Source organism: Streptomyces cinnamoneus (assembly GCF_014650495.1).
GTDB classification, from domain to species: Bacteria; Actinomycetota; Actinomycetes; order Streptomycetales; family Streptomycetaceae; genus Streptomyces; species Streptomyces cinnamoneus.
Genome location: NZ_BMVB01000023.1, coordinates 1 through 57,671, shown reverse-complemented (window position 1 = coordinate 57,671; position 57,671 = coordinate 1). Strand labels below are relative to the sequence as shown.

The following is a 57,671-nucleotide window of genomic DNA, read 5'->3' as shown; positions in this document are numbered from 1 at the left end:
GCCCAGCAGCGTCGCGAGCTCGTCGCGCAGGTCGTGGGCGAACTCCACCACGGGGGTGAAGGACTCCCGGGTGACGTGGACGCCGACGCCGTCGCGGGTGCCGCGCTCGACGGCCGCCTGTTCGATCTCGGCGACGACGGCGGCGAGGGTCTCCTCGTCGGCGGCGCGCGAGTCGAGCCAGCCGCGCACGAGCGAGGCGATGGCGTTGACGCCGTTCGGCTCGACGCTGACCTTCCCGAAGGTGGCCAGGGCGCCGGCGAGGCGGGCCTTCTTGCGGGCGGCCAGGACGGTGTTGGCGTAGGTGAGCATCGGGTCCCGGCGGTCCTCGATGCGGGTGGTGCCGGCGTGGTTGGCCTCGCCGTGGAAGTCGAACCGCCAGCGGCCGTGCGGCCAGATGGCGGAGGCGACGCCGACGGCGTGCGGGGTGTCCGCGAGGGCACGGCCCTGCTCCACGTGGAGCTCGACGAAGGCGCCGATGCGGGCGAGGCGCCCGGGGTCGGCCCCGATGGCCTCCGGGTCGTGGCCGGCCCGCTCCATGGCCTGCGCGAGGGACACCCCGTCGGCGTCCCGGAGCGCGTGGGCCTTGTCGAGGGTGAGCTGTCCGGCGGTCAGCCGGGAGCCGACGCAGGCGAGGCCGAAGCGGGCGCCCTCCTCGTCACCGAAGTTGACGATGGCGAGGGGGCGGCCGGGCCGCGCGCCGCGGGCGCGCAGCTCGTCGAGGGCGGCAAAGGACGACACGACGCCGAGGGGGCCGTCGAAGGCCCCGCCGTCGGGGACGGAGTCCAGGTGGGAGCCCGTCACGACGGCGTCGCCCGCGGCGGGGTCGCCGAGCCAGGCCCACTGGTTGCCGTTGCGGTCGGTCTCGTAGGTGAGGCCGCGGGTTTCGGCCTGTGCCTTGAACCACTCGCGGCAGTCGGTGTCGGCACCGGTCCAGGCGAAGCGGCGGTAGCCGCCGCTCTCGGGGTTGCGGCCGATGGGCGCGAGGTCGCGCCACATCTCGTGGAACGACGGGGCCGTGCCCGGCGTCCCGCGGTCCGCCCCACCGGGGGCACCCGCCTCTGCTGCGGGCCGGTGGTCGGGCTGCGCCCACCCGTCCCGCCCTGCGGGACGACTGCCCGCAGCCGCGGTCACTCGCCCTCCCGCATCGGGATGCGCACCCCGCGGTCCTCGGCGACCGACTCCGCGATGTCGTAGCCGGCGTCCACGTGGCGGATGACGCCCATGCCCGGGTCGTTGGTCAGGACGCGGCGGATCTTCTCGCCCGCCAGGGCCGTGCCGTCGGCGACCGTGACCTGGCCCGCGTGGATCGAGCGGCCCATGCCGACGCCGCCGCCGTGGTGGAGGGAGACCCACGAGGCGCCCGAGGCGACGTTGACCATGGCGTTCAGCAGCGGCCAGTCGGCGATCGCGTCGGAGCCGTCGAGCATGGCCTCGGTCTCGCGGTACGGGGAGGCCACCGAGCCGCAGTCGAGGTGGTCGCGGCCGATGACGACGGGGGCCTGCAGGGTGCCGTCCGCCACCATCTCGTTGAAGCGCTCGCCGGCGCGGTCGCGCTCGCCGTAGCCGAGCCAGCAGATGCGCGCCGGCAGGCCCTGGAAGTGCACGCGCTCGCCGGCCATCTTGATCCAGCGGGCGAGGGACTCGTTCTCGGGGAAGAGGTCGAGGATCGCCTTGTCGGTCGCGGCGATGTCCTTCGGGTCGCCGGAGAGGGCCGCCCAGCGGAAGGGGCCCTTGCCCTCGCAGAAGAGGGGACGGATGTAGGCGGGCACGAAGCCGGGGAAGTCGAAGGCGCGCTCGTAGCCGGCCAGCTGGGCCTCGCCGCGGATGGAGTTTCCGTAGTCGAAGACCTCGGCGCCGGCGTCCTGGAAGCCGACCATGGCCTCGACGTGCTGGGCCATCGACTCGCGCGCCCGCACGGTGAAGTCGGCCGGCTTCTCCGCGGCGTAGGAGGCCATGTCGTCGAAGTCGACGCCCACGGGCAGGTAGGCCAGCGGGTCGTGGGCGGAGGTCTGGTCCGTCACGATGTCGATGGGGGCGTTCATGGCGAGCAGCTGCGGGACGAGCTCGGCGGCGTTGCCGAGGACGCCGATGGACAGCGGGCGGCGCGCGTCGCGGGCCTCGACGGCCAGCCGCAGGGCGTGGTCGAGCGAGTCGGCCTTCACGTCGAGGTAGCGGTGCTCGATGCGGCGCTCGATGGCGCGCGGGTCGCAGTCGATGCAGATCGCGACGCCGTCGTTCATGGTGACGGCGAGCGGCTGGGCGCCGCCCATGCCGCCGAGGCCGGCGGTGAGGGTGATCGTCCCGGCCAGGGTGCCGCCGAACTTCTTCGCGGCGACGGCCGCGAAGGTCTCGTACGTGCCCTGCAGGATGCCCTGGGTGCCGATGTAGATCCACGAGCCGGCCGTCATCTGGCCGTACATGGTGAGGCCGAGGTGCTCCAGGCGGCGGAACTCCTCCCAGTTGGCCCAGTCGCCGACGAGGTTGGAGTTGGCGAGGAGGACGCGCGGCGCCCACTCGTGGGTCTGCATCACGCCGACCGGCCGGCCGGACTGGACGAGCATGGTCTCGTCCTGCTTCAGCGACTGCAGGGTGCGGACCATCGCGTCGAACGAGCGCCAGTCGCGGGCGGCCTTGCCCGTGCCGCCGTAGACGACGAGCTTGTCGGGGTGCTCGGCGACCTCGGGGTCGAGGTTGTTCTGCAGCATCCGCAGGGCGGCTTCCTGCTGCCATCCCTGGGCGCTCAGCTCGGTGCCTCGCGCTGCTCGCACGGGTCGCGGTCCTGACATGGGCGCTGCCTCCCTGGCTCTGAATAGAACACTGCACAGTCTGGGCCGCTGAATAGCGCTAGTCAACAGGCTCGGGCGAGCCGGTGCGGACCCATGGCGCACGGCAGGCCGCAGTGGTGGAGTGGGCACATGGGCCAGGGCGACGGCGAGCAGGACGGCGGCGGCGCCGGGAGCGCCGCCCGGAGGGCGGCGGCCGTGCGGGCCGCGGTGCGGCAGGGGATCGTCACCGCGCACCGGCCCGTGGTGGGGCTGCTGGACGTGCGGGGGATCCGGGAAGCCGCACAGGCGCTGCGGACGGCGTTCGCGCAGACGGCGGCGGGTGTGGACGTGCTGCACGCCTTCGCGGTGAAGGCGGCGCCGCTGGTGCCGGTGCTGCGACTGCTCGCCGACGAGGGACTGGGCGCCGAGGTCGCGAGCCCCGGGGAGCTGGCGCTGGCCCGCGCGGCCGGGGTGCCGCCCGGGCGCACCGTGCTGGACTCGCCGGCGAAGACCACCGCCGAACTGCGCGAGGCGCTGGCCTCCGGGATCGCCGTGAACGCCGACAGCAGGGAGGAGCTGGCCCGGCTGGACGTCCTCCTCGCCGGGAGGCCGAGCGCCTCGCCGATCGGAGTGAGGGTGAACCCCCAGGTGGGCGGCGGCACCATCGGGGCGCTCAGCACGGCCACCGCGACCTCCAAGTTCGGGGTCGCGCTGCGGGACGAGGGGGCGCGCGCCTGGCTGCTGCGCGCGTATGCCGAACGGCCCTGGCTCACCCGCATCCACGCCCACGTCGGCTCGCAGGGATGCCCGCTGGAGCTGATGGCCGCCGGGGTGCGGGAGATCCACGGGCTGGCCGAGGAGGTCAACCGGGCGCGCCGGGCCGCCGGCGGCGGCCGGCAGGTCGACACGATCGACGTCGGCGGCGGACTGCCCGTCAACTTCGCGTCCGACGAGGCCACGCCCACCCATGCCGACTACGCACGGGTGCTCGCGGCGGCCGTGCCGGGGCTGTTCGCCGGCGACTACCGCCTGGTGACGGAGTTCGGCCGGTCGCTGCTGGCCAAGAGCGGGACGATCCTGGCCCGCGTGGAGTACACCAAGTCGGCGGGCGGCCGGCGGATCGCGGTGACCCATGCGGGCGCGCAGGTGGCGGTGCGGACGGTGTTCGCCCCCGAGGCGTGGCCGCTGCGGGTGGCGGTGTTCGACGCCGAGGGCAGGCCGAAGGAGACGGACCCGCTGCCGCAGGACGTCGCCGGGCCGTGCTGTTTCGCGGGCGACCTGGCCGCGGCGAACCGTCTCCTGCCGCGCATCGACGCCGGCGACCACGTCGCCCTGCTCGACACCGGCGCGTACTACTTCGCGCACCACTACGCGTACAACACGCTCCCCCGGCCCGGGGTTTACGGCTATGCCGTGCACCAACAGGACGCGCACCCGCGGGAGTCGTCCCGGCCGGGCGTGCGCTTCGCGACGGTGCGGCCGCCGCAGACCCTCGACGAGCTCGTCGCCGAGAGCGGCGGCGGCGCGCACGCCGCGGACCTCAGCGCGCTGCGCTGACCGCGACCCCGCCCGGGGGCGTCGTACCGCCCCGGCGCTTCGCTCCGCCCGGCAGGGCGTCGCCCGCCGCGAGCCCGGTGGTCAGGTAGCCGGGCACGGACGTAGCGGCGGGGCTGCCCTGCGCCCACTCCGTCCGCACCCACAGCAGGTGCCCGCACCGCCGCTCCAGGCCGCCCAGCCACAGGGCCTTCGCCCACAGGCCGGCGCCGAGCCCGGCCAGGGCCAGCCCCGCCGCGGCCGGCACCGCGAAGGAGGAGCCGACCGCGGCCAGGAAGGCGGCCGCCAGCCACCAGCCGCGGGCGCGCCGCCAGGCGCGGACGGTCACCGCACGGTCCTGCAGGAAGACCGAGCGGCCCGCGCGCGAGGCGCCGCGCGCCAGCTCCCCGTACCGTCTGCGGCGCGCGCCGAAGGCCGCGGCGGCCGCGACGACGAACAGTGCCGCCCCGGCCACCAGGCCGGTACGGCGTCCGGTGAGTCCCGGCACCAGCGTTCCGATGCCCGCGCCCAGCACGCCCAGCCACCACAGCCGGACGGCCGGCGCCCGTACGATCACGGCGACCCGCGCCAGCGCATATGCTCCGCGCCCCACGTCAGACCTCCTCGTTTCGCGTCTCGCCCCGGCACGCTAGCCAACGAATCTGAGGAGCGGCTGAGAACCGCTCGGGCGTCACCGGGTCACGGAGGTCATACCCAGGTATCACCGGCACGTTGGCGCCTGCGTATGTCGTATCCGCGTCTCGTCGGCCCCTAAGGTCGTCGCACCATCAGCCGAGCGACGGGAGGAGCCGGAATGCCGGTCGACGAGCGGGGACTGAGGCGGCGGGCACTGCTTGCGGCGGGAGCGCTGGCGCTGACCGGCCTGATGAGCGCCTTCGCTCCCCGGGCCGACGCCGCCGGCGCCGGCGCCGAGGGCGCCCCCGTCCGGCTGTCGGCCCCCACCGGCCCGTACGCCGTGGGCACCACGACCCGGCACCTGGTCGACACCGCACGCAAGGACCCATGGCGTCTGGAGCGCGGCCCCCGCGAGGTGATGGTGAGCTTCTGGTACCCGGCCGACCGTGCGGAAGCGCACGCCGGACGGCCCACCGCACCCCACATGGAGGAACGGGCGGCCACCCACTTCGGCTCCTCGGACGGCGCGGGCCACCGTGGCTACGGCGTGCCGGCCGGGGCGGCCGACTGGGCCGGCACGCGCACGCACGCGCGCGTGGACGCTCCCGCCGTGCGGGGCGGCGGGCCGCACCCGGTCGTGCTGTACTCGGCCGGCCTGGGCGACCCGCGCACCTGGAACACCTCGCTGGTGGAGGACCTGGCCTCGCGCGGCTACGTGGTCGTCACGGTGGACCACACCCACGACTCCTCCGAAGTGGCCCTGCCCGGCGGGCGGCTCGTGCCGTCGGTCCTGCCGGCGCTCGCCGAGCAGCCCGGCACCGACGCCGCCGCGGTGCTGCGCACGGCGATGAAGGCGCGGGTGGACGACACCCGCTTCGTGCTGGACACCCTGGGCGGCCGGGTGCACCGGCCGGTGCTGCCGCGCGGCCTGGCGGACGCGATGGACCTGCGCCACGTGGGCATGGTGGGTCACTCGGCGGGCGGCTTCACCGCCCTGGAGGCCCTCCACGACGACCGGCGCATCTCGGCCGCCGTCAACATGGACGGCACGATGGAGTACCCCGGGGAGGGTGACGTCGCCGACCGGCTGGGCGCCGCGGCACGCGACGGCGTGGACCGGCCGTTCCTGCTCATGGGGACGGACGCCGAGGACTCCGGCGAGTACGGCCGGCAGCCCTCGTGGAAGGCCCTGTGGCAGCACGCGCGCGGCTGGCGCGGCAACGTCACGCTGACGGGCTCTCAGCACGGCTCGTACACCGACGCCTCGCCGCTGCTGCCGCAGCTCGCGCAGCAGCGGGCGGTGCCGTGGGAGACGGTGCGGCGGGGCATCGGAACGGTCCCCCCGCAGCGGGCGACCGTCGCCACGCGGGCCTATGTGGCGTCGTTCCTGGACCGCTTCCTGCGCGGCACGGACGACCACCTGCTGGACGGGCCGTCCGCCCGCTTCCCGGAGATGCGGTACGCCCGCTGAGGCGGCCGGCCGGCCCTCACTCCACGAACAGCCCCCGTGCGGCCGCCTTGGCGTCGAACTCCTCCAGGCGGGCCTGGGCATCCGGCAGCGCGTCGCACATCGCCTCCAGCAGCACCCGCCCCAGCAGCATCGGGGCGCAGGCCGTGTCGAAGGCGAGGCCGGTGCCGACGGCGGCCGGCAGCAGGAGGTCGCTGTGGCGGGCGACCGGAGCGAAGGTGGAGTCGGCGACCGTGACGACCGTCAGGCCGGCGCCCCGCGCGTACTCCAGGCCCTCGACGACCTCCCGCGGGTGGCGCGGCAGCGCGAAGCACAGCAGGGCGCTCGCGCCCGCGCGGACGGCGGCGTCGATGCGGTCGACGAGGAGCGTGCCGCCCTCGTCGAGCAGCCGCACGTCGGGGTGGACCTTGCGGGCGAAGTAGGCGAAGCCCGCGGCCTGTGCGCCGGCGGCCCGCAGGCCGAGGACGGGCAGCGGGCGGGAGGCGGCCAGCAGCCGGCCGGCCCGGGCGACGGGAGCGGGGTCGGCGAGCAGGGAGGCGAGGTGGCGCAGGTTGTCGATCTCGGCGTGGACGGCCTGCTGGTACTCGTTGTACGAGCTCTCCGACGGCGCCTCGGCGGCCGGGACCACGTCGCGCAGGTGGCGGCGCAGCGCGGGGTAGCCGTCGAAGCCGAGGGCGACGGCGAAGCGGGTCACCGACGGCTGGCTGACGCCGGCGAGTTCGGCGAGCTCCACGCTGGAGAGGAAGGGCGCGTCGGCGGCGCGCCGCACCATGCAGTGGGCGATGCGGCGCTGGGTGGGCGTCAGCCGCTGGCCCTCGAAGAGCTTCTGCAGCCGTGCGATGGCTTCCGGTTCGCTGCCGGTCTCGCTCATGACCCTCCTCGGTCATTCATTCCACCCGTACCCTGCATGAAATTATGCAGGGTACGGGGAGCGGCGGTGCGCCGTCACAACGGCGGCAGGAGCTTCTTCTGCGGCTTGCCCATGGCGTTGCGCGGCAAAGCGTCCAGGAAACGGATGCGGCGCGGCCGCTTGTGCACGGAGAGGTGACCCGCCACGAAGTCGATCAGGGCCTGCTCGCCGACCCCGTCGGCCACCACATAGGCGACGATCTCCTGCCCCAGGTCCTCGTGGGCCACCCCGACGACGGCGGCCTCGCTGACGGCCGGGTGGTCCAGCAGCGCGTTCTCCACCTCGCCCGCGCCGATGCGGTAGCCGCCGGACTTGATCAGGTCGGTGGAGGCGCGGCCCACGATGCGGTGCGTGCCGTCCGCGTCGATCGCCGCGATGTCGCCCGTGCGGAACCAGCCGTCGGCCGTGCAGGCGTCCGCCGTGGCCTCCGGGCGGCCCAGGTATCCGGCGAACAGCGTGGGACCGGAGACCTCCAGCTCGCCGATGCCGTCCTCCCCGCCGGTGGCGGCCAGCCGCGTCCGTACGCCCGGCAGCGGCAGCCCGACCGTGCCCGGGCGGCGCTCGCCGTCGGCCCGGGCGGAGACGGTGATCAGGGTCTCGGTCATGCCGTAGCGCTCGACGGGCCGCTGCCCGGTGAGGGCCTCCAGATCGCGGAAGACGGGCGCGGGCAGGGCGGCGCTGCCCGATACCAGCAGCCGCGCCCCGGCGAGCGCCCGCGCGGCGGAGGGCTCCCGCACGACGCGGGACCACACGGTCGGCACGCCGAAGTACAGGCTGCCGCCGGCCGCCGCGTACGCCTCGGGCGTGGGGCGGCCGGTGTGCACGAGGCGGCAGCCGGTGCGCAGCGCACCCAGCACGCCGAGGACGAGGCCGTGGACGTGGAAGAGCGGCAGCCCGTGCACGAGGGTGTCCCCGGCCGTCCACTGCCATGCCTCCGCGAGCCCGTCCAGGCACGCCGCGACGGCCCCACGGGGGATCAGCGCGCCCTTGGGGGCCCCGGTGGTGCCCGAGGTGTACAGGACGAACGCGGTCGCCTCCGGGTCCGCCTCGGGCGCGGACCACGAGCCGCGCTCCCGCAGGTCCACCGGCACGTCCTCGCCCAGGACCAGCTCGGCTCCGGAGTCGCGCAGGATGTGCTCGCGCTCGGCGGGGCCGGCGTCCGGCGGCAGCGGCACGACGGGCACCCCGGCGAGCAGCCCGCCGACGACGGCGGCGACGGTCTCCGGCGCGGCCTCGGCCCGCACGGCCACGGACGCGGCCCCGGCGATCCTCGCGGCCACCGCCCCCGCCGCCCCGAGGAGTTCCTCGCGCGAGCAGGACCGTCCGGCGAACGTCAGGGCGTCGGGGCGGTCGGCGGCGTCCGGGGCGGCGAGGGACGACAGCAGCGGTGCGGTGGTCATGGACTGCTCCTTCCACGGAACTCCCGGGCCGTCGAGGGACGTCCGGGGGATCCCCTACGGGGGACAGGGGGGCTGGCCCCAGCGACGCGGGGCCCCCGGCGACCGTACCGTCGACGGCATGACGGCCCGTGACCCGGACATGAAGAAGGACCTCGACGCGACGCTGCAGACCCGCAAGGAGCTGGGCGAGGAGTACGAGCCGGAGCTCATCGACTCCTTCCTGGAGAAGGTGGAGGTGCGCATGGAGCAGAAGGTGGACGCGGCGGCGGACCGGCAGGTGCGCCGGCACCTGGCGGAGCAGCGGATGAGCGCCGCCCGCGGCGCGGCGTCGGGTGGGGCCGGCGGCCCGGGCCCGGGCACCTTCGGCGAGCGCTTCGGCTTCGCCGCGGTCTCCTTGGTGCTCGCGGTGCCCCTGTCGGCGATCGGCGTGGTCAACGCCCAGCTGCCGGGGCTGCTGGTGACCTGGGCGGGGATCGTGGGCGTGAACGTCGCCCATGCGGCCGGGGGTCTGCCCTGGCTGCGCGGGGCCCGCACGGAGGGCGCGGAACGGGACTGACGGCCCGTCCCCGCCCGGGTGCCGGATGCGGCGGGGGCCGCCGCACCCCTGGCCGGAGCCGGGGTCGGGACGGCGGCGGTCCCCGCGGGACGCGGGCCGGATCCGGGTGAGGGCCGGGGTCCGCGTCCGGACGGCCGTGGAAGTCCGGGAGCCGCTCCGGAAGACCTGCCGCCGCATCGGGATGCCGGCCCGGGGGATTCCCCTGCCCGGCATCCCTCACTATGGCGGGCCCGTGTTAAGCGCGTGCTGCGCGCACGTGACGCACTCGTGCCGTTTGCGCACCGTCAGGGATGGTGCGGTTCACGGGAGTTGCGTCACGTGCGCCGCGCGGCGGCCGGTGGCGTAACGCCGCCTGCGGACTACTTCGTTCCGCCGTTGCCGCCCTCGGCGAGGAAGGCGAGCAGGTCCTGACGGCTCACCACGCCCGTCGGCTTGCCCTCGACCAGCACGATCGCCGCGTCGGCGTCGCCCAGCACGGCCATCAGGTCCGCGACCGGCTCACCGGAGCCGACCTGCGGCAGCGGCAGGCTCATGTGCTTCTCCAGCGGGTCGTCGAGCGAGGCGCGCTGCGCGAACAGCGCGTCCAGCAGGTCGCGTTCGACGACCGAACCGATGACCTCGGCGGCCATCACGTCGGGGTGGCCCGCACCCGGCTTCACGATCGGCATCTGCGAGACGCCGTACTCGCGCAGCACCTCGATGGCCTCGCCCACGGTCTCCTCGGGGTGCATGTGCACCAGCGAGGGCAGGCCGCCGTCCTTGCGGCGCAGCACGTCGCCGACGCGGGCGGCGTCGCCGGCCTCCTCCAGGAAGCCGTAGTCCGCCATCCACTCGTCGTTGAAGATCTTGCTCAGGTAGCCGCGGCCGCTGTCGGGCAGCAGGACGACGACCACGTCGTCCGGGCCGAGCCGCTTGGCGACCTCCAGCGCGCTGACGACCGCCATGCCGCAGGAACCGCCGACCAGCAGGCCCTCCTCGCGGGCGAGGCGGCGGGTCATCTGGAAGGCGTCCTTGTCGGAGACCGCGATGATCTCGTCGGTGACCGTGCCGTCGTAGGCGGACGGCCAGAAGTCCTCACCGACGCCCTCGATCAGGTACGGACGGCCGGAACCGCCGCTGTACACCGAGCCCTCGGGGTCGGAGCCGATGACCTTCACCCGGCCGTCGCTGACCTCCTTGAGGTAGCGGCCGGTGCCGCTGATGGTGCCGCCGGTGCCGACGCCCGCCACGAAGTGGGTGATCTTCCCCTCGGTCTGCTCCCAGAGCTCCGGACCGGTGGAGTAGTAGTGCGACAGCGGGTTGTTGGGGTTGCTGTACTGGTCCGGCTTCCAGGCGTTGGGCGTCTCCTGCACCAGCCGGTCGGAGACGTTGTAGTAGGAATCGGGGTGTTCGGGATCCACGGCGGTCGGGCAGACCACGACCTCGGCGCCGTACGCCCGCAGCACGTTGATCTTGTCCTGGGAGACCTTGTCCGGGCAGACGAAGATGCACTTGTAGCCCTTCTGCTGGGCCACGATCGCCAGGCCCACGCCCGTGTTGCCGGACGTCGGCTCCACGATCGTGCCACCGGGCTTGAGCTCCCCCGACTTCTCCGCTGCCTCGATCATCCGCACAGCGATACGGTCCTTGACGGATCCGCCAGGGTTGAAGTACTCGACCTTGGCAAGGACGGTCGCCTGGATGCCTTCGGTCACGCTGTTGAGCTTGACGAGCGGGGTGTTGCCAACGAGCTCAATCATCGAATCGTGATACTGCACGGTGATCTCCGCGGTCGGGGGCACTAGCGGTCGTCGCGTACCCGTAAGTCCAGCCTATTGCGCGCCCGACTGCACTAGTGGCGCGTTGCGTGCGGTGAAGACCGGGGCACCCTGCTGATAGCACGCCGGGACAAGGGTGCACGCGTTTCGTGAACCTTCGATGAAGAATTTGCAAATCGGCTCATTCATGAGTTTCGAGAGCGCCGAGGGAGGCCGGCCTATGTCCATGCAGAGGGCGAGGGTCGCGCGGCGGATCGCGGCCGCGGCGGCGTACGGGGGCGGCGGGGCGGGCCTGCTGGGCGGGGCGGCACTGGGCCTCCTGCTCACCGAGGTGGCGCTGGCCCGCCGGGTGGTCGGCGGGCACAACGAGGCGCCGCCGCACGCCGACGGCCGCTACGGCTCGGCGTTCGTGCACCGGCTGGGGCGGGAGCCCCTGCTGCTGGGCGTCCTCGGCGACTCCACCGCCGCCGGCCAGGGCGTGCACCGCCCCCGGCAGACGCCCGGGGCGCTGCTGGCCTCAGGGCTCGCGGCGGTCGCCGAACGGCCGGTGGAGCTGCGCAACGTGGCGCTGCCCGGTGCCCAGTCCTACGACCTGGAGCGGCAGGTCGCCCAGATCCTCGCGGGGCCGGACCGCGTCCCCGACGTCTGCGTGATCATGATCGGCGCCAACGACGTCACCCACCGGGTGCCCTACGCCCGCTCCGTGCGGCTGCTGTCGGAGGCGGTGCGCAGGCTGCGGGGTGCCGGCTGCGAGGTCGTCGTGGGCACCTGCCCCGACCTGGGCACGATCGAGCCGGTCTACCAGCCGCTGCGCTGGCTGGCGCGGCGGCTGAGCCGCCAGCTGGCGGCGGCCCAGACGATAGGGGTGCTGGAGGCGGGCGGCCGCACGGTCTCGCTGGGCGACCTGCTGGGCCCCGAGTTCGCGGCGAACCCCCGCGAGCTGTTCGGCCCGGACAACTACCACCCGTCCGCCGAGGGCTACGCCACCGCCGCGATGGCCGTGCTGCCCACGCTGTGCGCGGCGCTGGGCCTGTGGCCGGAGGACGAGCGGCCGGACGCGGCCCGCCGCGAGGGCATCCTGCCGGTGGCCCGGGCGGCGGCGGAGGCCGCGGCCGAGGGCGGCACCGAGGTCACGCCGACGGGGCGGGGCCGGTGGGCCCTCCTCAAGCGCCGCCGCCGGCGGCGCCTGCCGGTACCGGCGGACGTGGCCCCGGGGCCACAACCCAGCACCGAGGGGTACTGACCGCCGGAGCCCGGCCGGCACCGACTGCCTGCCGAACCGGCGCGGACGAGCACTGACCGGCGTCGGCCGGCACCGACCCGGCACTGACCGCCCAGACCGGCGTCGGCCGACGTCGACCCGGCGCAGACCGGACCAGCCGGCATCGGCCGGGCACCGACCGGCGTCGACCCGGCACAGGGCCCAGCCGGCGTCGACCGGGCACTGACCGACCAGACCGGCGTCGGCCGGCATCACCCCGGCACTGACCGGACCAGCCGGCGTCGACCGGCACTGACCAGCGTCGACCCGGCGCAGACCGGCCCAGCCAGCATCGGCCGACACCGGCCGACACCGGCCGGCGTCGACCGGCATCGACCCGGCACAGACCGGACCAGCCGGCGTCGACCCGGCACCGGTCGGTGCTGGCCCGCCGGGTGGCCGGAGTGGCAGGCTGCAGAAAGAGGTCCGCGTCACAGGGAGGAGGCCGTGACCGCAAGCGTACTTGCGGGTAACTTCCGGTGCAGTCCTGCTTACTCGCGCCCCCTGGAGCCGTGATGCCCGAAGCCGTGATCGTCTCAACCGCCCGCTCCCCCATCGGTCGCGCCTTCAAGGGGTCCCTCAAGGAGCTGCGGCCCGACGACCTCACCGCCACGATCATCCAGGCCGCCCTCGCGAAGGTGCCCGGGCTCGACCCGCGCGAGATCGACGACCTGATGCTCGGCTGTGGCCTCCCCGGCGGCGAGCAGGGCCACAACCTGGGCCGCATCGTGGCCGTGCAGATGGGCATGGACCACCTGCCCGCCACCACCATCACCCGCTACTGCGCCTCGTCGCTGCAGACCTCCCGGATGGCGCTGCACGCGATCAAGGCGGGCGAGGGCGACGTCTTCATCTCCGCGGGCGTGGAGACGGTCTCGCGCTCGGTCAACGGCTCCTCCGACGGCATGCCCGGCACCCACAACCCGCTCTTCGCCGACGCCGAGGCCCGCACGGCCGCCCGCGCCGAGCAGGGCGGCGAGGGCTGGCACGACCCGCGCGAGGACGGCCTGGTGCCGGACGCCTACATCGCGATGGGCCAGACCGCGGAGAACCTGGCCCGCCTCAAGGGCGTCACCCGCGAGGAGATGGACGAGTTCGGCGTGCGGTCGCAGAACCTCGCCGAGCAGGCCATCGCCAACGGCTTCTGGGCACGCGAGATCACTCCGGTGACGCTCCCCGACGGCACGGTCGTCTCCCAGGACGACGGCCCCCGCGCGGGCGTCACCCTGGAGGGCGTCCAGGGCCTGAAGCCGGCGTTCCGCCCCGACGGCCTGATCACGGCGGCCAACTGCTGCCCGCTGAACGACGGTGCCGCCGCCCTGGTGATCATGTCCGACACGAAGGCCCGCGAGCTGGGCCTGACCCCGCTGGCGCGCATCGTCTCCACGGGCGTCTCGGCGCTGTCGCCGGAGATCATGGGCTACGGCCCGGTGGAGGCCAGCAAGCAGGCGCTGCGGCGGGCGGGGCTGACCATCGACGACATCGACCTGGTCGAGATCAACGAGGCGTTCGCCGCACAGGTCATCCCGTCCTACCGGGACCTGGGCGTCGACATCGACAAGCTGAACGTCAACGGCGGCGCGATCGCGGTCGGCCACCCGTTCGGCATGACCGGCGCCCGGATCACGGGCACGCTGATCAACTCGCTGCAGTTCCACGACAAGCAGTTCGGCCTGGAGACGATGTGCGTGGGCGGCGGCCAGGGCATGGCGATGGTCATCGAGCGGCTGAGCTGAGCCGCAGCGGAGGCGACGACCGGCTGAAGTGAGCCTCCGGCAACTGCCGGCGACAACCTTCGGCCACCTTGCCGAAACGTGACCCAATCTCCCCCAGGATGTGACCAACGTCCCGGGGGAGATTCGTTTCCCCAGGTCAGACTGGTTGAAGAGGCAACGTCCGGGCCGAAAGTCCCGCCCGCTTCATGACGTTTTGCACTGTGGGCGCCCGGAGGCATGCGCGAACCTGAGGTAGGAATTCGGGGGATCCATAGCAACCGGGAGTACGTCAGTGAGCGCCATGTCCCTTGCCCTGCTGCTGGCCGCTGCCACCGCCACGGCCGTGGGCGTCGCCGCCCTGCACAGCACGCGCGCCCTGCGCCGCCAGATCACGGCCCTGCGCGCCGACCTGGCCGTCGCCGCCGCGGAGCGCGGGGCACCCGCTGCCGTTCCCCATGCCCGCACCGCCCCGGTCGCCGAGCTCGCGGAGATACGTGCCGCCGTCGCCGACGCGCTCGCGGAGGAGCGCGAGCGGGAGCTGGCGGAGGCCCGGGCGTTCTGGGCCGCGCAGGAGGCCGACGCCCCCTCTCTTCTGGAGCCCCTCGCCGAGGGCCCGTACGGCGGTTTCCACCTGCCGCGCCAGAGCGACTTCGCCGGCCTGGACCTGGAGGCGGAGGCCGCGGACTCCCCGGAGCTGGCAGCCGCCCGCCGACGCCACCCCTCCCACCCCGACTTCACCCCCGCCGCCTCGGCCGTCACCGACCACGAGCGAACGGTGGAGCGTCTGGACGAGCTGGCCGACGACGCCGTTCCGCTCGCGGACGTCCGCCCCGGTCCGCTGGGCACGCTCGACGTCTACGTCTTCGCCGACGGCACCACCGTCTGCATGACCCCGGGGCACCGCGAGACCGCCGAGCGCCTGGCCGAGGCCCTGCGGGCCGGTGACGCGCCCGTCCTCCTGGGCGGCTCCGCCGTCTCGGGCGCCTACGCCCTGACCTTCCAGTGCGAGACCGGCACCGTCTACGTCCTGGCGGACCGGGTCATCGCCTCGCTGTAGCCGTAGCTGCCGCAGCCCGGGCGGCTTACCGCCCGGCCGGGGGCACCCCCGGCGCGGCCCCGGGTCCCGCCGCGGCCGTACGACGGCCCACGGCCCGCTACAGCCCGCAGCGCCGGGCCGCCGCCTCGACCAGGTCGACGCCCCGGGACACGCCCTCCTTGACGTCGCCGGAGGCGACCAGGGCCTCCGCCAAGTCGTGACCGGCCACCGCCACTTGGTCCGCGACCGCGAACATCCCCGCCTCCGGCATCTCCCGCACCACCGGAACCCCCGGTTCCTCGATCCGCTGCGTCCAGGCGGCCAACTCTCGCGCCAAGGCCAGCGCTTCCGCGGCCGCCCCACGGCTCAGTCGGGACTGCGGCAGGGCCCGCAGCCGGTCGGCGAAGGTGTCCACAGCGGCCAGAAGAGGCGTCACGTCATCCACGCCTTGAGCCTATGCGCCGCCCACCGACTGTTGCCAACGCTTGAACACTCGGGCACGGTGACATGAAGGACCATCATTCGACGCGTCCGGAGGCGCCGATGTCCCACGTCTTCTCCGACGAGACCCACCGGAACCTGCTCTCCCGAATCCCCCACTGCACCGGCCGCGAAGTAGCCGACTGGCTGCGCACGGTCGAAGAAGGCCCCTCCCTCTTCCGCTTCGAGGAGAAGGTCAGCTGGCTGCGCGGAGAGCACAATCTCGCTTACGGCCACGCAAAGGCGATCGTCCACGAGTACGACCTCCAACGGGCCGCTCGGAAGCTTCGGTAGCGCGCCAGAAACGGAAGGGCCCGGGAAGGCATTGCCTTCCCGGGCCCTTCCCCGTCGTCCGGACGGGACCGCCGGCCGTGACCGGCGGCCGGCGCCGCTAGTCGTTATTCAGGATCGCGATGATCCGGAGGATCTCGGTGTAGATCCACACGAGCGACAGCGTCAGACCGAAGGCCGCCAGCCAGGACTCCTCGCGGGGAGCGCCGTACTGGACGCCGTCCTCGATCTGCTTGAAGTCCAGCGCCAGGTACGCGGCACCCAGCAGGACGCCGACGACGCCCATGGCCACGCCCAGGCCGCCGCTGCGGAAGCCCAGGCCGTCGCCGCCGCCGAAGACGGCGAACAGGGAGTTCGCGACCATCAGCAGCAGGAAGCCGATACCGGCGGCGATCACGAAGCGGGTGAACCGGCGGTTCACCCGGATGATCCGCGCCCGGTAGGCGATGAGCACGCCGGCGAAGACGGCCATCGTGCCGAGCACCGCCTGCATCGGGGCGCCGTAGGCGACGTCGTTGTAGACCTTGCTGATCACGCCGAGGAAGAGGCCCTCGAAGGCCGCGTAGGCCAGGATCAGCGCAGGGGACGGCTTCTGCTTGAACGACTGGACCAGGCCCAGCACCATCGCCACGAGGCCGGCGCCGAAGCCGACCGCGACGGGCAGCGACAGCGCCCACGCGGCGATGGCGGTCACGATCACGGCGCCCAGCGTGATGCCGGTGCGCGTGACCACGTCGTCGATGGTCATCCGGCCGGCCTGCGCGGCCGCGGGCGCCTGCGGGTAGCCCTGCTGGAGGTCCGGCCCGCCCTGCGCGTACGGGTTCGCCGCGTAGGGGTTGGTGGGCTGGGCGTACGGGTTGTCGGCGTACGGGTTGGTCGCGTACGGGTTGCCCTGGGCCGCGGTCCCGGCCTGCGGCCCCGCGCCGAAGCCCGCGTAGCCGCTGTTGTCGCGGCTGAACCCCCGTCGCGAGAAGACCGGGTTGCTGCTCCTCATCTCACTCCTCCATGGCCACCCTGCGCGGCCTTGGGCTCAAGGGTAATAGGTAGGCAAAAGAATGGCTCTCCTGCTTCGGGACGATCTTTTCTTCCCATGCCCACGTACCCGACAACGCGAACCAACGGCGGTCGGTTCCGCGCGCCGGGCGGAAAAGGGGAGGGGGAACGTCAGGAAAGCGTCAAGGCCGGAGCGGCGGAGCCTCGGCAAGGAGGTGCCCGGAGCCGGACTTGAACCGGCACGGCCCGAAGGGCCAGCGAGGTTTAAGCTCGCCGTGTCTGCATTCCACCATCCGGGCGGGCTCTCGGGCAGCACAGCGGGGAGGCGGGTGTGCGTTCCTCCCCTCGATGAGAGCAAGACGAGCCTAGCCGGGGAGAGCCCCCCAAACAGCGGAACCCTGACCCGAGGTTGTCTTATTTTATTGGCAACTGAGTACCCATCAGTGCAGGGATGACGCCCTTGGCACATGCCAGAGGCCGATCTCCCCCGTTCACCACCCCGCTCGCGACATCAACCGGAATTGTCGCAATCTCGTCGCCCTGCGTAAGGAGCGATCTCCTACCCAGGGATGACGGCGCCCCCTCGGTGTACCTCCCGAGCATGTCCCGGAGACCGGAGCTGGGGCGGATCCCGGAGGGGGGTCGGACACCGGAGCATGGAGTAGTCCCTGAAGCGGTCCGCGAACCGGCCGCCGAACACCGTCCGACAGGAGTGCTCCCTCGTGACCACCACCCCCTTCGGCGCCCCCGCCGCCGTCCGCACCGCTGCGGTGGCAGCCCGCGCCACGGATCTCACCAAGGTCTACGGACAGGGCGAGACCCAGGTGGTTGCCCTCGACGCCGTCTCGGTGGAGTTCCGGCAGGCCGAATTCACCGCGATCATGGGCCCCTCGGGCTCCGGCAAGTCGACGCTGATGCACTGCATGGCCGGCCTCGACTCGGTCTCCGGCGGCTCGGCCCGCATCGGCGACGTGGAGCTGACCGGGCTCAACGACAAGAAGCTGACCCGGCTCCGCCGCGACAAGATCGGCTTCATCTTCCAGGCGTTCAACCTGCTGCCGACGCTGAACGCCCTGGAGAACATCACGCTTCCCATGGACATCGCCGGCCGCAAGCCCGACAAGCAGTGGCTGGACATGGTGGTCGACACCGTCGGCCTCTCCGGCCGCCTCAAGCACCGCCCGAACCAGCTCTCCGGCGGCCAGCAGCAGCGCGTGGCCGTGGCCCGCGCCCTGGCCGGCCGCCCCGAGATCATGTTCGCCGACGAGCCCACCGGAAACCTGGACTCCCGCTCCGGCGCCGAGGTCCTCGGCTTCCTGCGCAACTCGGTGCGCGAGCTCGGCCAGACGGTCGTCATGGTCACCCACGACCCGGTCGCCGCCTCCTACGCCGACCGCGTCGTCTTCCTCGCCGACGGCCGCATCGTCGACGAGCTGCGCGAGCCCACCGCCGACGCCGTCCTGGACCGCATGAAGCGGTTCGACGCCAAGGGCCGTACGAGCTGATCACCGCCGGATTCGATCTTCAGGACTGACCTCATGTTCCGCACCGCCCTGCGCAATGTGCTCGCGCACAAGGCCAGGCTGCTGATGACCGTGCTCGCCGTCATGCTCGGCGTCGCCTTCGTCTCCGGCACCCTGGTCTTCACCTCGACCATCTCCGACGCGTACCAGAAGAGCTCCGAAAAGGGCTTCACCGGCGTCGACGTCGCCATCGAGCCCCACCGCAAGAGCAGCGAGGAGGACAACCCGGGCGCCGTTCCGCAGCTCAGCCAGCACCTGCTGGACCAGGCCGCCAAGGTGCCCGGCGCCGCCTCCGCCACCGGCACGGTCAACGGCTTCGCCGCCGTCGCCGGCAAGGACGGCAAGCTCGTCGGCGAGGGCTTCAACTCCTCCGGCGCCAACTACTACGCCGGCAGCGGCGGCAAGGACCCCCGCTACCCGCTGAAGAGCGGCCGCGCCCCCAAGGGCGCGGGCGAGATCGCCCTCGACGCCAAGACCGCCGAGCGCGCGGGCTACAAGGTCGGCGACACCGTCCGGGTGTCCGTCGACGGCCCGGTCCTGACGCAGAGGCTCACCGGCGTCTTCACCACCGACGACGGCAACGTCGCCGCCGGCGGCAGCCTCGCCCTCTTCGACACCGCCACCGCACAGCAGCTCTACGCCAAGCCCGGCGAGTTCAGCCGGATCGACGTGAAGGCCGCGGCCGGTACCTCCCAGGCCGCCCTCAAGACGTCCATCGAGAAGATCCTGCCCAAGGACGCCGAGGCCACCACCGCCAAGGAGCTCGCGGACGAGCAGAGCCGGGTCATCGCCCAGAGCATGGACGGCATGCGGACCAGCCTGCTGGTCTTCGCCGGCATATCCCTCTTCGTCGGCGTCTTCATCATCGCCAACACCTTCACCATGCTGGTCGCCCAGCGCACCAAGGAGCTGGCCCTGATGCGCGCGGTCGGCGCCAGCCGCCGCCAGGTCACCCGCTCGGTGCTCATCGAGGCGTTCGTCGTCGGCTCCGTCGCCGGCGTCGCCGGCCTGGGCGCGGGCATCGGCATCGGCGCCGGTCTGCGCTCCCTGATCAGCGGCACCGGTGCGACCGTCCCCGACGGCCCCCTGGTGATCGCCCCCAGCACGGTCGTCACCTCGCTCGTCGTCGGCATCGTCGTGACCATGCTCGCCGCCTGGCTGCCCGGCCGCCGCGCCGCGAAGATCCCGCCGGTCGCCGCGATGAACAGCGTGCACGCCGTGGCCACCACCAAGTCCCTGGTGGTCCGCAACACCATCGGCGGCGTCCTGACCGCCGCGGGTGCCGCGCTCGTCCTGACAGCCACCAGCTCGACCATGATGGGTCTGGGCGCGGGCCTGGTCCTCATCGGTGTGTTCGTGCTGACGCCGCTGCTGTCCCGCCCGGTGATCGCCGCCTCGGCGCCGGTCCTGCGCCTCTTCGGGATGCCCGGCAAGCTCGCCCGGCAGAACGCGGTCCGCAACCCGCGCCGCACCGCCGCCACCGCCTCCGCGCTGATGATCGGCCTGACCCTGATCACCGGTCTGACCGTCATCGCCGGCAGCGTCCAGCAGGCCATCGACAAGATGGCCACGGGCGCCCTGAAGGCCGACTACGTCGTCTCCATGGCGAGCATGACCCCGCTGTCCACCGATGTGGACAAGAAGCTCTCCGCCCACCCGGACGTCACCGCCACCAGCCCGCTGCGCTCGTCCCCGGCCCGCATCGACGGCGACCACCAGAGCCTCACCGGCGTCAACGGCGCGACCATGGGCAAGCTGACGAACCTCGACTTCACGTCGGGCTCCTTCAGCGGGCTCTCCGGCGACAAGGTCGTCATCGACGACGCCATGGCCCGCACCAAGCACTGGAAGCTCGGCTCCTCCTTCGACGTCACCTTCGAGGACGGCAAGAAGGGCAAGCTGACGGTCGGCGGCGTCTACAAGGGCAACGACCTGATGCGCGGCATCTGGGTCGACAAGGAGACCCTGGCCCCCCACCAGAGCCAGATCGACGACCGCCAGGTGATGGTCAAGGTCAAGGGCGGCGCCGACGACAAGGTCAAGGACTCGCTCGCCAAGGCCCTCGGCGACAACCCCGCCATCCAGATCCAGACCAAGCAGGACATCTCCGACGGCATCTCCAAGGCCATCGGCCTGCTGCTGAACATGCTCTACGGCCTGCTGGCCATGGCCGTGGTCGTCGCCGTCCTCGGCGTCATCAACACCCTGGCGATGTCGGTCTTCGAGCGCCAGCAGGAGATCGGCATGCTGCGCGCCATCGGCCTGGACCGCAAGGGCATCAAGCGCATGGTGCGCCTGGAGTCCCTGATCATCTCGCTCTTCGGCGGTGTGATGGGCATCGGGCTGGGCGTCTTCTTCGGCTGGGCCGCGGGCGACCTCATCAAGAAGGGCATCAGCACCTACGAGCTGGTGCTCCCCTGGGAGCGCATGGGCGTCTTCCTGCTGCTCGCCGCCTTCGTCGGCGTGCTGGCCGCGCTGTGGCCCGCCCGCCGGGCCGCCAAGCTGAACATGCTCGCCGCCATCAAGGCGGAGTAGCAACGAAGGAGAGACGGCAAGCGAAGGGGCCCGGTCCGTACGGACCGGGCCCCTTCGTGTTTCCTCAGCGCCAGTCGCGGGTGCGCAGCGGCAGGCCCGACGCGCCGGAGACGGGCGTGCGCACGGCCAGCACCTGGTTGACCCCTATGCGGTTGCGCTCGAAGGACAGGGCGCAGGCGGCCATGTAGAGCCGCCACACGCGGGCGCGGCCCGGGGAGGTGAGGCGCACGGCCTCGTCCCAGTGCGCCTCCAGGTTAGCCACCCAGCGGCGCAGGGTCAGGGCGTAGTGCTCGCGCAGCGACTCCACGTCGCGGACCTCGAACCCGGCCTCCTCCAGCTGGGCCACGGTCCGGCCGACGGGGGCCAGCTCGCCGTCGGGGAAGACGTAGCGGTCGATGAACGGGTCCACGCGGTAGTGCGCCTCGTCCTTGAGCGGGCGGCGGGCGATCTGGTGGTTGAGCAGCCGGCCGCCGGGCCGGAGCAGGGTGTGCAGCTCGCGGGCGTACTCGGCGTAGCGGGCGGAGCCCACGTGCTCGGCCATGCCTATGGAGGAGATGGCGTCGAAGGGCCCGTCGTGGACCTCGCGGTAGTCCTGGACGCGGATCTCCACACGGTCCGTCAGGCCCGCCTCGGCGACGCGCTTGCGGGCGTAGACGGCCTGTTCCTCGGAGAGGGTGACGCCGACGACGCTCACCCCGTACGCGCGTGCGGCGTGCAGGGCCATCGAGCCCCAGCCGCAGCCGACGTCCAGCAGCCGCCGGCCGGGGGTGAGGGCCAGCTTGCGGCACACGACGTCGAGCTTGGCCTCCTGGGCCCGTTCCAGGGTGGAGTCGGGGGCCCAGTACGCGCAGGAGTAGACCATCGAGGGGCCCAGGACGCGCTCGTAGAAGGCGTTGCCGACGTCGTAGTGGTGGCTGATGGCCTGCTTGTCGCGGCGCACGGTGTGCAGGGGGCCGCCGGCGGGGCGGGCTTCCTCGCGCGGGGGTGCGGGCGGCGGCCAGGGGCGGGCGAGCCGGAGCAGGCCGGCGCCGGTGGCGCGCAGGGCGGGGTCGCGCAGGGCGGCCAGGAGGACCGTGGGGCCGGTGGTACGGCCGGTGTCCTCGCCGCGCTCCCACAGGTGTCCGGCGAGCAGCTCCAGGGCCTCGTAGAGGTCCCCTTCGACGTCGAGGTCGCCGGCGACCCAGGCGCGGGCCAGGCCGAGCTCCCCGGGCTTCCACAGCAGGCGGCGCAGGGCCCGGCGGCGCCGGACGACGAGGAGGGGGGTGCCGGGCGGTCCGCACTCGCTGCGGTCCCAGGCGCGGATCCGGACGGGGAGCGGGGCTCCCAGAGCCTGTTCCGCGAGTGCGGAGAGCCGTCGAGCGGCGTCGCCCATGTCGCACACCTCCATGATGAAGTGTCAGGGAGCCTTCTCCCCGGCACCTGAACACCAACAGGCCGTGCTGTCCTACCCCGGCCAGGGTAGGCGAATCGGGCAACGCGAAGGGCGCCCACCCCACGGATTGGTGGACGCCCTACGGGTTGTACGGGGTTACGAGGTCTTGGCCTTCTGCGCCGTGTCCGCGTTGGACGCGGCGGCGGGCCGGGGAGCCGGCTTGGCGGCCTCGTAGAACTCCTCGCGCGGGTTCTCCATGGCACGCAGGGAGACGACCTCGCGCTTGAGGAACATACCGAGGGTCCAGTCCGCGAAGACGCGGATCTTCCGGTTCCAGGTCGGCATGGCCATACCGTGGTAGCCGCGGTGCATGTACCAGGCGAGACGGCCCTTGAGCTTGATCTTCATCTTGCCCATGACGATCATCGCCACGCCCTTGTGGAGGCCGAGGCCCGCCACCGCACCCTTGTTGGAGTGCTCGTAGGTCTTCTGCGGGAAGCCGCGCATCCCGGAGACCACGTTGTCGCCGAGGACCTTGGCCTGGCGCAGCGCGTGCTGGGCGTTCGGCGGGCACCAGGCGTTCTCGTTGCCGGCCTTGCGGGAGGCGACGTCCGGGACCTGGGCGTTGTCGCCCGCGGCCCAGATGTAGTCGGTGCCCTGGACCTGCAGGGTCTCGGAGGTGTCGACGTGGCCGCGCGGGCCCAGCGGCAGGCCGTAGCGGGCCAGCGCCGGGTTGGGCTTGACGCCCGCGGTCCACACGATGGTGTTGGAGTCGACCTCAAGGCCGTTCTTCAGCACGACGTGGCCGTCGACGCAGGAGTCCATGGACGTCGAGAGGTAGATCTCGACCCCGCGGCCCTCCAGGTGCTCCTTGCCGTACTGGCCGAGCTTGGGGCCGACCTCCGGCAGGATCTTGTCGGCGGCGTCGACGAGGATGAAGCGCATGTCCTCGCGCTTCACGTTCGGGTAGTACTTGGCGGCGTCGCGCGCCATGTCCTCGACCTCGCCGATGGTCTCCGCGCCCGCGAAGCCACCGCCGATGAAGACGAAGGTGAGCGCCTTGCGGCGGATCTCCTCGTCCTTGGTCGAATCGGCCTTGTCGAGCTGCTCAAGAACGTGGTTGCGCAGGCCGATGGACTCCTCGATGCCCTTCATGCCGATGCCGTTCTCGGCAAGGCCGGGGATCGGGAAGGTGCGGGAGACGGCGCCGAGCGCGATGACCAGGTAGTCGAAGGGCAGCTCGTACGCCTCGCCGACGAGCGGCGCGATCGTGGCCACCTTGCGGTCCTGGTCGATCGTGGTGACTCGGCCGGTGAGCACCTCCGCCTTCGGAAGCACGCGTCGCAGGGGCACCACGACGTGGCGAGGGGAAATGCTGCCGGCGGCTGCTTCAGGAAGGAAGGGCTGGTACGTCATGTACGAGCGCGGGTCGACGACCGTGACGGTCGCCTCGCCGAACCGCATCTTCTTGAGGATGCGGCGTGCCGCGTACAGGCCGACGTACCCACCGCCTACTACGAGGATCCGTGGACGCTCCGTGGTGCTCATGTTTCGAGTATCCAGCACGCACCGGAGGGGTGCTCGTGAGCCCCTTCACAAGGGGCGGGGACCTGTCTGCTACACTCCGCCGCCCCCGTGACCCATGCCATAGCGCCGCAATGGAACCAAGCGGGCCGCCCGGGCGTTGATCACCCCCGCTGAACTGGCCTTGAGGTGTGCGCGGCGACTGGACCACCCGCCTCCGGCGATCGGCATAAGCGTTTCTTTAACACGCCAGATACTGGACGGTTTCCGGTCGCGAAGGCCGTATGGGCCCCGGAAGGGGGCCTGAAGCCCTCTTTCCGGGGTCCTGGGACCGCCTTTTCATGTGAAGGATTTCACGAACATTCCTCGGCGGCGGGGTCCGAAGGGCCCTTTCCGGCCCCGGAACGGCCCCTTCCAGGCGTGCGGCGCGGTGGCCGGGCGGACCTGGATCAGGCGATGCTCCAGGCGATCCCGTCGAGGATGTCGTGCTCGCTGACGACGACCTCGCGGGCCCCCGTCCGCTCCATCACGGCCAGCAGGACGAGCGCCCCGGCGGCGATGACGTCGACGCGGCCCGGGTGCATCACGGGGATCGCGGCGCGCTCGGCGTGGGTGGAGGCGATCAGCTCGTCGGTGATCTCCCGGACGCGCTCCAGCGGGATGCGCGCGTGGTGGATGGCGGCCGAGTCGTACTCGGGCAGGCCCAGCGCGATCGCCGCGACGGTCGTGACCGAACCGGCCAGGCCGACCAGGGTGCGGGCCTCGGCCAGCGGCACGGCCTGCGCGGCGAGGTCCAGGGCGGCCTCGACGTCGGCCCGTATCGCCGCGATCCGGCCGGGGTCCGGCGGGTCGGTGACCGCGCCGTCCACCACCAGGTGACGTTCCGTCATGCGCACGCAGCCCACGTCCACGCTGCGCGCGGCCCGCACGTGCTCCTCGCCGACGACGAACTCCGTCGAGCCGCCGCCGATGTCCACCACGAGGAAGGGCTTGGCCAGGTCGTCCCGGCCGGCCAGCTCCCTGGTGGCGCCGGTGAAGGAGAACTCCGCCTCCTGGTCACCGCTGATCACCTCGGGCTCCACGCCCAGGATCTCCACGACGCCGCGCACGAAGTCCTCGCGGTTCTCGGCGTCCCGCGAGGCGGAGGTGGCCACGAAGCGGAGGCGCTCCGCGCCGAGCTCCTTGACGACCCCGGCGTACTCCCGGCACGCGGCGAAGGTGCGCTCCAGCGCCTCCGGTGCCAGGCGGCCGGTGCGGTCCACGCCCTGGCCGAGCCGGACGATCGTCATCCGGCGGTCGAGCTCCGTGAGTTCGCCCGTGGCGGGGTCGGCGTCCGCGACGAGGAGCCGGATGGAGTTCGTTCCGCAGTCGATGGCGGCGACGCGCGTCATGCGCACCCCTCGCCCGGCTCGCCGCAGGGGCTCACGCACGGGCCCTTGGCCCACCACTCCGGCAGCAGCGCCAGCGCCTCGTCACCGAAGGGGTTCACGCCGGGGCCGGCCACCAGCGAGTGCCCGACCAGCACGTGCAGGCACTTGACCCGGTCCGGCATGCCGCCGGCGCTCGGGAAGCCCTCCAGCACCTCGATCGCGTCGCGGCGCGCGAGGTAGTCCTCGTGCGCGGCCCGGTAGGCGGCGGCCAGCTCCGGGTCGGTCGCCAGCCGGTCCTGCATCTCCTTCATCAGGCCCGAGCCCTCAAGGGTGCCGATCGCGGAGGCGGCACGCGGGCAGGTCAGGTAGTACGTCGTCGGGAACGGCGTGCCGTCCGGCAGCCGGGGCGCCGTCTCGACGACGTCGGGCTGACCGCAGGGGCAGCGGTGCGCGATGGCGCGCAGCCCGCGCGGCGGGCGCCCCAGCTGCTCCTTGAACGCGGCGATGTCGGCGTCGGTCGGCTCGGTGGGCTCGGTCTTCGGAGGAGGGGTGTCCATGTGCTCGCTCGTGCTCGCTCGGTCTTGTCAAAGAATGTGCAGGGTCAGCGGTGGCCGTCGGAGCCGTCCACGCCGTCGAAGAGGTTGCTGTACCAGGGGCGGTCGGCGGCGCCCTCGTCCCTGCGCGGCCGGTCGGTGCCGCTGCCGTCCACCACGGTGTAGCCGGTCTCGCCGGGGCGCACGAAGTGCAGGTGCTCGCGCGCCTGCTGCTCCACGTACGCGGGGTCCTCAAGCCGGGCCTTCTCGTCGCGCAGCCGCTGGACCTGCTCGCGCGCCTGCTCGGTGCGGTGCCGCTGCTCGGCGATGTCCGAACGCTGGGTGACCCACTGGCGCATGGGGTAGGCGAGGGCGACGACGAGGGAGCAGACGACGAGGGCGAGCAGCGCCGCACGGCCGGTGAGCCGGCTGCGCCGCGGGGGGCCGGCGCGGTAGACGCGGGCCGCCGCGGGCCCCTGCACCAGCGCCGTGCCCAGCGCCTTGAGCCTGGTCGCGGTGGAGAACCGGTCCGCGCCCACGTCGCCTCCCCTGAAGAGTCCGCTACGAACGTACGTCCCCGGACACGGTACGGGACCGCGGCCGGGGACGTACGGCGACTGGCGAGAAGGTCAGCCCTTGAGGCTCAGCCCTTGAAGCGCGGGAAGGCGCTGCGGCCGGCGTACACCGCGGCGTCGTCGAGGATCTCCTCGATGCGCAGCAGCTGGTTGTACTTGGCGACGCGCTCGGAGCGGGCCGGGGCGCCGGTCTTGATCTGACCGCAGTTGGTGGCGACGGCCAGGTCGGCGATGGTGACGTCCTCGGTCTCGCCGGAGCGGTGCGACATCATGCACTTGAAGCCGTTGCGCTGGGCCAGCTCGACGGCGTCCAGGGTCTCGGTCAGCGAGCCGATCTGGTTGACCTTGACGAGCAGGGCGTTGGCGGAGTTCTCCTCGATGCCGCGGGCCAGGCGCTCGGGGTTGGTGACGAACAGGTCGTCACCCACGAGCTGCACCTTGTCGCCGAGCTTCTCGGTGATGGTGTTCCAGCCGGCCCAGTCGTCCTCGAACAGCGGGTCCTCGATGGAGACCAGCGGGTACGCCTCGACGAGCTCGGCGTAGTACTCCGTCATCTCGGCGGCGGAGCGGTCCTTGCCCTCGAACGTGTAGACGCCGTCCTTGTAGAACTCGGAGGCGGCGACGTCGAGCGCGAGCGCGATGTCCTGGCCGGGGGTGTAGCCGGCCTCCTTGATGGCTTCGAGGATGAGGTCCAGGGCCTCGCGGTTGGAGCCCAGGTTGGGGGCGAAGCCGCCCTCGTCGCCGAGGCCGGTGGACAGGCCGCGGCCCTTCAGGACCTTCTTGAGGGTGTGGTAGACCTCGGTGCCCCAGCGCAGGGCCTCGGAGAAGGACTCCGCGCCGATCGGCGCGATCATGAACTCCTGGATGTCCACGTTGGAGTCGGCGTGCGAGCCGCCGTTCAGGATGTTCATCATCGGAACGGGCAGCAGGTGCGCGTTCGGGCCGCCCAGGTAGCGGAAGAGCGGCAGGTCGGACGCCTCGGAGGCGGCGTGCGCGACGGCGAGGGAGACGCCCAGGATGGCGTTGGCGCCGAGCGAGCCCTTGTTGTCGGTGGCGTCCAGGTCGAACATGGCCTGGTCGATCAGGCGCTGCTCGGTGGCGTCGTAGCCGACCAGCTCCGGGCCGATCTGCTCGATGACGGCGAGAACGGCCTTCTCGACGCCCTTGCCCAGGTAGCGGTTCGGGTCACCGTCGCGGAGCTCGATGGCCTCGAAAGCGCCGGTGGAGGCACCGGACGGTACGGCGGCACGGCCCGTGGAGCCGTCGTCGAGGCCGACCTCGACCTCGACCGTGGGGTTGCCTCGCGAGTCGAGGATCTCGCGAGCTACGACGACGTCGATGGACGGCACGAGGGTCTCCTTCGTGTGTGCTGGAGTTCTGCAGCACGAGCCTAACGGGCGGCGGAGGCTGCGCCCGCCCTTGGACCGTTCCGCGGACCGAAAATTGGCACAAAAGCTGAAAGCACGGGACGAATCGCCGGTGTGTTCGCTCAACGGGGAACGGCGGGGAACGGACCTGCACGGGCGAACGCCGGAGCCCCGCTCCGATGCGGCTCGGGGGGAAGGCGCATCGGAGCGGGGCGGTCCCGCGGACGAGCGGAGACGCTCAGCAGGTGATCAGCTGAGGTGCAGCTTCTGACCGGGGAAGATCAGGTCCGCGTTGTCGATGATGTCCTTGTTGCGCTCGTACAGCTTCTGCCAGCCGCCGTCGACCTTCTTGGCGTCGGCGATCGAGCCGAGGGTGTCGCCCTGCTTGACCTCGTACTCGCCGTTGCCCTGCTTGACGGTCATCGGGGCGGGGGCGGCGTGCTTCGGAGCGGCCTGCTTCCGGGCCGGGGCCGCGCTCTCGGCGTCCTCGCCCTGCTGGGCGGGCTTCGCGTGCTTCGGCGCCGCGGGGCGCTCGGCGCGGTCGGCGTGGCTCTTGCCGGAGACCGTGCCGCGCTCTCCGCCGTTGGTGGACTTCTTCGAGGTCGTGGACTTCGAGGAGCCGGAGCCGGACACGTCGACGTTGGCCTTCGGGCCGCCGGCGGTCAGACCGCCCGCACCCGCGCAGCCCCAGGCGCCGGGGCCCTGCATGGCGAGGAGCTTCTCGGCGACGGCGATCTGCTGGGCCTTGGTGGCCTGGTGCGGGTACGAGGCGTACTTGGAGCCGCCCGCCGCGTCCCAGGAGGACTTCGAGAACTGCAGGCCGCCGTAGTAGCCGTTGCCGGTGTTGATGGACCAGTTCCCACTGGACTCGCACTGGGCGACCTTGTCCCAGGTGGAGACGGAGGCGGCGCTGGCGGAGGTAGCGACCATCAGCGGGGCGGCCACGGCGACGCCGGTGACGCCGGCGAGCGTGACGATGCGGACGGCCTTGGACGGACGACGGTGCTTGCCCTTGGACATAAGTCGGTTTCCTCACCGACGCCTACGAGGTGAGCTGTCGGGTTCGGGCTGTGAGTTTGCCCGGCCCGGTCCGCTCGCGCGGCCCGGGCTTCACCCCTAGCCGTCCCGCCCCTGCGGCCAGTTGGCCGTCGGTCCGGTCCGGCGCCTTACCTTGGTTCCCCCGCTCCTGCCAACGGCGCTTGCGCGACGACTCCCCCGGCCGCCGGCAGGATTCGGCGTGACGACCGTGGTGCTCGCGATGGCGAGCGGAGACGACGTTAAACACAGGCGGCCGACGGGTTCAAACCCCACTTTTCAGCCACAGTTGCCGGAAGTTACCTGCAGGAACCTCCTGTTTCCGCAGGTGAGAAGGGGTTTGTAAGGAACGGACGGGCCCCGTCCAGGCCGAAGTCAACGAGACCCATGTCTCACTTTCGACTGGAACGGACATTCGCCCCGAACCCCCCGACTATTTACGGATATCGAGCCGCTGACCAGGCTGGATGAGATCCGGATCGGATCCGACTGTTTTTTCGTTCTTCTGATAGAGCGTCTGCCATCCGCCGGAGACCGCGTGCTGCTCGGCGATGGCTGACAGGTTGTCACCGGGCCGCACGGTGTAGTCGTCCGTGGCGGGCAGATCCGTACGGCCGGCACCGCCGTCGCGCGAGGGGCGCTCGGTGGCGTCCGGACGGGTCGGCTCGGCGCGGTGCTTGCCGGTGCCGGGCTCGCCGGTCGCGTCGCCGGGCGTCTGCGCGCTGCCGGACGCGGGCTCGGCGGGCGTGCCGGAGGGGGTGCCCGAGGGAGTTCCGGAGGGGGTGCCCGAGGGCGTACCGGCGGGCGTGGCCGGCCCGTTGGAGGGCTCGGCCGAGGGGTCCTTGCGGTGCTTGCCGTCCGCCTCGCCCGGGGTGCCGGTCGCGGGGGCCGACGGGTCGGCGGTCGGGGAGGGCGTGCCGGGCGTCTGCGACTTCTCCGGCGCGGGCGTGGATCCGGGGGCCGGGGTGGACGGCTTGGGCGTCTCGTGCTCCGGCGTGGCGGGGGTGGTGCGCTCGGGCGCGGGCTTGTCGGTGGTCTCCGGTTCGGGCGTCTGGACCCGGCCGGGGTTCACGTCCGGTGCCGGGGAGCCCTTGGAGAGGCCGGAGCTGACGGCGCAACTGCGCCAGGCGTCGGGGCCCTGGGCCGCCAGGATCCGCTCGGCGACGGCGATCTGCTGGGACCTGCTGGCCAGGTCGGGGCGGGGGGCGTAGGAGATGCCGCCGTTCTGCTCCCACATCTCGTGCGTGAGCTGGAGCCCGCCGAAGAATCCGTTGCCGGTGTTGGCGCTCCACATCCGGCCGCTCTCGCACTGGGCGACCTTGTCCCAGGTCCCGGTGTCCGCGGCGGTGGCGCCGGTGGCCGCCATGAGCGGCATCGCGATTCCTGCCCCCGTCACCCCCGCCGCGAGCACGATGGCGGGTATCTGACGGGGGCGTCGATGTCTACCGTTGGCGAAACGCATGTGATGGCCTTTCGGGTGGCGGCTGATGTGGTCGTCGAACATAGCGACGGGTTCCGGCCCCCACAAGCCGGGTGTAGCCGAGGTCACGCGAAGGTCACAGCGGGTGATGGGGCGTCACTCGGGGCCCGTCGGCGGGGTGAATCCGACGGGCAGAGTGCGCAATCCACGCATAATGAGCCCCCCGCGCCAGCGCAGTTCCTCCGGGTCGACGGCCAGGCGCAGGTCGGGGAGCCGGCGCAGCAGGGTCGCGAGCGCGGTCTGTCCCTCCAGCCGGGCCAGGGGCGCGCCGAGGCAGTAGTGGATGCCGTGTCCGTAGCCGAGGTGCTGGTTGTCGCGCCGGGCGAGGTCGAGCGTGTCCGGGCCGGTGAACCGTTCGGGGTCGCGGTTCGCGGCGGCGAGGACGACCAGCACGGGGTCGCCCTCGGCGATGCGCCGGCCACCGATGACCAGGTCCTGGGTGGCGAACCGCCAGGTGGCGAGCTCCACCGGCCCGTCGTAACGCAGCAGCTCCTCCACGCCGGTCGCCAGCAGGGACTCGTCGCCCTCGTGCAGGGCGCGCTGGAGGCGCTCGCGCTGCCCGGGGTTGCGCAGCAGGGCGTAGGTTCCGTTACCGATCAGGTTCACAGTTGTTTCAAAACCGGCGAACAAGAGGATGAAGGCCATGGCGGCGGCCTCGTCCTCGGTGAGGTGCTCGCCGTGGTCACTCGCCCTGATCAGCCCCGAGATGAGGTCCTCGCCGGGATCCTCCCGTTTGCGGTGGATCAGTTCGGTGAGGTAGCCCCGCATCTTCTTCACCGAACGGGCCACGCCCCCGCGCGGCCCGCCGCCGTGGCGGATCATCATCCCGGCCCAGTCCCGGAAGTCGTCCTGGTCCTCGGCGGGGACGCCGAGCATGTCGCAGATGGCGTAGATGGGGAGCGGGAAGGCGAACTCGTGGATCAGGTCGGCCTCGCCCTTGGCGGCGAAGGCGTCGATGAGCCGGTCGGTGAGCTCCTGCACGCGGGGCGCGAACTCCGCGACCCGGCGCGGGGTGAACGCCTTGGAGACCAGCCGGCGCAGCCGGGTGTGGTCCGGGGGATCGATGTTGAGCAGGTGCGTCATGAGGTTGGCGCTGCGCTCGCCCGGGATGCCGACCTTGCCCTTGCCGTGGGCGCTCTCGGAGTGGTGCACGGGGTTCTTCGACAGCCGCTGGTCGGCGAGCGCCTGCCGGGCGTCGGCGTAGCGGGTGACCAGCCAGGCTTCCACGCCACTGGGCAGGGCGGTGCGGTGCACCGGGGAGTGCTCGCGCAGCCAGGCGTACGCCGGGTACGGATCGGCGGCGAATTCCCAGGTGAACAGGGGTGGGGCGGGGGGCGTACGGTTCTCGTGCACGCCCCGACGCTACCTAGGGTGTGTCGTCAGCGCGGGCCGCCCCCGCCGCTGCCGAAGGCGCCGCTGCTGCCCGGGTCCCACTTCTTGCGGTCCTCGGACCGCTCCTCGGGATGGCTGCCGGGGTTGTTGATCTCGTGCGGCAGCACCCGCTCCCCGTTGGCCTCCGTCTGCAGCTGGTCCGACTCGCGGTGCTCGGTGACGTAGCCGACGGCGCTCTCCTCGTCGTCATTGTGACCGGGCCCGTGATCGGGGGAGGCCGGCCCCAGGTCGTGCTCCTGGCGGGTCTGCCAGGAGCCCTGGCGGCGCTGCGGGTTGGACGGGGGCGGCGGCTCCCTGTCCCGCCACCGCTGTCCGTACACGAAGGCGAGGATCAGCAGGGCGCAGACGCACAGCCCCACGATGAAGGGGGCGGTGCCGCCGACCCAGTGCGGCAGGGCGAGGTCCATGTGATCGGTGCGCATGGATGTCGGGTACCCGGCGGCCGCCCTGTCAAGACTGCACGGGGGCCGAACGGGTGACCCGGAGCCCCCGCGGCCCCGTCCGTCACTCCCCCGCCGCCGCCTCCGCGGCCCGGATCGCGTCCCGGTAGGTGCGCGCCGCGGCCCGCAGGGCCGTCTCCGGCTCGGTGCCGGCCGCCTCCGCCCGTACGGCCAGGGCCAGCAGCTCGTAGCCGATGCCGTCGCCGGCAGGCAGGGGCACGTCGAGCCCCTCGGTGCGCACCCGGGAGGCCAGCTTCGCCGCGAGGGCGAGGGCCGGCTGGCCCAGCGGCACGCCCTCGGTCACCGACGCGCGGCGCTTCTCGGCGGCCTTGGTGCGCATCCAGTGCTCCTTGACCTCCTCGGGCGTCTCGGCGGACTCCTCGCCGAAGACGTGCGGGTGGCGGTGGATGAGCTTGTCGACGATGGTGGCCGCGACGTCGTCGACGGAGAACGGATCCTCCGGGTCGTCCTGGGCGATCCGGGCGTGGAAGACGACCTGCAGCAGCACGTCGCCGAGCTCCTCGCGCAGCGCCTCCCGGTCACCGGTCTCGATGGCCTCCAGCAGCTCGTACGTCTCCTCCAGCCCGTACTTGCCGAGGTCCTCGTGGGTGCGGATGCCGCTCCACGGGCAGACGGCCCGGATCCGGTCCATGACCTGGACCAGGTCGAGCAGGCGGGCACCGGGCAGGTCGTACGAGCCGGGGAGCAGCTCCAGCGCGGGCATGGACTCGCGGCCGGAGCCGGCCAGCCGGGCCAGGCCGTCGGTGAGGGCGGACTCCCCCTCGGCGGAGGTGAGCACGACCACGGTGCGCTGCCCGTCGCGGCAGTAGTCGACCAGCTCGCGGGCGGCGGGCGCGGCGTGCTCGACGTCGACGCCGGCTTCGCGCAGGTACGGCAGCTGCGGGTGACCGGCGTCGGCGCACACGACGCGCCCGGCCCCGCGCAGCGTCTGCCACGCGGGCCAGGACAGCAGGCCGGGGGCCACCCGGTGGCTGGTGGTGAGCAGGACGATGCGGCCGGCGGAGTCGGCCGCCCGGTCGCTCACGCTGTCGTTCACAGGGTCGTTCACGCGGTCGAGCCTAGGCGACCCGGTCCGCCGGGGCTCACGCCGGCTCTTGGGGGCCGGGCGCCGCGGCCGGCCGCAGCCACGGCTCCACCACGGCCCGTGCCGTGCCGCGCTTGGCGTCCCAGGTGCCGTAGCGCGGATTGACGTCGACGCGCAGGGCGTCGGAGGTCTTCATCAGGGCCTGGCCGGTGCGGGCCTTGCCGAGCTTGTCCTCCAGCTTGGCGCGGACGAGACCGGCCGACAGCTCCTCGTCGATCTGCCCGGGCGCGATGCCGGCCGCGAGGAAGCGGGCCTCGGTGGCGTCCGGGCCGCCGAGCATCCCCTCCACCTGGCGGCGCCGCTCCTGCACCTCGCGGCGGGTGACGTCCACGCCGTTGTCCCGGCCGGCCTTGCCGATGATCCGGTACTGGATCAGCCGGATCAGCGTGTCCTGGCCGAGCTGGGCGCTGCCCATCAGCAGCTGCGCCCCCTGCGGGGAGGAGCGCTGCGCCTGCCGCACGTCCGCGACCTGGCCCTGCAGCTCCGAGACGGTGATGCGGTCCTTGCCGACGACGGCCGCGGCCCCGGGGTGCGGCGCGGACCCGCACGCGGTGAGCAAGGGCGCCGCACCCAGCAGAGCGGCGGCGGAGAAGGAGAGCGCTGTCCTGCGGCGGATCATGAAGCCTCCCGGCAGAGATCGCAATCGAACAGGTACGGGCGTGGCCCCCTCGACGAGGGGCGGTGGACGGGCGAGACCTGACGTTGATCGATGGTAGGGAGTCGACGTGGCCCAAGTCACTGATTCGGCCAACGATTCGCGGGGCGCGCGGGGCACGGGCCCCCGCCCGCCCGGCCGGGGCCGTCGTAACGCTCCGGGCGAAGGCCGCATACTGCAAGACCAGCCCGTACGCCACCGGACAGAAGGACCGCCCATGGACTCGGCCACCGCCCCCGTCACGGCACACGGCCGGAGCGCGGCCGGAACCGGGCCGGCCCGGCGGTCACCGGCGGCACGGCTGCGGGCCCCGCGGCTGGACCCGTACTGGCTGGGCGGCGTGCTCTTCGTCCTCTACACCGCACTGTCGGTGTGCCGGCACCGGCGGATGCTGACCATGTCGTGGGACCTGGGCATCTTCGAGCAGGCCATACGCGGCTACGCCCACCTCCAGGCGCCGGTGGCCGACCTCAAGGGACCCGGCACCAACATCCTCGGCGACCACTTCAGCCCCGTCACCGCGCTGATCGCACCGCTCTACCGCGTCTTCCCCACACCGGTGACCCTCCTCGTCGTACAGGCCGCGCTCTTCGCACTGTCCGCCGTACCGGTCACCCGGCTCGCCGCCCACCTCCTCGGCCGCGGCCGGGGCCTGGCCCTCGGCGTCGCCTACGGGCTCTCGTGGGGGGTGCAGCGCGCCGTCGACTTCGACTTCCACGAGATCGCCTTCGCCATGCCGCTGCTGGCCTTCTCCCTGGAGGCCGTGGTGCGCGGCCGCTGGCGGGCCGCCGTGCTGTGGGCCGTGCCGCTGGTGGCGGTCAAGGAGGACCTGGGGGTCACGGCCGCGGCCATCGGCGCCCTGATCCTGCTGCGGGTGCGCGGCGGCCGGAAGAACCCCGGGGCCGCGGCCCTGGCCGCCGCCCTGACGGCCTTCGGCCTGGCCGCCACCGCACTGACCCTCGGCCTGATCATCCCGGGCTTCAACAACAGCGGCGGCTACGACTACTGGAACAAGCTCAGCGGCGGCGACGGCCCCGCCCCCGTCATCCCCGTCGACACCGCGCTGCGCACCCTCGCCTGGACACTGCTGCCCACCACCGGCCTGCTGGCCCTGCGCTCGCCGGTGCTCCTCGTCGCCCTGCCGACCCTGGGCTGGCGCTTCGTCTCCCACGACGACCACTACTGGGGCACCGACTGGCACTACAGCGCTGTGCTCATGCCCGTCCTCTTCATCGCCCTCGCCGACGCCCTGGCGGGGGCCGCGCGCAGCCGCCGCCCGTGGCTGCGCCGCTACGCCCACCAGCTGCCCGCCGCCGTGGTCGCCGCGGCGCTGGCGATGACCGCGTCGCTGCCGCTGTACGGGCTGACGCTGCCGGAGACGTACCGGATACCGGAGAGCGTCCGGGCGACCGAGCGGCTGCTGGAAAAGATCCCCGACGGCGCGGTCGTCGAGGCCGACGTCGCCCCGATAAGCCGGCTCGCGGGCCGCTGCCGCGTGCTGTGGATAGGTGACACCCGCGGCGTCGTCCCCGACTACGTCGCCCTGCGCCTGACCGACGGCCGGGCCCCCGCCGACCTGGCCGGCGACGCGCAGCGGATGCACCCGGGCACGGTGTTCACCGTCCTCGGCAGCGACGGCGGCCACGTCGTCCTCCGCAGGGTCGGGTAGGACCGCCGCGGGGCCGGGTGGCCGCCGTGGGCCTCAGCTGAGGATCGTCGTCAGGAACTCGCCCGTCCACGCCAGCAGTTCCCGGCCGACCAGCGGCTTGCCGCCGATGGGGCGGGTCGCCGGGCGCGGCACGAGGATCTGCCGGGTGGCGGGCTTCATGACCGTGCGCGGGTGGAGGCGCTTGAGGCGCAGCTCCTGGGACTCGCGCAGCTCGACCGGGCCGAAGCGCACGTTGGAGCCCTGCAGGGTGATGTCGTTGACACCGCAGGAGCGGGCGAGCATGCGCAGCCCGGCGACCAGCAGCAGGTTCTCCACCGGCTCCGGCAGCTTGCCGTAGCGGTCGGTGAGCTCCTCGCGGACGGCCTTGACGTCCTCCTCGCTGTTCGCCGAGGCGATGGCGCGGTACGCCTGCAGGCGCAGCCGCTCGCCGGGCGCGTAGTCGTGCGGGACGTGCGCGTCGACCGGCAGCTCGATCTTGACCTCCAGCGGGGCCTCCTCCTCGACGCCGCCCTCCAGGGAGGCCCGGTAGTCGGCGACGGCCTCGCCGACCATGCGGATGTAGAGGTCGAAGCCGACGCCCGCGATGTGGCCGGACTGCTCGCCGCCGAGCAGGTTGCCCGCGCCACGGATCTCCAGGTCCTTCATCGCCACGTACATGCCCGCGCCCATCTCGGTGTGCTGGGCGATGGTCGCGAGCCGCTCGTGGGCGGTCTCGGTGAGCGGCTTCTCCGGCGGATAGAGGAAGTAGGCGTAGCCGCGCTCGCGGCTGCGGCCGACGCGGCCGCGCAGCTGGTGCAGCTGGGAGAGGCCGAAGTTGTCGCCGCGTTCGACGATGAGGGTGTTGGCGTTGGAGATGTCGATGCCCGACTCGACGATCGTCGTGGAGACGAGCACGTCGAACTTCTTCTCCCAGAAGTCGACGACGACCTGCTCCAGCTGGCTCTCGCCCATCTGCCCGTGGGCGGTGGCGATGCGGGCCTCGGGCACGATCTCGCGCAGCCGGGCGGCGGCCCGGTCGATGGACTCGACGCGGTTGTGGATGTAGAAGACCTGGCCCTCGCGCAGCAGCTCGCGGCGGATGGCGGCGCCGATCTGCTTCTGGTCGTAGGGGCCCACGAAGGTGAGGACCGGGTGGCGCTCCTCCGGCGGGGTGGTGATCGTCGACATCTCGCGGATGCCGGTGACGGCCATCTCCAGGGTCCGCGGGATGGGGGTGGCGGACATCGTCAGCACGTCCACGTTGGCGCGGAGCTTCTTCAGCTGCTCCTTGTGCTCGACGCCGAAGCGCTGCTCCTCGTCGACGATGACCAGGCCGAGGTCCTTGAACTTGGTCTCGGAGGAGAACAGGCGGTGGGTGCCGATGACAATGTCGACCGAGCCCTCGCGCAGCCCCTCCAGCACCGCCTTGGCCTCGGTGTCGGTCTGGAAGCGGGAGAGCGCCTTCACCACGACCGGGAACTGCGAGTAGCGCTCGGAGAAGGTGCCGAAGTGCTGCTGCACCAGCAGCGTGGTCGGCACGAGGACGGCCACCTGCTTGCCGTCCTGCACGGCCTTGAAGGCGGCGCGGACCGCGATCTCGGTCTTGCCGTAGCCGACGTCGCCGCAGACCAGGCGGTCCATGGGGACGGACTTCTCCATGTCCTCCTTGACCTCGGCGATGGTGGTGAGCTGGTCGGGCGTCTCCGCGTAGGGGAAGGCGTCCTCCAGCTCCCGCTGCCAGGGGGTGTCGGGGCCGAAGGGGTGGCCGGGGGCGGCCATGCGGGCGGAGTAGAGCTTGATCAGGTCGGCGGCGATCTCCTTGACGGCCTTCTTGGCGCGCGCCTTGGTCTTCGTCCAGTCCGCGCCGCCGAGCCGGTGCAGGGTGGGGGCCTCGCCGCCGACGTACTTGGTGACCTGCTCCAGCTGGTCGGTGGGGATGTAGAGGCGGTCGCCGGGCTGGCCGCGCTTGGCGGGGGCGTACTCGACGAGGAGGTACTCGCGGGTGGCGCCCTGGACGGTGCGCTGGACCATCTCGATGTAGCGGCCGACGCCGTGCTGCTCGTGGACGATGTAGTCGCCGGCCTGCAGGGTCAGCGGGTCGATGGTCTTGCGGCGCCGGACCGGCATCCGGCCCAGGTCCTTGCTGGCGGACTTCTGGCCGGTGAGGTCGGCCTCCGTCAGCACGGCGATCTTGAGGGCGGGGTCGACGAAGCCGCTGTCGACGCCCGCGCAGGTGACGTGCACGACGGACGGGGACAGCTCGGGCAGGTCTGCGTCGAGGCGGGCGGGGATGCCCTCGCCGCCGAGCACCTCGGCGGTGCGGGCCGCGGGGCCGTGGCCCTCGGTGAGGAAGACGGTGCGCCAGCCGTCGGAGACCCAGCCCTTGGTGTCGGCCAGCGCGCGGGCGGTGTCGCCGCGGTAGGTCTCGGGGGCGTGCATGCCCAGCTTGAGGGTGTCGCCGTCCGCCTCCTCGTCCGCCGCGAAGGGGCTGACGGACCACCACATCATGCCGAGCTCGCGGGCGCGGTCGCGGACGTCGGCGATGCGCCACAGGGACGCGGCGTCCACGTCGATGGGCGCCTCGCCGCCGCCGGCCGTGGCCGCCCAGGACGCCTGCAGGAACTCCTGCGAGGTCGCCACCAGGTCGGCGGCCCGGGTGCGGACCCGCTCCGGGTCGCAGACGACGGCCATGGCACCGGCCGGCAGCACGTCCAGCAGCAGCTCCATGTCGTCCACCAGGGCCGGGGCGAGGGACTCCATGCCCTCGACCGCGATGCCCTCGGCGATCTTGCCGAGCAGCTCGCCGAGCTCCGGGTGCTCCTCGGCCAGGGCCGCGGCCTTCTGGCGCACGGCGTCCGTCAGCAGCAGCTCGCGGCAGGGCGGGGCCCACAGACCGTGCTCCGCGATCTCCAGGGACCGCTGGTCGGCGACCTTGAAGTAACGGATCTCCTCGACGTCGTCGCCCCAGAACTCGATCCGCAGCGGGTGCTCCTCGGTGGGCGGGAACACATCGAGGATGCCGCCGCGCACCGCGAACTCGCCGCGCTTCTCGACCAGTTCGACCCGGGCGTAGGCGGCCGCGGCGAGCGCCTCGGTGACCTCGCCGAGGTCGGCGCCCTGCCCCGCCCGCAGGCTGACGGGCTCCAGGTCGCCGAGCCCCTTGACCTGCGGCTGCAGCACGGACCGCACGGGCGCGACCACGACGCTGACGGGGCCGGCGGCCGGGTCGTCCTTGCTGGGGTGCGCCAGCCGGCGCAGCACGGCCAGGCGCCGGCCGACGGTGTCCGAGCGCGGGGAGAGCCGCTCGTGCGGGAGCGTCTCCCACGACGGGTACTCCACCACGCCGTCGGGCGGGAGCAGCGACCGCAGCGCCGCGGCCAGGTCCTCCGCCTCCCGCCCGGTGGCGGTCACCGCGAGCACGGGCCGCTGGGCGTCGCGCGCGAGGGCGGCGATGGCGAAGGGCCGCGCGGCGGGCGGGCCGACGAGGTCGATGTGCGGCCGGTTGCCGTCGCCCGCGGCCGCCACCGCCTCGGCGAGCGCCGGATCGTTGACGACCGCGTCGAGCAGACCGTGCAGGCTCATGAAGACTTTCCCGTCCCGGGAGTGGACCAGCGAACAACACGAAGCGCCCGACACGTGCGTACGGGCCGGGGTGTTCCCAGCCTACGACGGAGCGCCGACGGCCGCGGCCGGACGCGGGCCGGGCCCGGACGCACACCCCCGTGGTGCGTCCGGGCCCGGTGGTTTCCTTCCGGCACGGCCGGACGGGGCGGTCAGTCCGTCGCGATCGCGTTCAGGACGTTCATCCGGCCCGCCCGGAAGGCCGGGACCAGGGCGGCGAGCAGGCCCACCACCGCGGATCCGGCGAAGACGGCGGTGATCGTCGGCCAGGGGACGTCCAGCACGCCCAGCCCCTGCAGGGCCAGCAGCTGCTGGGCCGTGACGCCCCAGGCCATGCCCAGGCCGAGGCCCAGCAGGGCGCCGAAGAGGGCGATGACCACCGACTCCAGGCGGATCATGCGGCGCATCTGGCGGCGGGAGAGGCCGATGGCCCGCAGCAGGCCGATCTCGCGGGTGCGCTCGACGACGGAGAGGGCGAGGGTGTTCACGACGCCCAGCACCGCCACGATGATCGCCAGGGCCAGCAGGCCGTAGATCATGTTGAGCAGCTGGCCGACCTGGTCCTTGATCAGCTGCTTGTAGTCGGCCTGGTCACGGACCTTGACCTGCGGGTATTCCGCCACCGCCGCCTTGAGCGACTCGGCGGCCTCCTTGGCCTTGCCGTCGGCGGCCTTGGCGAGCACCATCGCGTCCAGCGGCATCTTGTCGGCCGGGAGGTAGCGCTTCGCGGTGGCGATGTCGGTGTACATCGCACCCTTGTCGATGCTGGTGTCGTCCGAGGTGATCGCGTTGACCTTGAGCTTGGCGGTGCGGCCGTCGACCATGGCGACGGTCAGCCGGTCGCCGATCTTGATGCCGTGGTCCTCGGCGAAGCCCTCGGGCACGGACATGGCGTCCTCGGCGTAGGCGTCGGCCAGCTTGCCCTTGACCGTCTCCGCCCGCACGTCGTCGGCGTAGGTGGGGCTCACGGCGGACAGGCGCTGGGTGGCGGTCCTGCCGTCGGGGGTGGTGACCTTGGCGTGGACGATCGTGTACTCGCTGAAGTGCGCGACGTCCCGGGCCGACTTCACGGCCGTGACCGCGGCGGGGCTCAGCGGCCCGTTCTCGCTCTGGACGATGAAGTCCGCGCCCACCGACTTGTCGAGCTGCTCGGTGGCCGAGGCGACCATGGAGGAGCCCACCACCGACAGCGCCGCGACGAGCGCGAGGCCGATCATCAGGGCCGATGCCGTGGCGCCCGTGCGCCGCGGGTTGCGCAGGGCGTTGCGCTCGGCGAGGCGGCCGACGGGGCCGAAGACGCGCAGCACCACCGTGCTGATGACGCGGACGACGAACCCGGCGAGCAGCGGGCCGACGACCACGAAGCCGACGAGGGTCAGCAGCACGCCGAGGCCCAGCATCCCCGAGCCCGCCGAGGCGTCGTCGGACTGCGCTGCGGCGACCAGGGCCGCGCCGCCCGCGGCGGAGAGCACGAGGCCGATGACGGCGCGCACCGTGCCGGCCTTGCCGTCGGCCGGGTTGCCGGCGTCGCGCAGGGCGGCCATCGGGGAGATCTTCCCGGCCCGGCGGGCGGGCAGGTAGGCGGCCAGGACGGTGACGACGACGCCGATGGCCAGGCCCACGACGGGCGTGGTGGTCTTGACGGTGAGCTCGGAGGTGTCGAGCTTCATGCCCATGGAGCCCATGAGCTCCATCAGCCCGACGGCGAGCGCGATGCCGCCGCCGATGCCCAGCACCGAGCCGACGACGCCGAGCAGCAGCGCCTCCACCAGCACCGACCGGTTGACCTGCTTGCGGCTGGAGCCGATGGCCCGCATGAGGCCGATCTCGCGGGTGCGCTGGGCGACCAGCATGGAGAAGGTGTTGACGATGAGGAAGATGCCGACGAGAACAGCGATGCCGGCGAAGCCGAGCAGCGCGTACTTCATGACGTCGAGGAAGGAGCCGACGTCCTTCTTGTTCTCGGCCTTGGTCTCGGCGGCGGTGTGCACGGTGTAGCCCGTGCCCACGGCGGCGGTGACGTCCTTCTTCAGCTGCTCGTCGCTGACGCCGGAGGCGGCTGTCAGCCCGTAGCTGCTGAACTCGCCCGCGGTGCCGAGCAGCTTGGTCTGCGCGGTGGGGGTGTCGAAGTAGAGGACGGCCGCACCGGGGTTGGTGGTCCTGTACGTGGCGATGCCGACGATCGTCACGGAGAAGTCACCGGGGGCGGCGATCACCCGCAGCTTGTCGCCCGTCGTGAGCCCGTGCTTGTCGGCGGTGTCCGCGTCCAGGACGGCCTCGGTGGCGCCGTGCGGCTCGTGCCCGCTGGTGATCTCGACGGACTTCTTCTGGCTCTCGTCCCAGTTGGTGCCGACGGTGGGGGCGCCGGAGGTGGGGCTGATGCTCTTGTTCTTCGCCGTCGCCGCGGTGATCTGCTGGCTGGTGGCGTGCGGCTCGACCTTGGCCACGCCGGGCACCTGGGCCAGGCGGCCCTGCAGGGAGGCGGGCAGCGTCTGCGGCTTGCCGGTCTCCTGGGCGTCGTCGTTCTTCTTCGGGGAGACGGCGACGTCGGAGGCGGTGGAGGCGAAGAGCTTGTCGAACGTGGCGTTCATGGTGTCGGTGAAGACGAGCGTGCCGCACACGAACGCCACCGACAGCAGGACGGCGATGGCGGACAGCGCCATGCGCCCCTTGTGCGCGAGGAAATTGCGGAAGGAGGTCTTGAGGACGGTCACGACACCCGTCCGCGGGCGTCGAAGTTCTTCATGCGCTCCAGCACCATGTCGGCGGTCGGGTGCTGCATCTCGTCGACGATGCGCCCGTCGGCGAGGTAGAGCACGCGGTCCGCGTAGGAGGCGGCGACCGCGTCGTGCGTCACCATGACGATGGTCTGGCCCAGCTCGTCCACCGAGCGGCGCAGGAAGCCGAGGACCTCGGCGCCGGCCCGGGAGTCCAGGTTTCCGGTCGGCTCGTCACCGAAGATGATCTCGGGACGGGCGGCGAGGGCGCGGGCGACCGCCACACGCTGCTGCTGGCCGCCGGAGAGCTGGTTGGGCCGGTGCTTGAGGCGGCCCGCCAGGCCGACGGTCTCCACGACGCGGTCCAGCCACTGCTTGTCGGGCTTGCGGCCGGCGATGTCCATGGGAAGCGTGATGTTCTCGATGGCGTTGAGCGTCGGCAGCAGATTGAACGCCTGGAAGATGAAGCCGATCCGGTCCCGGCGCAGCTGGGTGAGCTTCTTGTCCTTGAGCCCGGTGATCTCGGTCTCGTCGATGAATATCTGACCCGACGTGACGGTGTCGAGGCCGGCCAGGCAGTGCATCAGCGTCGACTTGCCGGACCCGGAGGGCCCCATGATGGCCGTGAACTGTCCGCGGGCGATGTCCACGTCGACGTGGTCGAGGGCGACGACCCGCGTCTCCCCGGACCCGTACGCCTTGAGGACCTGACGCGCCCTCGCCGCGGCGGCCGTACGCCCTCCACTGCCCCCGGTGCGGGGAATCGATACAGCCGTTGTCACGGTGGTCTCTCCTCTGGGTCTGCTGGGTGATGAACCAAGCCTGCTGGAGGGCAGGGGGCGGCCACGATGGTGCTGTTCCGTGTCTTCGGGGTGGGGCTGTCCCCACCCGGCCCCCGGCCGCCTCTATGAATCTAGGGACCGTCCGGGGCCCGCTCCTCCTGCTGCGGTACGACCTGCGGGGAGGAGAACGTACGGAGGTACCCCTAGGGGATGGCGCCCCGCGACGGGGCCCGGTCTCAGGGTCGGTACGCACAACAGCGGAGACGGCGCCCCTGCCGGGGTAACGAACGGCGAAGAATCCGTGAAGCCGGTCCCCGGGCAAGACAATTGGGGCTTGAGGGAATTAGTGTTCGGGTCTATGGCTGAGGGGGGCTGACGTGCGACCCCCTTCGTACGGCCGCAGGTCTCCCAAGGAAGCAGCCTCCGTGAAGATACTTCGAACTCGCGCGGCGAGCATTTCCCGGCAGGGACTGTGCGCCGCTCTGCTCGTCGCCGGCCTGACGACGGCCGCGGTCGGGGCCAGCCCGCCGCACCACGCCGGTCAGGGCGGCGACCCCTCGCCCGGCACGGACAACCCGCAGAGCCGGCCGCACGGCACTCCCAACCTCGCCCTGCCCGACCTGGTGCCCCGCCCGGGCGCCTCGGGCAAGCCCGACCCCAACGCAGGCCCCGGGGACGCCCCGGACGGCGCCACGGGCATTCCCGCGACCGCCCTCGCCGCCTACAAGAACGCCGAGAAGCTCGCGCAGCAGCGCTACCCGAGCTGCCACATTCCCTGGCAGCTCATCGCGGGCATCGGCAAGGTGGAGTCCGAGCACGCCGCGGCCTACGGGCTGCGTTCGGACGGGTACACGCAGAAGCCGATCCTGGGACCGAGACTCACGGGCGGTCAGTTCGCCGTCATCAAGGACACCGACGGCGGCCGCTGGGACGGCGACAAGGAGTACGACCGCGCCGTCGGCCCCACGCAGTTCATCCCCTCCACGTGGGAGGGGTACGGGGAGGACGGCAACGGCGACGGGGTCAAGGACCCGAACAACATCTTCGACGCCGCGGCCGGCACCGCCCGCTACCTGTGCGCGGGCGGCAAGGACCTGAACAACCCGGGCGACCTCGACCGGGCCATCCTCAGCTACAACCAGTCCCGTGAGTACGTCAACGCCGTGCTCGCCTGGATGCGCACGTACAAGAGCGGCAACGTCAGCGCGGTGCCCGACCCGGCTCCGTCGCGCACGGGCGGCGGTTCGTCCGGCAGCACGCCCTCGCCGTCGCGCCCGAGCGGCTCGACCGGCGGCCAGGGCACGAAGCCCACGGAGAACACCCGGCCGAACAAGCCCAGCACCCCGAGCAACTCCGGCAAGCCGAGCACGCCCCCGGCCCCCAAGCCCAGCGAGCCGGGCAAGCCGGGCGGCGACACCGGCACCACCAAGCCCACCCCGCCGGCTCCGGCCCCGGTCACCCGGCTCGACCGCGTGGGCGAGGGCACGCTGGAGGCCACGGCGGGCGAGGCGTTCAACCAGCGCCTCCAGGTGCGGGCCCTGGACCGCGACGGCAAGCCCGCCGCCGACGGCACCGTCGTCCGTTTCGAGGTCATCGGCCTGCAAACCGCCGCCCACTTCCCCGAAGCCGAGCGGATCGTCACCGTCCGAACCGACAAGGAGGGCAAGGCCACCGCGCCCGAGCTCCTGGCGGGCGACAAGCCCGGCCCCTTCACCGTGCGTGCCACGGTCGAGGGCAAGGACGGCGGGAGGATCGACCCGGTCGACTACGCCGCCACCGTCAAGGCCGCCCCCGCCCCGCGCGCGGACACGCTCAAGCGCGAGGGCACGGACGCCCTGAAGGCAGCCCCGAAGAGCTCCTTCACGCAGAAGGTCCAGATCAGGTCGCTGGCCAAGGACAAGCCCGTCAGCGACACGGCGATCACGGCAACCATCCTGGCCGCCGACGGCAAGACCCCGGCAAAGGCAGGCCCGTACGTCAAGGGAGCGGACGGCAAGCCCGTCCGCACGTTCGGCCTCCCCAAGACGGACAAGGACGGCCTGGTGACCCTGCCGGAGCTGTTCACCGACGAGCAGGCCGGCACGTTCATCCTGCAGCTGACCACCACCGACGGCGCGAAGCTCACCGTGGAACTCACCGTCACAGCACCGACCACCCCGACGACGCCGCCGCAGCCCGCCACCTGAGCGAGCGGTCCCTCCCGCCGGGTGTCCACCCACCGGCGGGAGGGGCCGGGGGCGGGGGCGGGGCGGGCCCTGGCAGGGGGCGTAGGGGTTATGTGCGGTGTCTTGCGGAGCACTGTTCACGCAGGACGGCTGCCGTAAATAATCCAGCCCCCAGAAGGGCCCGCCCCGACCCCGACCCGGCCCCGCCCTGTGGGCGGGCCCGAGCCCTCACCCGGCGTCAGCGTCCTCGGCGACCGGCTTCCCGGTCAGCGCCGCCAGACTGTGCCGGACGTGCGCCATGTGCGACTTGAGCTCCTCGCGCCGCTCCTCGTGCTCGCGCAGCACCCGCTCGGTGTCCCGGGCGATCCGCTCCTCCCGCACCCGCGCCTGGGCGATGACCGCCGCCGCCTGCGCCTCGGCGTCCTCCTGCCCGTGCCGGGCGGCCTCCTCCGTGTCGGCGTAGTGCCGCCGCGCGTCGCCGAGGGCCGTTCGCGCGTACTCCTCCAGCGCCGCCACGCGCGCGTCCATCGCCGCCTCGCGCTCGGCGATCTCACGGCCGGCCGCGTCCCAGCGCTCGGTGTGCTCCTTCTCCTGCTCGGCCAGGATCATGGAACAGCGCTGCCGCATGTCCTTCAGCGCCGCCAGCGACTCCGCGCGCCGTTCCTTGACCTCGTGGCTCACGGTCGTCCGCAGGTCGTCGGCGACGGTCTGCGCCGCGAGCTGCGCCTGCCGCGCCCACTCCTCGGCCTCCGCCCGCACGGCCACCGCGTACTCGTGCGCGGAGTCGCGCACCCGCCGGCTGTGTGCCCGGGACGCCTCCTGCACCTCCGCCGCCTCGGCCTCGGACCGCTCCCGCAGACCGGCCGCCTCCAGCTCGGCCGTGGTCACCAGGCCCTGGGCGCGCGGCCCCAGGGTCTCGTACGTCTGTGGTGGAAGCTTCGCCACCACTTGTGCGAGGCGCCGTACCTCGTCCTCCATCTCGCGTGCGAGGACGGTCAGGCGTGCGGCCCGCTCCCAGGCGGAATCCCGCTGCCGGGCGAACTCCGCCATCGCGCTGTCGACCTGCTCCGGCCGGTAACCGCGGCCTCGTACGACAGCGAAACCGTCAGGAGACACCGATGAACTCATCCTTGTAGCCCCTTATATCCGGAAATCCGGTATGCGACAGGTCTGGCGTCCATCATTCCCGGACAAACGAAGCGCCCATGTCGCGACACTCCGCGACACAGGACGCCCGCCCTCCGTCCCCCTGTGGACGGGGCCGAGCGCCCTGTGCCCTCCGCGCACGCCTGGCCGGCCGCTAGAAGAGACCGTCCCACATCTGCTCCAGGAGCACGGCCCACCAGTTCTCCGGAGTCGACAGTGCCGCCGGGTCGAGCGCGGCCAGCTGGTCCTGAAAGTCCACGGTCCAGCGCCCGGCCTGCTCCGGCGTCAGCCCGTAGCGCCAGCGCCACATCTTTCCGAGCAGCGCCAAAGAGCGTACGAACTGGGGAAGACTCGTGTTGACGAACTGGGGCGGCACGGGCCCGCCGTCCGGGCCCGCCTCCATGGGCACCGCCACGATGTGGGCCGTGCCGTACTGCACGCACAGCTGGCGGCCGTAGTCGCTGCCCATGACGAGGTACGAACCGGCGTCCGTCGCCGCCCGCACACCCCGCTCCGCCGCCAGCTCCGCCAGCGTCGGCACGGGGCGGCCCGCCTGGGCCTGGCCCCAGAAGAACGGTCCGAAGTCCACCGGCAGACCGGCCCAGACGAGCGTCTGCGCGACGACCTCGGGCACGCCCTGGCGCGAGACGGCACGCTGGTCGAACCGGAAGACGCCCTGCGGCCCGAACGCCTCGGCGAGCTCCCGCCCGATGACGTCCGGCCCGACCGGAGGCGCCGGCTGGATGTGGCCGGGGGGCGGCAGCGGCACCCGGTTCGGCGCGGGCCGCGCGGGCCCGTCCGCGACCTGGTGCAGTTCGCCCTGGTGCTCGACGAGGTGGCGCACGCCCTGCTGACGGGTGGCGTGGTCGCGCCCGTACGCCGCGGTGTGACTGATCCTCACCTGCGGCCAGGTCTCCCGGATCATGCGGGCGCAGTACCCGCCCGGCAGATCGCACGACTCCAGCTCGGTGTGCAGCTCCAGCACCTGCTGCGGCGGCACGTTCATGGACCGCAGCTCGTGCAGGATCTGCCACTCGGGGTGCGGGGTGCCGGGCGCACTGCGCCGGATGACCTGCTGCTCGGACCCGTCCTGGGCCCGGTACCGCAGGACGGCCATGTAGCCGGGCCCGACGGTGGGCACACCGGTGGGCGCGGCGGGCGGGTACCCGTAGGCGGGGGCGCCGGGGGCACCCGGGGCACCCGGGCCGCCGGGCAGGCCGGGCGTGCCCGGACCCGCAAGCATCGTCGCAGCGGCATGCACACCACCGGGCGCCTGGGGGGCTCCACCGGGCGCGGCCGGCGGAGTCGGCGCACCGGGCGCCTGGGGCGGCCGCGGAGCGCCGGGGGCACCCGGGGCGCCGGGCATGCCGGGCGTGCCCGGACCCGCGAGCATCGTCGCGGCGGCATGGACGCCACCGGGCTGAGCGGGGGCACCCGGCGGCGGAGTACCGGGCTGACCCGGGGCACCTGGAGCCTGCGGCTGACCGGGAACGCCCGCCGCCTGAGCACCCGGCTGACCCGGAGCACCCGGAAACGCAGGCGCACCCGGCGGCGGAGTGCCGGGCTGACCCGGGGCACCCGGAGCCTGCGGCTGACCGGGAACGCCCGCCGCCTGAGCACCCGGCTGACCCGGAGCACCCGGAAACGCAGGCGCACCCGGCGGCGGAGTACCGGGCTGGCCGGGGGCACCGGGGAAAGCAGGCACACCGGGCACCTGAGCACCCGGCTGACCGGGGGCACCCGGGAACGCAGGAGCACCCGGCGGCGGAGTACCCGGCTGGCCAGGGGCACCTGGAGCGTGCGGCTGACCGGGAACGCCCGCCGCCTGGGCGCCCGGCTGACCGGGGGCACCCGGGAACGCAGGAGCACCCGGCGGCGGAGTGCCCGGCTGACCGGGAGCACCCGGAGCCGCAGGCGCACCCGGCGCACCCGGCATGCCGGCGCCCAGGCTCGCCTCGTCCAGCTGGGACACCAGCTGCGTCCGTACGTACCGGCCGCCCGCAGGCGGGGACGCCGCTTCCGGGGCCGCCCCCGGGACGTCGAGCGCGGGTGCGATCGTCGTCCGCGGCAGCGCGCTGCCCTGTGGCATCAGTGCGGTCTTGGCTTCCGGACGGACGCCGGGCGGCGGGGTGTCGTCCAGGTCCGAGCCCGACAGGGCCGGGGCCAGCACGGTGGCGGGCAGGCCGACGGAACGGTCGTCGTCGTCCTTCGCCACGTCCGCCGCCGCCCACGCCTCGGACGAGGGGCCGGAATCCGCGTCCTGCGAGGACGGACGGCCCGTCACGTCCACGTCGGCCCACGGGGCGTCCGGCACGGCGTCCTGCACGTCGGCCTCCGGCGGGCCGGAGACACCGGCTGCGTCGCGCGCACCCGGCACCACGGCGTCACCCGAACCGGCCGCCGCAGGCGCCTGCACGCCCGGGTCCGCAGCCGGAGCCGAGGCCGCACCCGGAACCGCACCCGAACCCGAGGCCACGCCCGAGGCCGAAGCCGGCGCAGAAGCCGAAGCCGAAGCCGAAGCCGAAGCCGAAGCGTCGCCGGAACCCGAGGCCGGAGCCAGGGCAGAGGCCGCACCCGAACCCGCGGCCGGAGCCGCGCCCTGGTCCGAGCCCCAGCCCGAGCCCGAGGCCGCAGCCACACCCGAAGCCGAGCCCGGGGCCGGGGCCGGGGCCGAACCCGAGGCCGAAGCCGCACCCGAAGCCGCACCCCGGTCCGAGCCCGAGGCCGCGTCCGCGGCCCCCGCGGCCCCCGTGCCCCCCGACCTCCGGTCCGGGATCCCGATCGCGTCCGCCGCGTCCTGCAGCCACTGGGGCGGGCTCAGCAGGAAGGACGTCGCCTCCAGGTCCACTCGGCGCGGTGGGGCCGCGTCCGTGGTGCTCGGTGCCGGTTCGTCCACGGTGCCGTACTCCTCCTCGTACCGGCGGATCACTTCGCCCACCGGCAGTCCCGGCCACAGCGTCGTCTCGCCGCTGTCCCGGGCGATGACCATGCGGAGGCGGGCGCCGTCGCCGGTCGGGCCGTCCTCGCGGTCCTCCGCCCAGCAGACGAAGCCCAGGCCGAATTCCCTCACGCACACCTCGCGTTGGAGATAGGCCGGCACCTCGCCGTTGACCCAGCGCTCCGCGCGCTCCTGCGCCTGCGCGAACGTCACCATTGCGCCGCTCATCCCTCCACCGGGACGGCGTGCGCGAAGCCGCCGTCCACCATCAGGTTCGCCACGGTCTCCAGCTCCGGCGGTCCGCCCGCCAGGCGGGAGAGGAAGTCGTCGAAGTCCTCGCCGCAGGGCAGCATCAGCCGCTCGACCCGTTCGGTCACCGTCCAGCCGTCCCGGTCGCGGGCGTCGTCGTACGGGCAGAACCACACGGAGCCGAGGGCCTCGCCCTTGACCTTGACCGCGAGGACACCGCCCTGCACGAAGCCGACACCGAGGTAGTCCTTGGTGAAGTGGTCGCGCAGGCACTTGTTGACGTACACGAGGTCGTTGACGGCGGCCTCGTCGCGCACCGTGAAGAACGGCTGGTCCAGCAGCAGGCCCAGTTCGGCGTCGAGCGCGGCGCCGACGGGCGCGCAGCCGCCGGCCGCCTTCAGGAACGAGCGGTAGGCGCCGGGCAGGCGGTAGCCGAGGTCCTCCTCGACGCCCTGGACCTGTTCCTCCGTCACCGCGAGGTCCCGCTGCGGGAGGACGAAGTGCACCGGCCGGGTCTCCTGCAGCGGCCGCGTGCCGCGCTTGTCGTGGTCGACGAGGGCGGTGGCCAGGCCGCCGTGGTGCCGCAGCAGGGCCTTGACCTCGACCGGGACGAGCTCCAGCCGGCGCGTGCGGGGCACGTGGTGCCAGGTCCAGCCGTGCGGCGTCGCCACGGGCGGCAGGCTGGCCCACAGCTCGTGGCCGGCGGCGTGCAGGGCGGCGTTGGCCGACACGTAGTCGGTCAGGCGCAGCTCGTCGACGCCGAAGCCCTCCGGCGGTTCGGCGATCTCGGCGGCCGCCCGGGCGTACGCGGAGAAGTCCGGGTGGCCCTCGTCGTCGATCCGCACCCCCTTGGGGTGGCGGCTGCGCCGCACCGGGTCCGGGAAGTGCACGACCTGTCCGGCGTAGGCCGCGTTCGGTGGCGCGGCTTGGTGCCCGAGCCGACCTGTCGTCATGGCGGAAGCCCCCTGCTGACTGTGTCTCCTACAGGACTACTGAAGACCCGGACATGCGGCCGACGCCGGGAACACTCGTGGGCGACAGCCTATGCGGTGCCGCAGGAAGGGTGTCTCCGGCAACGGTCCGGGGCGGGCCCGGCGGGTGTGCCCGGATGCTTGCAGGTGCGTACGAAGCGGCACCAAGGGAGAGCATCCGGCGGCCGCTGCGCGACAACTCGTGACCTCACAGTGATCATTCGGCACACGCACCGCACGCAACACCGCCCTGCCTTTCACACCGGCCACCCCATTTGGCAGGCTGATCCCCGCAACAGGGGGATTGCACGGGAGGGAAGAACCGCCATGCACACGACCAAGGACCGCCGGCCCGCCGACGAAGGGGCCGCCACACCCGGCGATCCCCGGCTCACCTGGAGCTCCAGCGAGGACGCCGACCGGCCGCCGGCACTGCTGCACCGCCGGGACGGCATCCTGCCCGCCGTGGCGGCCGCCCTGTCCGTGCGCGGCGAGACCCTCACCTGCACCGCCGGAAAATCGGACCAACCACCCAGACTTCATCCTCTGGTCCAGGACTTCCTCGACACCCTCACCAACGAGCGGCGCGAGCGCTTCACCGGCCGCTGCCCCGAGGCGGTCCTCCTCACGCGCTACCTCACGGGCTTCGAGAGCGGCCGCAGCAAACGTGCGGCCCGCAAACCGCTCACCCACGGCGAGGCCCGCCGCGCCCTGAAGCAGTCCAAACTGACCGCCCGCCACATCCGCGAGGACGGCGACCCGCGCCACGGCGCCTACGCCGCGCCCTGCCGGTCCTGTACCGCGCTCCTGGCCCACTTCGGCGTACGGGCCGTCGAGGCCGGCGCCCCGACCAACGGCAGGAACTGACCACCACCCATGCGTGCTTTCGACCGCACCGCCGCCACCCGCTTCCCCGTCGCCGTCGACGCCGCCCTGCGCGAAGCCGGCTGGCAGCCCGGCCGCTGGGACATCAAGGCCGCCGAGAACTGGGCCGACGCGCTGCGCGCCCACACCTCCCCCGCCGGGCACCGGCACACCGTCTTCCCCGCCGCCGTCGAGGCGTGGGCCGAGTTCGGCGGACTGCACGTCACCCCGCCGGGACAGGGCCGGCACATCGCCCCCACGGCCTTCCACGTCGATCCCCTGCACGGCCTCCACCTCGCCCGCACCGTCGCCGACCTCGGCCGCGCGCTGGGCGCCGAGGTCTGCCCCCTGGGCCAGGAGCTGGACGGACAGGCACTCCTCGTCATCGACGCGCACGGCCGCGTCTACAGCCTCGACCACACCGGCGACTGGTACCTCGGTTCCGACATCGATCACGCCATCGGCACGCTCGTCACCGGAACCCGGCCCTCCCGCCTCTCGGCCGCCGCCCCCGGGCGCCGGGTGACGTGAGCGGAGCGGCGCTCAACGCCGGTCCGGTATCACCGCCGAGACCCGGAATCCGCCCGCGTCGGTCGGCCCGGACACGAAGACACCGCCCAGCGCCTTGACCCGCTCCTCCATGCCGACCAGGCCGTTCCCGCCGCTGGGCAGCCGCAGACCCGCGTCCGCGCCGCCGTCCGGCGGGCCGTTCTCCACCTGCAGCGCCACCTCGGCGTCCCGGTGCGCGAGCCGCACCACCGTCTTCGCGCCCGGCGCGTGCTTGTGGACGTTGGTGAGCGCCTCCTGCACCACGCGATAGGCGGTCTGCTCCACATCGGGGGCGTACGAACGCTCCTCGCCCTGGGCTGTCAGCTCCACCGTCATCCCGGCCGCCCGCGACTGGCCCACCAGGTCCTCCAGCCCGTCCAGGGCCGGCCCGCCGTCCCCGGCGTCCGGTGCGGGGCCGCCCGCCGCGACCCGTACCCGGGCCGCGGCCACCGCGGCCACGGCCGCCAGCCGCTCGGACTGCGCCGCCACCGGCTGGGGCGGCGCCGCGGCCCCGTCCGGGGCGGTGCGCAGCACGCCGAGCATCTCGCGCAGCTCCGTGAGCGCCTGCCGGCCCATGTCGCCGACGAGCCCGGCGTTCTTCGACGCCTTCTCGGGGTCCTTCAGGGCAACCGCCTGCAGCGCCGCCGCGTGGACGACCATCAGGGACACCCGGTGGGCCACGACGTCGTGCATCTCACGGGCGATGCGGGTGCGCTCCTCGTTACGGGCCCACACGGCCCGTTCCTCCGCCCGGTCGGCAAGCAGCGACAGCTCGCGCTCCAGCCCGTCCGCGCGCTCCCGCAGGCTCTCCACCAGGCGGCGTCTGGCCCCCACGTACAGGCCGAGCAGGACCGGCGGGGCCGTCAGACCGAGGGCCATCACCACCGAGAAGATGATCATCGCCCAGAGGCCGGGGTGGTAGCCGTCCTCGGCGGTGTCCTGGTGGAAGCGGGCCAGGGCCACCACCAGCGTGCCCGCCAGCGACGCCGCGGACAGCACGACGGTGATGCGGCGCGGCACCTCGGAGGCCGCCAGGGTGTACAGGCCGACGACGCCGAGCAGGAAGCCCATCTCGGCCGGCGTGGTGGCGATGGACACCAGCACCACGGCCACCGGCCACCGGCGCCGCAGCAGCAGCGAGGCGCCCGCCGGCACCCCCAGCAGGCCGCCGACGACGGGGGGTACCCCCACGTCGTGCGAGAAGGAGATCCCCTCCAGCAGACATTCCACGGCGGACGCCAGTGCCAGCACGGCGTCCAGCACCAGACTCCGCCGCCGCGTCCACCACCACGGCCCTGTGGGCGCGCCACGCGCGCCCTCCTCCGCGATTGCCCCCGTTGCGCTCATACCACCCAGACTACGGGCGGGTGCCACTGGATTTCCGGTGCGCACACCAGCACGCGGCACACATGAACGACGGCGAAACCGGCATTTTTCCCTCGAACTGCGGAATCGATCGCGGATTCGATCCGTCCGCCCGTACCGGGCGGAAACGCTGCCGCCATGGTCCACGCGAAGACGGAGATGCAGACCCGCGCCCGCGAGCTGCGGCTGGCGGGGAGGACGTACGACGAGATCGTGGCCGAGCTGGGGGTGGCGAAAAGCTCGGTGTCGCTTTGGGTGCGGGATCTGCCGAAGCCGCAGAAGTCGGCGGAGCAGATGCACGAGATGCAGGAAGCCCGCTGGGCTCCCCATCGCCGGGCACAGGCGGTCAAGCGCATCGAGACGAAGCTGGACGCCGCGCACGAGATCGGCAGGATGACGGACCGCGAGCTGTTCCTCGTGGGGGTGGGGCTGTACTGGTCGGAGGGTGCGAAGAGCAAGCCTCACCGGCTGAGTGAGCGCGTCACGTTCATCAACAGTGACCCGGACATGATCCAGGTCTACCTGGCCTGGTTGTCGCTGCTCGGCGTGCGGCCCGAGCACATTCAGTACCGCGTCATGATTCATGAGAATGCCGACGTCGCGCGGTCGGAGAGGTTCTGGGCCGACGTAGCCGGTGTCGACGCCGCGACCTTGAAGAAGACGACGCTCAAGAAACACAACCCCGCAACGGTCCGCAAGAACGTGGGCGAGAGCTACCACGGCTGCCTCGTCGTCGATGTACTGAAAAGCGCCGACCTCTACCGTCGCGTCGAGGGCTGGTGGTACGGCATAGTGGTGGGGGCCAAAGCGACGATCTAGGAATCGTCCGTTTTGGTGCGCTTTCCGCCGTAGTGTAATTGGCAGCACGGGAGCTTTTGGTGCTCTTCGGTCCGGGTTCGAGTCCTGGCGGCGGAGCTGGCAGTTCGAATGCAGAGGGTCCTGACCTCCCAGGTCGGGACCCTTCCGCGTTTCCCCCCTCTTACGCCCCGGTATCCTGCGGGTGTCCACCCCCTCGAAGCCGAAGGGCACACCCGTGAGCGCCAACCGCCCGGCAGCCGTCGTCGTCCTCGCAGCGGGTGAGGGCACCCGCATGAAGTCGGCCACACCCAAGGTCCTGCACGCGATCTGCGGCCGCTCCCTCGTCGGGCACGTCGTCGCCGCCGCCCGCGAGCTCGACCCCGAGCACCTCGTCGTCATCGTCGGGCACGCCCGCGAGCAGGTCGCCGGCCACCTGGCCGAGATCGACCCCGGCGTGCGCACCGCCGTCCAGCACGAGCAGAACGGCACCGGCCACGCCGTCCGCATGGGCCTGGAGGAGCTGTCGAACAACGGCATCGCCCTCGACGGCACCGTGGTCGTCGTCTGCGGCGACACCCCGCTGCTCACCGGCGAGACCCTCCAGCGCCTGTCCGCGACGCACACCGCCGACGGCAACGCCGTCACCGTGCTGACCGCCGAGGTGCCGGACTCCACCGGCTACGGCCGCATCGTGCGCGACGAGGCGACGGGCGCGGTCACCGCGATCGTCGAGCACAAGGACGCCACGGACGCGCAGCGCGCCATCCGCGAGATCAACTCCGGGGTGTTCGCGTTCGACGCGCAGCTGCTGACGGACGCGCTCGGCAAGGTCCGCACCGACAACAGCCAGGGTGAGGAGTACCTCACCGACGTCCTGGGCATCCTGCGCGAGGCCGGGCACCGGGTGGGCGCGGCCGTCGCCGGCGACCACCGCGAGATCCTCGGCATCAACAACCGGGTCCAGCTCGCCGAGGCCCGCAAGCTGCTCAACGAGCGGCTGCTGCACGCGGCGATGATGAGCGGCGTGACGGTCGTGGACCCGGCGACGACCTGGGTCGACGTCACCGTGACCTTCGAGGCGGACGCCCTGGTCCAGCCGGGCACCCAGCTGGTGGGCGCCACCCATGTGGCCACCGGCGCCGAGGTCGGCCCGAACACCCGTCTGACGGACACCTCCGTGGGGGCCGGCGCCCGCGTCGACAACACGGTCGCGGACTCCGCCGTCATCGGCGAGAACGCCACCGTCGGCCCGTACGCCTACCTGCGGCCCGGCACGCGCCTGGGCGCGAAGTCCAAGGCCGGGGCGTACGTCGAGATGAAGAACGCCGAGATCGGTGAGGGCACCAAGGTGCCGCACCTGTCGTACGTGGGTGACGCGACGATCGGCGAGTACACCAACATCGGCGCCGCGAGCGTCTTCGTGAACTACGACGGTGTGAACAAGCACCACACCACGATCGGCTCGCACTGCCGGACCGGTTCCGACAACATGTTTGTGGCTCCGGTCACGATCGGGGACGGCGCGTACACCGCCGCCGGCTCGGTCATCACCAAGGATGTGCCCCCGGGTTCGCTGGCGGTCGCCCGTGGCCAGCAGCGGAATATCGAGGGTTGGGTGGCTCGTAAGCGCCCGGGAAGCGCAGCCGCACAGGCCGCTTCCGCAGCTCGTCAGGCCACCGACGGCGAGCAGTGACCGTGACACCGGCACGCCGTGCGGGGCGTACCGTGATAAGCGCACACAAAGCGACATCCAAGGAGACTGTGCTGTGACCGGGATCAAGACGACCGGCGAGAAGAAGCTGATGCTCTTCTCCGGCCGCGCCCACCCCGAGCTTGCCGAGGAGGTCGCGCACCAGCTGGGTGTGGGCCTGGTCCCGACCAAGGCCTTCGACTTCGCCAACGGTGAGATCTACGTCCGCTTCCAGGAGTCGGCGCGCGGCGCCGACTGCTTCCTGATGCAGAGCCACACGGCCCCCATCAACAAGTGGGTCATGGAACAGCTGATCATGATCGATGCTCTGAAGCGCGCCTCGGCGCGGAGCATCACCGTGATCCTGCCGTTCTACGGCTACGCCCGTCAGGACAAGAAGCACCGCGGCCGCGAGCCCATCTCCGCCCGCCTCATCGCGGACCTGATGAAGACGGCCGGCGCCGACCGGCTCCTGACGGTCGACCTGCACACCGACCAGATCCAGGGCTTCTTCGACGGCCCGGTGGACCACCTGTTCGCGCTGCCGATCCTCGCCGACTACGTGGGCGCCAAGGTCGACCGCGACAAGCTGACCGTCGTCTCCCCCGACGCCGGCCGCGTGCGCGTCGCCGACCGCTGGTGCGACCGTCTGGGCGCGCCGCTGGCGATCGTCCACAAGCGGCGCGACAAGGACGTGGCCAACCAGGTCACCGTCCACGAGGTCGTCGGTGACGTCAAGGGCCGCGTCTGCGTGCTCGTCGACGACATGATCGACACCGGTGGCACGATCTGCGCCGCCGCCGACGCGCTCTTCGCGCACGGCGCCGCGGACGTCATCGTCACCGCCACGCACGGCGTGCTCTCCGGCCCGGCCGCGGACCGCCTGAAGAACTCCAAGGTGAGCGAGTTCGTCTTCACCAACACCCTGCCCACCCCGAACGAGCTGGAGCTCGACAAGATCACGGTGCTCTCCATCGCGCCGACGATCGCGCGGGCCGTGCGCGAGGTGTTCGAGGACGGTTCGGTCACGAGCCTCTTCGACGAGCTCGGCTGAGTCCTTTCCGGACAGGCGTAACGATCATGCAGTCGCACTGACGTACTGATCGATTTCTGGGCGGCCTCCCCGCCGGGTAGACTCATCGAGTTGCTCGGCGAGGGAGGCCGCACCGCTTTTCAAGCGCATGTGCGGCGGTCCGTTATCGACGCGCTCTTCGTAGCAGGCGGCCTGTCGTGGGCCGGGTAACGTCCACCCGAACTGCTCACGAGGAGTGCACCATGGCTGAGATCAAGCTCGCCGCCACCGTCCGCACCGACTTCGGCAAGGGCGCCGCCCGCCGCATCCGCCGCGAGGACCTGGTCCCGGCCGTCGTCTACGGCCACGGTGCCGAGCCGCTGCACGTGTCCCTGCCGGGCCACGACCTGATGATGGCCCTGAAGACCCCGGGCGTCGTCCTCTCCCTGGACATCGAGGGCCGCAACGAGGTCGTCGTTCCCAAGCAGATCCAGCGCGACCCGCTGAAGGGCTTCCTGGAGCACGTCGACCTGCTGGTCGTCAAGGGCTGATCCACGCCCTTCAGGGTTTTTCTTTCCGACCGCCGTCCCGCTCCACCGGAGCAGGGCGGCGGTTGGCTATGAAGGAGACATGCAGATGACGGACGACTCCAGCCCCTGGCTCATCGTGGGCCTCGGCAACCCCGGCCCGGAGTACGCGGGCAACCGCCACAACGTGGGCTTCATGGTCGCGGACCTGCTCGCCGAGCGGATGCGCGCCAAGTTCAAGGCCCACAAGGCGCGGGCCCAGGTCGTGGAGGGCCGGCTGGGCGCCCCGGGGCCGTCGAGCCGCCGGGTGGTCGTCGCCAAGCCGATGTCGTTCATGAATCTGTCGGGTGGTCCGACGGCCGCGCTGCGCGACTTCTACAAGGTGCCGGTGGAGCGGATCGTGGCCGTCCACGACGAGCTGGACATCGACTTCGGCCAGCTGCGGCTGAAGCTGGGCGGCGGCGACAACGGCCACAACGGCCTGAAGTCGATCACGAAGGCGATGGGGCCCGACTACTGCCGGGTGCGGTTCGGCATCGGGCGTCCGCCGGGGCGCATGCAGGTGGCGGACTTCGTGCTGAAGGACTTCTCCCCGACCGAGCGCAAGGACCTGGCCTTCGAGGTGGACCGGGCGGCGGACGCGGTGGAGACGCTGATCGTGGACGGTCTGGAGCGCGCGCAGGGGACGTACAACTCGTAGCCGGAGCTCGGACGCCGGACGGGCTGACAACGTCAGCCCGTCCGGCGTCCGAGGGCAAGCCGTGGCCTCAGCCGGTGTTGCGGAGGCCCGCCGCGACGCCGTTGACCGTCAGCAGCAGGGCCCGCGACATCAGCGGATCCGGCGCCTCGCCGCGTTCGGCTGCGCGGCGCTGGCGGTCGAGGAGGGTGACCTGGAGGTAGGAGATCGGGTCGAGGTAGGCGT

General features: G+C 72.6%; 45 protein-coding genes, 2 tRNA genes, 1 pseudogene and 1 riboswitch (1 of these 49 running past the window's edge). Of the genes and pseudogenes, 19 read left to right on the top strand and 29 right to left on the bottom strand.

The features are described 5' to 3' along the window. Positions 1 to 996: the 5' portion of an allantoate amidohydrolase gene (locus IE182_RS25690; RefSeq protein WP_190112353.1), read on the bottom strand. 192 nt of this gene lie to the left of the window's left edge; 996 of the gene's 1,188 nt are visible here — the first part of the coding sequence; its start codon is at positions 994 to 996; its stop codon lies off the left edge, out of view. A gap of 131 nt (positions 997 to 1,127) precedes the next feature. Next, positions 1,128 to 2,786: a urocanate hydratase gene (gene hutU / locus IE182_RS25685; protein WP_190112306.1), complete on the bottom strand. Its 1,659-nt coding sequence runs from the start codon at positions 2,784 to 2,786 to the stop codon at positions 1,128 to 1,130. A 129-nt stretch (positions 2,787 to 2,915) separates the two neighbouring features. Between hutU and IE182_RS25680 the strand changes: the two genes are divergently transcribed. Further along, the gene (locus IE182_RS25680; protein WP_190112305.1) at positions 2,916 to 4,322 is read left to right on the top strand and encodes a type III PLP-dependent enzyme domain-containing protein; all 1,407 of its coding nucleotides are present in this window, start codon (positions 2,916 to 2,918) and stop codon (positions 4,320 to 4,322) included. On the opposite strand, the gene IE182_RS25675 is transcribed toward IE182_RS25680, so the two are convergent. Further along, entirely contained in the window at positions 4,306 to 4,911 is a 606-nt protein-coding gene (locus tag IE182_RS25675) for a hypothetical protein (protein ID WP_190112304.1), read from the bottom strand. The genes IE182_RS25680 and IE182_RS25675 overlap by 17 nt on opposite strands. A gap of 201 nt (positions 4,912 to 5,112) precedes the next feature. On the opposite strand from IE182_RS25675, the gene IE182_RS25670 reads away from it, so the two are divergent. Then, entirely contained in the window at positions 5,113 to 6,405 is a 1,293-nt protein-coding gene (locus IE182_RS25670) for an alpha/beta hydrolase family protein (protein WP_190112303.1), read from the top strand. A gap of 16 nt (positions 6,406 to 6,421) precedes the next feature. Here IE182_RS25670 and IE182_RS25665 read toward each other — a convergent pair whose 3' ends face one another. Both IE182_RS25665 and IE182_RS25660 read right to left on the bottom strand, forming a co-directional pair. After that, a complete protein-coding gene (locus IE182_RS25665) occupies positions 6,422 to 7,273 on the bottom strand; it encodes a MurR/RpiR family transcriptional regulator (protein WP_190112302.1) in 852 nt (283 codons plus the stop codon). Between the two features lie 74 nt (positions 7,274 to 7,347). After that, the gene (locus tag IE182_RS25660) at positions 7,348 to 8,712 is read right to left on the bottom strand and encodes an acyl-CoA synthetase (protein WP_190112301.1); all 1,365 of its coding nucleotides are present in this window, start codon (positions 8,710 to 8,712) and stop codon (positions 7,348 to 7,350) included. Between the two features lie 118 nt (positions 8,713 to 8,830). Here IE182_RS25660 and IE182_RS25655 point away from each other — a divergent pair, with 118 nt between their 5' ends. Beyond that, positions 8,831 to 9,268 carry a hypothetical protein gene (locus tag IE182_RS25655; RefSeq protein WP_190112300.1) on the top strand — a complete coding sequence of 146 codons (438 nt, stop codon included), beginning with the start codon at positions 8,831 to 8,833 and terminating at the stop codon, positions 9,266 to 9,268. A gap of 359 nt (positions 9,269 to 9,627) precedes the next feature. On the opposite strand, the gene IE182_RS25650 is transcribed toward IE182_RS25655, so the two are convergent. Beyond that, entirely contained in the window at positions 9,628 to 11,025 is a 1,398-nt protein-coding gene (locus IE182_RS25650; RefSeq protein ID WP_190112299.1) for a cystathionine beta-synthase, read from the bottom strand. Positions 11,026 to 11,245: 220 nt separating this feature from the next. On the opposite strand from IE182_RS25650, the gene IE182_RS25645 reads away from it, so the two are divergent. The 3 genes from IE182_RS25645 to IE182_RS25635 all read left to right on the top strand — a co-directional run bounded on the left by IE182_RS25645 (position 11,246) and on the right by IE182_RS25635 (position 15,058). Next, the gene (locus tag IE182_RS25645; RefSeq protein ID WP_190112298.1) at positions 11,246 to 12,268 is read left to right on the top strand and encodes an SGNH/GDSL hydrolase family protein; all 1,023 of its coding nucleotides are present in this window, start codon (positions 11,246 to 11,248) and stop codon (positions 12,266 to 12,268) included. A gap of 533 nt (positions 12,269 to 12,801) precedes the next feature. After that, positions 12,802 to 14,022, top strand: a complete 1,221-nt coding sequence (locus IE182_RS25640) for an acetyl-CoA C-acetyltransferase (RefSeq protein ID WP_190112297.1) — start codon at positions 12,802 to 12,804, stop codon at positions 14,020 to 14,022. Positions 14,023 to 14,293: 271 nt separating this feature from the next. Beyond that, positions 14,294 to 15,058, top strand: coding sequence for a hypothetical protein (locus IE182_RS25635; RefSeq protein ID WP_190112296.1), 765 nt, complete (start codon positions 14,294 to 14,296; stop codon positions 15,056 to 15,058). 97 nt (positions 15,059 to 15,155) lie between these two features. On the opposite strand, the gene IE182_RS25630 is transcribed toward IE182_RS25635, so the two are convergent. Continuing rightward, positions 15,156 to 15,482 carry a hypothetical protein gene (locus tag IE182_RS25630; RefSeq protein ID WP_190112295.1) on the bottom strand — a complete coding sequence of 109 codons (327 nt, stop codon included), beginning with the start codon at positions 15,480 to 15,482 and terminating at the stop codon, positions 15,156 to 15,158. Between the two features lie 98 nt (positions 15,483 to 15,580). Here IE182_RS25630 and IE182_RS25625 point away from each other — a divergent pair, with 98 nt between their 5' ends. Further along, entirely contained in the window at positions 15,581 to 15,811 is a 231-nt protein-coding gene (locus IE182_RS25625) for a DUF4287 domain-containing protein (protein ID WP_190112352.1), read from the top strand. A gap of 97 nt (positions 15,812 to 15,908) precedes the next feature. Here IE182_RS25625 and IE182_RS25620 read toward each other — a convergent pair whose 3' ends face one another. Further along, positions 15,909 to 16,802 carry a Bax inhibitor-1/YccA family protein gene (locus IE182_RS25620; protein ID WP_190112294.1) on the bottom strand — a complete coding sequence of 298 codons (894 nt, stop codon included), beginning with the start codon at positions 16,800 to 16,802 and terminating at the stop codon, positions 15,909 to 15,911. A gap of 215 nt (positions 16,803 to 17,017) precedes the next feature. Next, positions 17,018 to 17,100 (bottom strand) — tRNA-Leu (locus tag IE182_RS25615). A gap of 423 nt (positions 17,101 to 17,523) precedes the next feature. Between IE182_RS25615 and IE182_RS25610 the strand changes: the two genes are divergently transcribed. Next, positions 17,524 to 18,306, top strand: a complete 783-nt coding sequence (locus IE182_RS25610; protein WP_190112293.1) for an ABC transporter ATP-binding protein — start codon at positions 17,524 to 17,526, stop codon at positions 18,304 to 18,306. 33 nt (positions 18,307 to 18,339) lie between these two features. After that, entirely contained in the window at positions 18,340 to 20,859 is a 2,520-nt protein-coding gene (locus tag IE182_RS25605; RefSeq protein ID WP_190112292.1) for an ABC transporter permease, read from the top strand. 64 nt (positions 20,860 to 20,923) lie between these two features. On the opposite strand, the gene IE182_RS25600 is transcribed toward IE182_RS25605, so the two are convergent. The 12 genes from IE182_RS25600 to IE182_RS25545 form a co-directional block, all read right to left on the bottom strand. Further along, positions 20,924 to 22,231, bottom strand: a complete 1,308-nt coding sequence (locus tag IE182_RS25600; RefSeq protein WP_190112291.1) for an SAM-dependent methyltransferase — start codon at positions 22,229 to 22,231, stop codon at positions 20,924 to 20,926. Between the two features lie 156 nt (positions 22,232 to 22,387). After that, positions 22,388 to 23,779 carry an NAD(P)/FAD-dependent oxidoreductase gene (locus tag IE182_RS25595; protein ID WP_190112290.1) on the bottom strand — a complete coding sequence of 464 codons (1,392 nt, stop codon included), beginning with the start codon at positions 23,777 to 23,779 and terminating at the stop codon, positions 22,388 to 22,390. Positions 23,780 to 24,204: 425 nt separating this feature from the next. After that, positions 24,205 to 25,146 (bottom strand): Ppx/GppA phosphatase family protein, encoded by a 942-nt coding sequence (locus IE182_RS25590; RefSeq protein ID WP_190112289.1) that lies wholly within the window; start codon positions 25,144 to 25,146, stop codon positions 24,205 to 24,207. Beyond that, positions 25,143 to 25,682: a DUF501 domain-containing protein gene (locus IE182_RS25585; protein ID WP_190112288.1), complete on the bottom strand. Its 540-nt coding sequence runs from the start codon at positions 25,680 to 25,682 to the stop codon at positions 25,143 to 25,145. Before IE182_RS25585 ends, IE182_RS25590 begins: the two co-directional genes overlap by 4 nt. Positions 25,683 to 25,726: 44 nt before the next feature. Beyond that, positions 25,727 to 26,197, bottom strand: coding sequence for an FtsB family cell division protein (locus IE182_RS25580; protein ID WP_190112287.1), 471 nt, complete (start codon positions 26,195 to 26,197; stop codon positions 25,727 to 25,729). Positions 26,198 to 26,301: 104 nt separating this feature from the next. Beyond that, positions 26,302 to 27,582: a phosphopyruvate hydratase gene (gene eno, locus IE182_RS25575; protein WP_071965323.1), complete on the bottom strand. Its 1,281-nt coding sequence runs from the start codon at positions 27,580 to 27,582 to the stop codon at positions 26,302 to 26,304. A 267-nt stretch (positions 27,583 to 27,849) separates the two neighbouring features. Further along, positions 27,850 to 28,620: a transglycosylase family protein gene (locus tag IE182_RS25570; protein WP_190112286.1), complete on the bottom strand. Its 771-nt coding sequence runs from the start codon at positions 28,618 to 28,620 to the stop codon at positions 27,850 to 27,852. Between the two features lie 4 nt (positions 28,621 to 28,624). Continuing rightward, a riboswitch (cyclic di-AMP (ydaO/yuaA leader) is annotated at positions 28,625 to 28,848 on the bottom strand. Between the two features lie 220 nt (positions 28,849 to 29,068). Further along, entirely contained in the window at positions 29,069 to 30,010 is a 942-nt protein-coding gene (locus IE182_RS25565; RefSeq protein WP_308432158.1) for a transglycosylase family protein, read from the bottom strand. Positions 30,011 to 30,211: 201 nt separating this feature from the next. After that, positions 30,212 to 31,468 carry a cytochrome P450 family protein gene (locus IE182_RS25560; RefSeq protein WP_190112285.1) on the bottom strand — a complete coding sequence of 419 codons (1,257 nt, stop codon included), beginning with the start codon at positions 31,466 to 31,468 and terminating at the stop codon, positions 30,212 to 30,214. Positions 31,469 to 31,494: 26 nt separating this feature from the next. Continuing rightward, positions 31,495 to 31,929, bottom strand: a complete 435-nt coding sequence (locus IE182_RS25555; RefSeq protein ID WP_229845092.1) for a DUF6479 family protein — start codon at positions 31,927 to 31,929, stop codon at positions 31,495 to 31,497. A gap of 82 nt (positions 31,930 to 32,011) precedes the next feature. Continuing rightward, the gene (locus tag IE182_RS25550) at positions 32,012 to 33,016 is read right to left on the bottom strand and encodes a nucleoside triphosphate pyrophosphohydrolase (RefSeq protein WP_229845091.1); all 1,005 of its coding nucleotides are present in this window, start codon (positions 33,014 to 33,016) and stop codon (positions 32,012 to 32,014) included. A gap of 34 nt (positions 33,017 to 33,050) precedes the next feature. Next, a complete protein-coding gene (locus IE182_RS25545) occupies positions 33,051 to 33,671 on the bottom strand; it encodes a SurA N-terminal domain-containing protein (protein ID WP_190112284.1) in 621 nt (206 codons plus the stop codon). 253 nt (positions 33,672 to 33,924) lie between these two features. On the opposite strand from IE182_RS25545, the gene IE182_RS25540 reads away from it, so the two are divergent. Next, entirely contained in the window at positions 33,925 to 35,376 is a 1,452-nt protein-coding gene (locus IE182_RS25540; protein ID WP_190112283.1) for a DUF2079 domain-containing protein, read from the top strand. A 33-nt stretch (positions 35,377 to 35,409) separates the two neighbouring features. Here the strand turns inward: IE182_RS25540 and mfd are convergent, their stop codons facing one another. The 3 genes from mfd to IE182_RS25525 form a co-directional block, all read right to left on the bottom strand. Further along, positions 35,410 to 38,937 (bottom strand): transcription-repair coupling factor, encoded by a 3,528-nt coding sequence (gene mfd / locus IE182_RS25535; protein ID WP_190112282.1) that lies wholly within the window; start codon positions 38,935 to 38,937, stop codon positions 35,410 to 35,412. A 191-nt stretch (positions 38,938 to 39,128) separates the two neighbouring features. Then, positions 39,129 to 41,690 (bottom strand): ABC transporter permease, encoded by a 2,562-nt coding sequence (locus tag IE182_RS25530; protein ID WP_190112281.1) that lies wholly within the window; start codon positions 41,688 to 41,690, stop codon positions 39,129 to 39,131. Next, the gene (locus IE182_RS25525) at positions 41,687 to 42,475 is read right to left on the bottom strand and encodes an ABC transporter ATP-binding protein (RefSeq protein ID WP_190112280.1); all 789 of its coding nucleotides are present in this window, start codon (positions 42,473 to 42,475) and stop codon (positions 41,687 to 41,689) included. The genes IE182_RS25530 and IE182_RS25525 overlap by 4 nt, the downstream gene beginning before the upstream one ends. A 425-nt stretch (positions 42,476 to 42,900) precedes the next feature. Here IE182_RS25525 and IE182_RS25520 point away from each other — a divergent pair, with 425 nt between their 5' ends. Beyond that, positions 42,901 to 44,661: a lytic transglycosylase domain-containing protein gene (locus IE182_RS25520; protein WP_190112279.1), complete on the top strand. Its 1,761-nt coding sequence runs from the start codon at positions 42,901 to 42,903 to the stop codon at positions 44,659 to 44,661. 207 nt (positions 44,662 to 44,868) lie between these two features. On the opposite strand, the gene IE182_RS25515 is transcribed toward IE182_RS25520, so the two are convergent. The 3 genes from IE182_RS25515 to IE182_RS25505 form a co-directional block, all read right to left on the bottom strand. Then, the gene (locus IE182_RS25515) at positions 44,869 to 45,756 is read right to left on the bottom strand and encodes a cellulose-binding protein (RefSeq protein ID WP_308432157.1); all 888 of its coding nucleotides are present in this window, start codon (positions 45,754 to 45,756) and stop codon (positions 44,869 to 44,871) included. Positions 45,757 to 45,940: 184 nt separating this feature from the next. Then, complete coding sequence (locus IE182_RS25510; protein ID WP_190112348.1) at positions 45,941 to 48,940, bottom strand: SUKH-4 family immunity protein; 3,000 nt, start codon at positions 48,938 to 48,940, stop codon at positions 45,941 to 45,943. A gap of 8 nt (positions 48,941 to 48,948) precedes the next feature. Beyond that, complete coding sequence (locus tag IE182_RS25505) at positions 48,949 to 49,926, bottom strand: SMI1/KNR4 family protein (protein WP_190112277.1); 978 nt, start codon at positions 49,924 to 49,926, stop codon at positions 48,949 to 48,951. 345 nt (positions 49,927 to 50,271) lie between these two features. On the opposite strand from IE182_RS25505, the gene IE182_RS25500 reads away from it, so the two are divergent. Both IE182_RS25500 and IE182_RS25495 read left to right on the top strand, forming a co-directional pair. Beyond that, on the top strand, positions 50,272 to 50,811 hold the full coding sequence (locus IE182_RS25500) for a YwqJ-related putative deaminase (RefSeq protein ID WP_190112276.1): 540 nt from the start codon (positions 50,272 to 50,274) through the stop codon (positions 50,809 to 50,811). Between the two features lie 9 nt (positions 50,812 to 50,820). After that, positions 50,821 to 51,339, top strand: a complete 519-nt coding sequence (locus IE182_RS25495; protein ID WP_190112275.1) for an SUKH-3 domain-containing protein — start codon at positions 50,821 to 50,823, stop codon at positions 51,337 to 51,339. A gap of 12 nt (positions 51,340 to 51,351) precedes the next feature. On the opposite strand, the gene IE182_RS25490 is transcribed toward IE182_RS25495, so the two are convergent. Beyond that, entirely contained in the window at positions 51,352 to 52,704 is a 1,353-nt protein-coding gene (locus IE182_RS25490; RefSeq protein WP_190112274.1) for a sensor histidine kinase, read from the bottom strand. A gap of 156 nt (positions 52,705 to 52,860) precedes the next feature. Here IE182_RS25490 and IE182_RS25485 point away from each other — a divergent pair, with 156 nt between their 5' ends. The 6 genes and pseudogenes from IE182_RS25485 to pth all read left to right on the top strand — a co-directional run bounded on the left by IE182_RS25485 (position 52,861) and on the right by pth (position 57,449). Continuing rightward, a complete protein-coding gene (locus IE182_RS25485; RefSeq protein ID WP_190112273.1) occupies positions 52,861 to 53,541 on the top strand; it encodes a hypothetical protein in 681 nt (226 codons plus the stop codon). A gap of 23 nt (positions 53,542 to 53,564) precedes the next feature. Next, positions 53,565 to 53,637 (top strand) — tRNA-Gln (locus IE182_RS25480). Between the two features lie 118 nt (positions 53,638 to 53,755). Continuing rightward, positions 53,756 to 55,213, top strand: coding sequence for a bifunctional UDP-N-acetylglucosamine diphosphorylase/glucosamine-1-phosphate N-acetyltransferase GlmU (gene glmU / locus IE182_RS25475; protein WP_190112272.1), 1,458 nt, complete (start codon positions 53,756 to 53,758; stop codon positions 55,211 to 55,213). A gap of 73 nt (positions 55,214 to 55,286) precedes the next feature. Then, a complete protein-coding gene (locus IE182_RS25470; RefSeq protein ID WP_099199608.1) occupies positions 55,287 to 56,264 on the top strand; it encodes a ribose-phosphate diphosphokinase in 978 nt (325 codons plus the stop codon). Between the two features lie 221 nt (positions 56,265 to 56,485). Then, positions 56,486 to 56,767, top strand: a pseudogene (locus tag IE182_RS25465) (50S ribosomal protein L25); the annotation flags it as partial. A 91-nt stretch (positions 56,768 to 56,858) separates the two neighbouring features. Then, positions 56,859 to 57,449, top strand: coding sequence for an aminoacyl-tRNA hydrolase (pth, locus tag IE182_RS25460; RefSeq protein ID WP_190112271.1), 591 nt, complete (start codon positions 56,859 to 56,861; stop codon positions 57,447 to 57,449). A 67-nt stretch (positions 57,450 to 57,516) separates the two neighbouring features. Here pth and IE182_RS25455 read toward each other — a convergent pair. After that, positions 57,517 to 57,671: phosphoenolpyruvate carboxylase (locus tag IE182_RS25455; protein WP_190112270.1), on the bottom strand; the 155-nt coding region annotated here is incomplete at its 5' end.

What these genes read in the sequence shown, in the direction of transcription:
- hutU (WP_190112306.1), bottom strand. Translation starts at nt 2,786, where the DNA reads ATGTCAGGACCGCGACCCGTGCGAGCAGCGCGAGGCACCGAGCTGAGC.
- IE182_RS25680 (WP_190112305.1), top strand. Translation starts at nt 2,916, where the DNA reads ATGGGCCAGGGCGACGGCGAGCAGGACGGCGGCGGCGCCGGGAGCGCC.
- IE182_RS25670 (WP_190112303.1), top strand. Translation starts at nt 5,113, where the DNA reads ATGCCGGTCGACGAGCGGGGACTGAGGCGGCGGGCACTGCTTGCGGCG.
- IE182_RS25665 (WP_190112302.1), bottom strand. Translation starts at nt 7,273, where the DNA reads ATGAGCGAGACCGGCAGCGAACCGGAAGCCATCGCACGGCTGCAGAAG.
- IE182_RS25660 (WP_190112301.1), bottom strand. Translation starts at nt 8,712, where the DNA reads ATGACCACCGCACCGCTGCTGTCGTCCCTCGCCGCCCCGGACGCCGCC.
- IE182_RS25655 (WP_190112300.1), top strand. Translation starts at nt 8,831, where the DNA reads ATGACGGCCCGTGACCCGGACATGAAGAAGGACCTCGACGCGACGCTG.
- IE182_RS25645 (WP_190112298.1), top strand. Translation starts at nt 11,246, where the DNA reads ATGTCCATGCAGAGGGCGAGGGTCGCGCGGCGGATCGCGGCCGCGGCG.
- IE182_RS25640 (WP_190112297.1), top strand. Translation starts at nt 12,802, where the DNA reads ATGCCCGAAGCCGTGATCGTCTCAACCGCCCGCTCCCCCATCGGTCGC.
- IE182_RS25625 (WP_190112352.1), top strand. Translation starts at nt 15,581, where the DNA reads ATGTCCCACGTCTTCTCCGACGAGACCCACCGGAACCTGCTCTCCCGA.
- IE182_RS25620 (WP_190112294.1), bottom strand. Translation starts at nt 16,802, where the DNA reads ATGAGGAGCAGCAACCCGGTCTTCTCGCGACGGGGGTTCAGCCGCGAC.
- IE182_RS25605 (WP_190112292.1), top strand. Translation starts at nt 18,340, where the DNA reads ATGTTCCGCACCGCCCTGCGCAATGTGCTCGCGCACAAGGCCAGGCTG.
- IE182_RS25600 (WP_190112291.1), bottom strand. Translation starts at nt 22,231, where the DNA reads ATGGGCGACGCCGCTCGACGGCTCTCCGCACTCGCGGAACAGGCTCTG.
- IE182_RS25595 (WP_190112290.1), bottom strand. Translation starts at nt 23,779, where the DNA reads ATGAGCACCACGGAGCGTCCACGGATCCTCGTAGTAGGCGGTGGGTAC.
- IE182_RS25590 (WP_190112289.1), bottom strand. Translation starts at nt 25,146, where the DNA reads ATGACGCGCGTCGCCGCCATCGACTGCGGAACGAACTCCATCCGGCTC.
- IE182_RS25585 (WP_190112288.1), bottom strand. Translation starts at nt 25,682, where the DNA reads ATGGACACCCCTCCTCCGAAGACCGAGCCCACCGAGCCGACCGACGCC.
- IE182_RS25570 (WP_190112286.1), bottom strand. Translation starts at nt 28,620, where the DNA reads ATGTCCAAGGGCAAGCACCGTCGTCCGTCCAAGGCCGTCCGCATCGTC.
- IE182_RS25565 (WP_308432158.1), bottom strand. Translation starts at nt 30,010, where the DNA reads ATGCCGCTCATGGCGGCCACCGGCGCCACCGCCGCGGACACCGGGACC.
- IE182_RS25555 (WP_229845092.1), bottom strand. Translation starts at nt 31,929, where the DNA reads ATGCGCACCGATCACATGGACCTCGCCCTGCCGCACTGGGTCGGCGGC.
- IE182_RS25545 (WP_190112284.1), bottom strand. Translation starts at nt 33,671, where the DNA reads ATGATCCGCCGCAGGACAGCGCTCTCCTTCTCCGCCGCCGCTCTGCTG.
- IE182_RS25540 (WP_190112283.1), top strand. Translation starts at nt 33,925, where the DNA reads ATGGACTCGGCCACCGCCCCCGTCACGGCACACGGCCGGAGCGCGGCC.
- mfd (WP_190112282.1), bottom strand. Translation starts at nt 38,937, where the DNA reads ATGAGCCTGCACGGTCTGCTCGACGCGGTCGTCAACGATCCGGCGCTC.
- IE182_RS25510 (WP_190112348.1), bottom strand. Translation starts at nt 48,940, where the DNA reads ATGGTGACGTTCGCGCAGGCGCAGGAGCGCGCGGAGCGCTGGGTCAAC.
- IE182_RS25505 (WP_190112277.1), bottom strand. Translation starts at nt 49,926, where the DNA reads ATGACGACAGGTCGGCTCGGGCACCAAGCCGCGCCACCGAACGCGGCC.
- IE182_RS25500 (WP_190112276.1), top strand. Translation starts at nt 50,272, where the DNA reads ATGCACACGACCAAGGACCGCCGGCCCGCCGACGAAGGGGCCGCCACA.
- IE182_RS25495 (WP_190112275.1), top strand. Translation starts at nt 50,821, where the DNA reads ATGCGTGCTTTCGACCGCACCGCCGCCACCCGCTTCCCCGTCGCCGTC.
- IE182_RS25490 (WP_190112274.1), bottom strand. Translation starts at nt 52,704, where the DNA reads ATGAGCGCAACGGGGGCAATCGCGGAGGAGGGCGCGCGTGGCGCGCCC.
- IE182_RS25485 (WP_190112273.1), top strand. Translation starts at nt 52,861, where the DNA reads ATGGTCCACGCGAAGACGGAGATGCAGACCCGCGCCCGCGAGCTGCGG.
- pth (WP_190112271.1), top strand. Translation starts at nt 56,859, where the DNA reads ATGACGGACGACTCCAGCCCCTGGCTCATCGTGGGCCTCGGCAACCCC.